Source organism: Rhodococcus sp. H29-C3, from assembly GCF_030063405.1.
Classification (GTDB): Bacteria; Actinomycetota; Actinomycetes; order Mycobacteriales; family Mycobacteriaceae; genus Rhodococcoides.
Map to the genome: position 1 here is coordinate 572,003 of NZ_JASITC010000001.1, position 57,671 is coordinate 629,673.

The following is a 57,671-nucleotide window of genomic DNA, read 5'->3' on the forward strand; positions in this document are numbered from 1 at the left end:
ATGGCACGCGATCAGGCTCACGGCATCATCGTCAGATCGACGATCGATCTGGCCCGAACACTCGGGCTGACCATCACGGCCGAGGGAGTGGAAGACGCCGCCACCTTGCTCGAACTACGTAGGCTCTCCTGTACTACCGCTCAGGGATACTTTGTGGGACGCCCAGTTCCCGCACATCGAGTTCCGGATTCGGTCGCGGAGTCGAACGCCAAACTGAAGGAATACACGAAGACTTATGAACGATGACGACAATCCGATGTCGGTGTACACGGCAATCGCGATGCGGCGCGACGTGCGCGCAGAGTTCGACGGCAATTCGGTCGACGACGAGGTACTGCAGCGCATCTTGAGCGCCGCGCACAAGGCGCCGAGCGTCGGCAACACCCAACCGTGGGACTTCGTCGTCATCCAGAACCCTGACACGCTCGCCACCTTCGCCGCACACGTGGCTCAGAAGCGACGCGCGTTCGCAGACTCGCTCCCACCCGACCGCAGAGCTACTTTCGATCCCATTCGCATCGAAGGAATCGAAACGAGCTGCACCGGCGTCGTGGTCACCTACGACCCGACTCGAGGAGGACAACATATTCTCGGACGCGCGAGCGTCGAGGACACCGGCTTGTTCTCAGCCGTCCTCGCCATTCAGAACCTGTGGCTGGCTGCGATCTCCGAACGCATCGGAGTCGGATGGGTGTCCTTCTACGAAGAGGACTACCTGAAAGACCTGCTGGGTATCCCGGACCCGATCCGGCCGATCGCCTGGTTGTGTGTCGGCCCGGTCACCGAGTTCGCCGAGACTCCCGACCTCGAACGGTTCGGGTGGCGCCACCGCCGCCCGCTGGCCGAGGCAGTGCACTACGAGAAGTTCGGTGGCGCGTGAAGCATCTACTCGTTGCTGTTGCCGTACTCGCACTGGTGACGGGGTGTGCCGCTGAGACCAGCGACAAGCCTGCAGCGCAGACTCCCGCAGCGGAGCCTGCCCAAGCGCCCTCGGCACAGGCACCGGTAGGAGTGGTGAGCCCGCTCGCGGGCGCGCCGGAGGGAATCGTCGTCACCACTTCGGGTATTGCCGCAGTCGGCGTTCGAGAACCCGACGGCATTCGACTGGTCGACGCGACCACCGGCGTCGAGCGTTCGTTCGTACCGACAACCGGTGCACCCAGACACCTGTCCCTGGCCGGACCGGATGGACCTGTACTCGCACCGCTAGAAGCGAGCGACGAGCTACTCGTCGTCGATCCAGAGAACGGTGATGTTCTCACCACTGTGCAGGGGGTCGGAAGACAGCCGCACGATGCTGTCACCACCTCTGACGGGACCACCGTCGTAACCAATGAGATGGGCGGTGGCGTCGTCTTCGTTCGTGACGGCGCGGTGACGGCCTCGCTCCCAGCAGGACCGGTTCAACCCGGTGGTCTTGCCGCTGTCGGCGAATACGCTGCGGTCGCCGATGTCCAGGGCAACGGCGTATGGATCTACAGCGGACCCGATCAGGAGCTCGTGGCACAGGCACCACTCGGAACCAAATTGACCCACGCCACCGCACTCGGTCGAGACCTTGCCGCGTTCGCCGACACCGACGGTGGTGCGGTGTTCATCGAGAGAGTCGGTCCGCAGGTGAGCGAAGTATCTCGCATCGAAGCACCTGGCAATCCCTACGGGCTCGCGTACGACCCGCAGCGACAGTTGCTGCTGATCACGTTGACCGAATCGAACATTTTGCGCGTCGTCGACGTCGCAGACCCGGCGGCACCGCGACCGATCGTAGACCTCCCGACGGTGCGGCAAGCCAATTCGGTTGCAGTCGATTCACGTTCGGGCGACGTGCTGGTGACGGGCAGCAATCCCGGTAACGAATCCAGCTTGCAGATCATCCCCGCCAGCGCTCTGACACCCTGAAAATCACCAACCCCAGCTACCAGGGATCCCTTTGAACGGACCCACTACCTCGCTCGTGATCCAGCCTTCGTAGAAGCCGCCCTCCTGAGGCGTCACGCATTCACCGTCGACCTCGCATTCCAACCGCGAAGGCGAAAACGCCAGATGCCCGGTTATCGGCAGGAACGACGCCGTCGGCTCCTCGTAACTCCACGCGGCGCCGTCGCTCACCGAGTTGGCACCGTGCACGGTCCAGTACGTCGCTGCGCCCTTCCACTCACAGTGCGTCGAGCGAACTGCGGAGGGTGACAACGCTCCGGCGGCAACATCATCACGCGGGATGTACCAGGTCGGTGGGTGCGAAGTCTCCAGCACCCGCCACGCATCACGAGTCTCGGCGATCAGCGTCCCACCGAAGCGCACCGTGATCAAACGATCCGAATGCTCCAACCGAGGTGGTCTCGGATAATCCCACACTGATTCTTGCCCTGGACCGGGAACCTGCGGTATCACCTTGCTCATCCCTCGATAGTGCCAGTGCACCACCGCGAGGTCACTTCCGTACTGCACAGCCGTGCGGAATCCAGGGCATCTCGGTCATGGGGCATCTCGGTCATGGGGCATCGACCGGGTAGAGGTCCTCGATGCGTTCATCGTCGAGGATCCACCTGTCGACACTGTCCAGAGGCTCTGGACTGCCAAGATGTTCGATGCCGTCCAATAGCTCGACACCTTGTAGTTCGGCATCTTGTAGATCGCCACTGCGCTGCAATTCGGCACTGCGATTCGGTTCGGTTGTCGGGTCGGAATTTTTCGCCGTGGCGTGGACGACGGTAACCGGAGGAGATTGCGGCGAGTCCGGACCGACCGACTCGACGTCTCGTTCAACCGTCACTTCGGGTCGCACGGTCACTTCGGGTTGCACGGTTCTTTCGGTTTGCACGACGACGACCGGTCCGGGTTGCGTCGACGGAATTCGCACGAGTATGCCGAGCCCGTGGGTGGCAGCGAGCAAGCTGACCGGTGCGACGGTGGCAATTGCAGCGGACAGCGCGGGATGCAGCGTTCCGGTGTTGGAGGTGAAGGCGTGCAATGCATTTGCCCCGATACTGACCAAGGCTGCAATGACGAGCACCCACCAGAAGAAGCGCCTGCCGCTACGCTGATCTGCGAATTGGGCAAGTGCGATGACCGAAATAGTGGCCTGCAGGATTGTGCCGTCGACGATGACCGGCCACAACCACGACAGATTTCGTGGAACTCCGGCCATGGTCGCCAAATCCCACAGTGCGGCGAAACTCAATACGAACGACGCGATGCCGATGACGGTGGTGATGACGACAGCGCTGACGAGTGTCGCACGCAGGACCTTGTTCATGAGTGCACATGATGCAGTACGCCTCCGACATATGCGGGCTGATGCTGCTGCAGGTGCGGTTGTTCGGACTCCTACGGATCAGAAAAAGGCGTGAGCAGATCGCCCGGCCGACTCTGCTTCTCTCAGTCGGTCCGGCGAATGTCGAGTTCGGCGATGATGCGAGCGGCGATCTCCTCAGCAGGTGGACCGATGTCGAAGACGAGTGCGTTCTCATCCGGTCCGATCGGCTCCAGCGTCGAGAGTTGGGAGTCGAGAAGCCCGCGTGGCATGAAATGGTCCGTCCGATCGTTCAACCGGTCGCCGAGCTGAGTCATCGTTCCGAACAGATGAACGAAGATGACCTGGCTTTCGGATCCGTGCGCGAGCACGTCCCGGTAGCTCCGTTTCAGTGCGGAGCAGGTGACGATTCCAGGTTCGCCGCGGCGAGTGTGAGATCTGATCCAGTCTGCGACCGTGTCGAGCCACGGCAGCCGGTCCTCGTCGGTCAGCGGGACTCCGGAGGCCATCTTCGCGACATTCGACGCCGGATGCAGGTCGTCACCTTCCTGGAAGTCCCATGAAAGCGCCCGTGCGAGAACCCCGGCCACTGTGGACTTGCCCGATCCCGACACGCCCATTATCACCAGGATTGGACGTGCGGCGCGCGTGCAGTCTGTCTTGCCATCACGATCCATGTAGTCGAGTTTTCCACACATCGGTACCCGACTACTTGCGCTACCGACTTCCGGAGAGGATGAGCCCAGAAGTAGGAACACCGGTCCCCGCAGTGACGAGCACGTTCTCCACGTCCGGAACCTGGTTGACCGAAGTCCCGCGAATCTGCCTGACGCCCTCGGCAATTCCGTTCATCCCGTGGATGTACGCCTCGCCGAGCTGACCACCGTGAGTGTTCAGCGGCAGCCGTCCGCCGAGTTCGATCGCGCCGTCGGCGATGAAGTCACGTGCCTCGCCGCGCCCACAGAACCCGAGTTCTTCGAGCTGCATCAATACGAACGGCGTGAAGTGGTCGTACAACACCGCCGTCTGCATGTCCTTCGGGGTGAGACCGGACTGCGCCCACAATTGATCTCCGACCAGACCCATCTCCGGCAGACCTGTCATCGCGTCGCGGTAGTAGCTGGTCATGATGTATTGGTCCGGGCCGCTTCCCTGCGCTGCCGCGGTGATGACGGCGGCCGGATTGGGTAGGTCCTTCGCCCGCTCCGGCGAAGTCACGACGATCGCAATTCCGCCGTCGGACTCCTGGCAGCAATCGAGAAGGTGCAGCGGTTCGGCTATCCAGCGTGAATTCTGGTGATCCTCCAACGTGATCGGCTTGCCGTAGAAGAACGCAGCCGGATTGTTCGACGCGTGCTTACGGTCGGCGACGGCAACTCGGCCGAAGTCCTCGCTTGTGGCGCCGTAGACATGCATGTACCGGCGCGCCACCATCGCCACGAACGAGGCGGGTGTACCGAGCCCCTGCGGGTATGCCCATCCTGCGTCGACACCCGAGGATGTCGGTGCCGCAGCGAGATGCGGAGCAACCTGGCCGAAGCGTGAGCCGGAGCGCTCGTTGAATGCCCGATACGCGACGACGACATCAGCGACTCCGGTGGCAACTGCCATCGCTGCCTGCTGAACGGTGGCACACGCTGCGCCACCGCCGTAGTGAATTCGGCTGAAGAACTTCAGGTTCGGGATTCCGACGGCCCTCGCAACCGCGGTCTCGGTGTTGGTGTCCATCGTGAACGACGTCAGACCGTCGACGTCGGCGGGCGTCAAACCCGCATCCGTCAGTGCGGCCTGCACAGCCTCGGCGGCCAGGCGAAGTTCGCTTCGCCCCGAGTTCTTGGAGAAATCCGTGGCGCCGATTCCGACGATCGCAGCCTTGCCCGACAATCCGCTCATGCCGACCTCCCCCCTGTCAGCTCTGACGATGCCAGCTTTACTTTTGCCACGATGTGATCACCGAGAGAATCGGAGCCGGTCACGTCGACCGTCACTTCACCGTCGGTGACGGCAGATACCTTCCCGCGCAGCGTCAACGTGTCGTAGGCGTACCAGGGAACCCCCAGCCGCAGACCGATCGAGCGGAACACCGCAGTCGGGCCTGCCCAGTCGGTCACGAAACGCTGCACCAAGCCAGTGTCGGTAAGGATATTGACGAAGATATCTTTGGAACCGCGCTCGATCGCCTTGTCACGGTCATGGTGAACATCTTGAAAGTCTCTGGTGGCCAACGCCGTCGAGACTACGAATGTCGGATCGGCGAAAATTTCGAGCTCGGGCAGTTCGTCACCTACCTGCGCTGCAATCATCGAATCGCCTTCCATGCGGGGAGTGTGAAGTTCTCGTCGATGCGGAGGAATTCGACCTCGACAGGCAATCCGACCTCGACCTCGGACGGTTCGATTCCGCGTAGCTCACCCAGTACGCGAACTCCCTCGTCGAGTTCGACGAGAGCAACCACGAAAGGCAGTGTCCGCCCAGGCACTTTGGGTGCGTGGTGGACGACGAAGCTGAACACCGTGCCCGTACCGCGGGCGACCACGTAGTCGATCGGCGCAGCCTTGTCCTGCCAGATCGCCGGAATCGGTGGATGCCTCAGCGAGCCGTCCTCGACCCGCTGAATCCTCAGTTCACCTACTCGCGCTCCCTCCCAGAAGAACTCGGTCTCCTGGGATACGACCGGGCGAATCGCCTCCGACGCATCGTCTGCCGCCGGTTTGGCTTCCGGCGCGAACTTGAGCACCCTGAACACCATCTCGGCGACGGCCTCGTCGCCGACGTACCAGATGTTGCGCGTGGTGACGAACCAGCCGAGGCCGAGACCGGTCTTCTTCGGACCGACGACGTTGTCGAGTTTCGTTGTGACCGTGACTTCTTCACCTAACTCGAGATAACGGTGATAGGTCTGGTCACAATTGGTCGCCACGACGGAGGTGAATCCGGCCTCGTCGAGTATGCCCATCATCAGCCCGAGCGGGTCGTCGGACGAGCGCGTGTAATGCAATCCGCCCATCGTCCACACCTGTGCCATGGCAGGAGGCGCGACGACGCCCTTGTGCCCCGCCGCTCGAGCAGCGCCGGCATCGACGTAGATGGGGTTCGCGTCGCCGATCGCTTCGACCCAGTTGTTGATCATCGGTTGATTGATCGGGTCCCGCCCCGCGCGAGGCGCGCATTCCCCCGCTGCCGCAATACGATCCGCTGCTTCGCTGATCGATTCGCTCATCGCACGACCCTGGGCAGTCCGAGACCGGATGTTGCGATCAGTTCCCGCATCACTTCGTTCACTCCTCCACCGAACGTGATGACCACATTGCGCTTGACCTGCTTGTCCAGCCAGGCCATGAGCTTGGCAGTGTCGGGATCGAGAGGGTTTCCGTGTCGACCGATCAGTTCCTCGGCGAGCCGTCCGACGCGTTGAATCCGTTCGGTGGCAAAAACTTTGGTAGCCGAGGCATCGGCGACGTCGACCGCATCCGCAGTGGACGAAGCGATCTGCCAGTTGAGCAGCTCGTTGATCCGGAACGTGGCATGAATCTCGCCGAGAGCGCGTCGTACATCGGGCTCGTCGAGTACCCCGTGCTTCTGCGCCCACCCACGCAAGTGCACGTACAGTCCGTCGATCTTACCGGCCGGTCCGAGCATGACGCGCTCATGGTTGAGCTGAGTGGTGATCAGGCGCCAGCCGGCGTTCTCCTCCCCCACCAGCATGTCGACGGGAACTCGAACATCGTTGTAGTACGTCGCATTGACGTGGTGTGCGCCGTCGAGAGTGATGATCGGCGTCCACGAGTATCCGGGGTCGGTGGTGTCGACGATGAGCATGGAGATGCCACGGTGACGCGAATCCGCCGGCCCCGTGCGCACAGCGAGCCATACGTAGTCCGCGTCGTGCCCGCCCGTGGTGAAAATCTTCTGTCCGTTGACGATGTACTCGTCACCGTCGCGCACGGCTGTGGTGCGCAGCGAGGCGAGGTCGGTTCCCGCCTCGGGCTCGGTGTAACCGATCGCGAAATGCACCTCACCAGCGAGGATCGACTTGAGGAACTTGTCCTTCTGGACCTCGGTTCCGTACTTCTGCAAGGTCGGGCCGACAGTTTGCAAGGTCACCGCAGGCAGCGGAATATCTGCGCGCGCAGCCTCGTTCACGAAGATCGACTGCTCGACGTCACCGAACCCGTGGCCACCGAACTCCTTGGGCCAACCGACTCCTAGCCACCCGTCGGTGCCCATCCGTTCGATGATCGCGCGGTACGTCTTGCCGTGCCGCTCGGTCATCATGATCTCGGCGTCCTCGTCACTGACAAGATCGGCGAAATACGTTCGCAGTGTGTGCTGCAGCTTCTGCTGCTCTTCGGTCAATTCGACGAAGGGTGACTCGCCGGTTGCCTCGGAGGAGACCGCGACCGATTCGAGTACATCCTCTCGCTGAATCGATGCGCCCACCAGATCGAGCCGGTAGGAGGCGCCACCGACGAGCCTCGCGAGATCCTTTGCAGCCGAATAGTATCGGTGCATCGGATACGTGACGTCCACTCCGATGCCGCCGTGCAGGTGATGACACACCTGCATGGCTGCGGGCAACTCGGCGGCAATCCAATACGCGAGCACATCGCCGTCGCCCGGCCGGCTCGGCTTCTCCTGCGAGGCCTGCCACACCGCCGAGACAGCAGCGACATGAATGGTCCGAGCCGTCACGTATACGTCGGCGATCTCGCCGGCAACGGCCTGAAACGTTGCCAGTGGCTTACCGAACTGATGACGGCTCGCCAGGTGCGAAGCGGTGAGCGCCGCTGCGCCCGCAGCCAGCCCGTCGGCGACCGCGCCGATGGCCGCGATCGCAATCCGATAGAGCTCGGCAATATTCTCGGTGACGAATTGTCCCGGTGCCGAATCGAATTCGATCGCGTACTCGGGGTCACCACTCGACGACGGGGTCGGCACGAGCCGGACACCCTCCGCGGAGGGGTCGACCAGTACGACACCTTCGGAAGTCGGCACCAGGATGCGGTACGCCTGCTCGGCATACGGGACAGCGATCTTGGTACCGGTCACACGCATGAGATCGCCGTCGGGAACGGCTTTCGTCTTCGGTTCCGCAGGGAACGGCGACCCGGGCTCCATGAGCGCCGCCGTCAGAATGCGGCCCGAGCCGACGGTGTCACGGATCAGAGCCGCTTCCGCGAGGCGCGTGAGCGGGATGATGCCGAACCCGAGCGTCGCAAGAGCCGGTCCGACTGCCGCGGCCTTGCCGAGCTCGGTCAGAACCGTCGCCGCTTCCGGCAATCCGAGTCCGTCGCCGCCGAGATCCTCGGGCAGCACCATCTGGAACAGCCCTGCCTCGGACAGCGCCGTCCACAATGCCTCGGGCTCGGAGTCGCGCGCGAGCAATCCGGAGATCATCTCGGCGACCGTCGATTGATCGGAGTTTCTGGTGAAGTCCACGCCTTGATCCTGCCTACGGAAGATGAACCGAAGAGTTTTTCGGTAGAACCTGTTCTATTTTTAACACCATCGGTGCGGATATACCAGCAGTCAGCGCGGCAGACCGAGAATCCTCTCGGCAGCGACGGTCAGCAGGATCTGTGAGGTACCTCCCGCAATCGACAAGCACCGAGTCAGCAACATCTCTTTCGCCAGTGGTCCCTCGATCACCCCTGCCTGCCCCGAGGCCTCCAACGCGAATTCCGCGAGATCCTGCCGGTGACGCACGCCGACGAGCTTGCGGACCGAGGATTCTGCTCCGGGATCCTGCCCGCCGAGTCGCCGAAGCGTCGAGCGGAACTCGAGCAGGGAGCCCACCAGTCCGTTCGCAACGAGCCCGCCCAGCGCGTCCGCGACACCGGGATCGGTGCTGGACGACGTCGCCTCGACGACATCCTCGAGCGCAGAACCGAGCGTCGAGCCGCTGCTCATCGCAACCCGCTCGTTGGCGAGGGTGGTCCTGGCAAGCTTCCAGCCGCTGTTCAGATCTCCGACGAGGCAATCGTCCGGAACGAAGACATCGTCGAGGAATACCTCGTTGAACACGGCGTCACCGGTGATTTCCCGCAGCGGCTCGATACGAATACCGGGCGAGGTCATATCGAGAACGAAGTAGCTGATTCCCCTGTGCTTGGGGGCGTCACGGTCGGTGCGGGCAAGGCAGATTCCCCAGTCGGCCTGCTGAGCGAGCGAAGTCCAAATCTTGTGGCCCTTGAGCTTCCATCCTCCATCGACCTTCGTCGCCGTGGTCCGCAACGCCGCCAGATCGGAGCCCGCCTCCGGCTCGCTGAACAGTTGGCACCAGCGAATGTCCCCATGCAGTGACGGACCCGCGAAACGCTCGATCTGCTCGGCGGTTCCGTGTTCGAGAATCGTCGGAACGGCCCACCAGCCGATGACCAGATCGGGAATCTCGAGACCGGCCGCAGCCATCTCCTCCGCGTAGAGCAGCTGCTCCGCTGCACTGGCGTCCCGGCCGTGAGGTTGCGGCCAATGCGCGGCAGCGAGCCCCGACTCGGCCAGCGTGCGACGAGGATCCTCCGCCTCTGCCACCGCGCGAACCTCCGCGCGAACATCCTCACGTCGATTCTCGGCCTCGCCGAGGTCGACGCTCAGGTGGCGTCGCACACCGGCACGGGTCAGATCCGTCACGCGCATCCGCCAATGCGACGTACCGCCGAGCAACTGCCGGATGGACAGGGCACGTCGCAGATAGAAATGCGCGTCGTGCTCCCACGTGAATCCGATACCGCCGAGGATCTGGATCGCGTCCTTGGCGTTGTCCACTGCGGCATCGAGAGCGATCGCGGCAGCGACAGCGGCAGCCAGTGGGTGTTCCTCTGCCGCGGAGTCCACTGCCACCGCAGCGTCCCATGCGGCGGCGCGAGCCTTCTCCACCCGGCACAGCATTTCGGCGCACAGATGCTTGATCGCCTGGAAGCTACCGATCGGTGCACCGAACTGCTCACGCATCTTGGCGTGCTCGACAGCGGTACGCAGCGCCCACCCGGCAACGCCTGCCGCATCCGCAGCAGCGAGGGTGGCCGCCAGATCGAGAACGTACGACGTCGAGACGTCGGACAGGACCGAATCCGGATCCACCGCGACATCCTGGAGAGTCAGCCGGGCTACCGGGACACTGCGATCGACGCCGAGCAACGACTCGATCTTCAGACCCGGCGTCTCGACCCCGAGCATGCACCAGACCGTCTCGCCGTCGACCGTTGCAGGCAACAGCACGCCGACGCCATCTGCCGCACCGAAGGCAATTTCCGCAGTGCCGTCGAGGAACAATGTGTCACCGTCGCGGCGGGCTGCAACGGGCGCGTCGGACAGCACTACGGCGCAGGGAAGTCTGCCTTCGCAAAGGTCGGTACCCCAGCGGGTCGCTGCAGGTCCACCGGTTCGGCCGACTACGAGTGCGGCCAGTGCGGTCGAGAGCACCGGACCGCCGACGAGGGCGGCCGAGGTCTCCTCGAGCATCGCCGCGAGGTCCGCGACCGTGCCACCGACGCCGCCCACCGACTCGGGAACGGCAACGGAGAAGACGCCCAGTTCAGCGAGTCCGCGCCAGTGCGAGCGCCAACCCGACTGCTCGTCGGCGCGTAAAGTCCGCATTGGATCGGCAGTGGAAGCCCACGACCGAATCGACTGTTGGACGTCGCGCTGATCGTCGGTGGTGGCAATTGTCACAATGCTCTTCCCTACTCCTCATAATGACTTTTTTGTCTAGAACGTGTTCTAATACGGTAGCTGGTTAAGAGTCAAGGTGCGAAGGACAACGTCGATGACCACATCTTCTCGGTCGCGATCGGTGAACAATGCCGACAAGAACACAGGAGCCGACAAGAACAGGGGAACGGCCGTGAACGAAACCAACACGGCTACACCGTTGCGTTCGGTCGGCGTCCTCACCGACGACGACCTGAGTTCTAACGCTCAGCGCGAGCGCCGTAAGCGAATTCTTGATTCGACTCTCGCTCTCGCGTCCAAAGGCGGTTACGAAGCCGTTCAAATGCGCGCCGTCGCCGAGCGTGCCGACGTCGCGGTCGGAACGTTGTACCGATACTTTCCGTCCAAGGTGCACTTGCTGGTTTCAGCACTCTCCCGCGAGTTCGAAAAGATCGACTCCCGTCGTAAGCTCCCGCCCGGCCAGACGCCGCAGGAGCGCATGCACCTGATTCTGGGGCAGATCACACGTGCGATGCAACGTGATCCTTTACTCACCGAGGCCATGACTCGCGCCTTCATGTTCGCGGACGCGTCCGCTGCCGCCGAGGTGGATCAGGTCGGCCGATTGATGGACCGGCTGTTCGCCAAAGCGATGAGCGACGGTGAGCCAACGGAATTGCAGCTCAGCATTGCTCGCGTCATCAGCGATGTCTGGCTGTCCAATCTCGTCGCATGGCTGACCCGTCGTTCCTCGGCCACCGACGTCGCCGCTCGACTCGAGCTGACTGTCGACCTGCTACTCGGAGACTCCGAGCCACTCGACTGAGCGTTTGCGTCCGAATGAGCCGTATCGGCTCGCATCGCCTAGATTCGTTCCGTGACTGCTCTGGATTTACCGGTTGAACTCCGCCGTGCCCTCATAGCCGTGGCCCGGACGCCTCGCCTTCTCGTCGCCTCCGACTACGACGGGACGATGGCGCCCATCGTCTCCGATCCGTCGAAGGCATTTCCGCATGATGAGTCCGTGACCGCTATGCGCGGGTTGGCGAGTCTCGCCGCAACGAAGGCCGCGGTCATCTCAGGTCGTGCTCTCCGCGATCTGGCCACACTGTCCAGGCTCCCTGCCGAGGTTCAACTCGTCGGCAGCCATGGCAGCGAATTCGACGTCGGATTCATCAATGCAATCGACGACGAGGCCAAGCGACTTCTGCAGGATATCGCTGTGGAGATGTCCTCGATCGCCGCCCGATTCCCCGGTGTGGCCGTCGAAACCAAGCCCGCGAGTGCAGCCCTCCATGTCCGTAATGCCGACCCGGCCGATGCGGAAGCCGCTCTCGTTGCCGTGCGCGACGGCGTGGCGCTGCGCGAAGGCGTGCAGGTGACCGAGGGTAAGTCCGTCATCGAACTCGCTGTCATCGTTACCGACAAGGGCGACGCCCTCGATATCCTCCGGCATCAGGAAGGCGCGACGGCTGCAGTGTTCTTCGGCGACGATGTCACCGACGAAAAAGCCTTCACCCGCCTCCACGGCCCCGACGTCGGCGTCAAGATCGGCCCCGGTGACAGTCTCGCCGAATTCCACATCGACAGCACCGAGCAGGTCTCACTTGCGCTGGCTTTCCTGCTCGGAGAGCGTCGCCGGTGGCTCTCCGGTGCCGATGCTCCACGCATCGAGCGGCTCACGATGCTCGCCAGCCCCAATGCCGTGGCACTGGTGACTCCGGACGCGAACCTGACATGGCTCTGCCACCCCGAACCGGACTCGGCAGCGATTTTCGCGCACCTCCTCGGTGGCAACGAGGCCGGGCACTTCAGCATCGGACCCAAGCGCACTGCCTTGCCGCTGAGCCAGCAATACGTCGACGGCACCATGACCGTCCAGACCAAGTGGGCGAGCCTTCAGGTCACCGACTACCTCCCGCACGACGTCCCCGTCGGGCAGACCTCGCTCACGCGCGTCGTCACCGGCAAAGCCACGGCGATCGTGACGTTCGCACCCCGACCCGAATTCGGCAAAGTGTGGGTTCAGCTCGAACCCGAAGAGGACGGGCTTCGGATCTCCGGCACCGCAGAGCCGATGGTCTTGCGCAGTCCCGGCGTGAAATGGAACGTCGTATCCGACGGCGCGCAACAGACCGCACACGCCGAAATCGACCCGACCGGTGGACCTGTCGTTCTCGAATTACGTTTGGGCAGCGAGGATCTCGGTTCGTCTGCGCTACCGGAACCGGAACGCCGGGCACAGGCCGAGGCCTATTGGAAGGACTGGGTCGATGCCCTGAACCTGCCGCCACTCAAACCGGATCTGATGAAACGATCAGCCCTGACGCTACGTGGGCTCGTTCACGCCGACTCCGGTTCGATCATGGCAGCCGCGACGACCTCACTACCCGAAGAGATCGGCGGCGTGCGCAACTGGGACTACCGTTACTGCTGGTTGCGCGACGCGGCCCTCACCGCGTCGGCGCTGGTCAACCTCGGCTCGACGGCCGAAGCCGAGGGATACCTCGGATGGATCCACGAGGTCCTGAAGTCCGTAACTGGCCCAGAACGACTGCATCCGCTGTACACGATCCGAGGTCTCGGTCTGCCGTCCGAGGCCGTCATCGACGAGCTTCCTGGATACGCCGGCTCGCGTCCGGTCCGCGTCGGAAACGCAGCCAATCAGCAAGTCCAGCTCGACGTGTTCGGGCCGATCGTCGACCTCGTCTCTTCCCTCGCACATGCCCGGCAGTCGCGGGGCCTGGCAGGGAAAGAGGCCTTGTCCGACGACGATTGGAGTCTGGTCCGCTCGATGGTCGAGGCTGTAGAACGCCGATGGGACGAACCCGACCACGGCATCTGGGAGATCCGCGGGACACCCCGCCACCACGTGTACTCCAAGGTCATGGGCTGGATGACCATCGATCGGGCGATAACCCTCGCCGCCGCGTTCGAGCGGGATACCGAACCGAGCTGGGCCGGTCTGCGCGAGCAGATCTATGCCGAGGTCATCGACAAGGGTTGGAACGAAGAAGTCCGATCCTTCACCGCCGCCTACGAAGGCACCGACCTCGACGCTGCGACTCTGCACATCGGGCTCTCCGGGCTCATCGATCCGTCCGACCCTCGCTTTGCAGCGACCGTGACGGCAACCGAGGCCGAATTGCGCAGCGGATCGACCGTGTATCGCTACCACCACGACGACGGATTGCCCGGCGGCGAGGGTGGATTCCACCTCTGCGCGGCGTGGCTGGTCGAGGCATACCTACTCATCGGGCAGCGATCCGAAGCAGAGGCCTTGTTCGCGCAACTCGTCAGTGCAGCCGGTCCGACCGGCCTGCTCAGTGAGGAATACGATCCCGTCGCCGAACGCTCACTGGGCAACCATCCTCAGGCCTACAGCCACCTCGGCTTGCTCAGGTGTGCGAGTTTGCTCAGCGCGTGAGCGGGAGCGCCCGTTCGCTTGAATGGTCCACTCATACGATCTGTCAGCATCAGGTGGCCATTCAAGCGGTGTAGCCGGGGTCTAGGCCGGCGGCGGAGCCGCTGTACGACCTTTGACCAATTCGGTCGGCAAGAACTCGGCCGCCATGATGCCCGACTGCGAGGTGGAGAGCAGGAGCGCACCTGCGCGTCGCCCCTTCTCCTCGGCATCCTGACGAACGGTGGTGACGTTCTCGCGGATTGCATCTTCCACGCCGTCGAAGCCGGTAATGGTGAGCTGACCGGGAACGTCGATGCCGGCGACCTTCGCGAAGTTGAGTGCGCCGAGTGCGAGGACATCGGTGGTGCAGAGCAGGGCGGTGGCGTCGCGGTTGGCTTGCAACGCCTGAGCTGCAGCGGAGTGGCCGGAGCGGGTGGTGTGTTCGAACCGCTCTACGACGGTGAGCGATTCCGGATCGAGGCCGCTGTCCTTCATAGCGTCCTTCACCCCTGCTATCCGCTCCCGTTGGACATGGAAGTGGCTTCCAGCGAGCCGGGCGGGCGGTACGACGCCGTCGCGACGGTCGCGTCCGAGTCTCATACAGAGAACGGCGATGTGGCGGTGTCCGAGGGCGATGATCTGCTCGGCGATCATTTTCATCGCGGCACGATCGTCGATGGCGACGAGTGCAGCCTCCGGCACCCCGCGTGGTTGGTCACAGATGACAATCGGTAGGTGCCGCTCGCGGACGGCCATCAGGTAGGGGTCGTCGTCGGCGACGGAATAGACGACGAAGCCGTCGACCCCGGCTTGTTGCACGACGGCGGCGGCCGCAGTGTCATCTCGGTCGGGCCCTGCTGGAATCAGAAGCAGGCCCTGGCCTGCAGCTTCGCAAGACTCGGCGAGCCCGGCCAGGAATGCCATGGCGGCGGGGTCGCGGAAGGAATAGCTGAGCGCTTCGGTGAGAACGAGGCCGACCGCGCCCGCCTTACGAGTGCGAAGCGAACGAGCGAGCGGGTCGGGGCCTGCGTATCCGCGGCGTTTGGCTGCCATGAGAACTCGCTCGCGAAGTTCGGGTGAGAGCTGGTCGGGCCGGTTGTAGGCGTTCGACACTGTGGTGCGCGACACCTTCAGGTCGGCAGCGATGGAAGCCAATGTGGCTGGGCGGCGCGGCTCGCTCGACCTGGACATACGGGGACGTTAGCCGGAAAAGGGTGTTGCAGTGAAATTCGGCGCCCGGGTACCCGATTCGGTCGAGAGCCATCGAATCGCTAGAGTACAACGGTAACCATTTCCAACTAGGCGAATATTTCGTTTTCGCAAGCTTCGACTCAAGGGGTCCCCAGTGCGACAACTCGCCCGCTCGACTACCGCTCTCGTAGGGCTCACATGCGCCGCCGCACTGGCCATGACCGCATGTAGTTCGGATACGAGCACATCCAATTCCTCGGCGCCCGTCACTGCCATCGACGGCCCGATCACCATCGTGGCCTCGACCAACGTGTGGGGCAGCGTCGCGCAAGCCGTCGCGGGAGACCTCGCTTCGGTGGAATCCATCATCGCCGACCCGTCGGCGGATCCGCACTCCTACGAGGCCAGCGCCGCCGACGCCGCGAAAGTGGCCGAGGCGTCGCTCGTCGTATACAACGGTGGCGGATACGACGAGTTCATCGACGACATCCTCGGCTCGGAGGGGAAGAACGTGCCGTCGGTCAACGCGTACGACCTCGTCGGTTCGGACCATACGCACGACGCCGAAGAAGCAGCCCCGAACGGCTCCACCGACTCCACCGACTCCACCGACGGTCACGGCCATAGCCACGGCGACGCCAACGAACATGTCTGGTTCGACGCCGAGGTCGCCGCATCCACCGCGGAGTCGATCGCCGAGAAGCTCGGTCAGCTCGACCCCGACAACGCCGCCCAGTACACCGCGAACGCCGACACGTTCCACGATCAGGTCCACCGCATCACCGACGTGACGAACAAGATCGCCGTCGATCATGCCAATGCTCCTGTCGCACAGACGGAACCGATCGCGCACTACCTGATCGAAGAGTCTGACCTCGACGATCGGACACCCGAGGACTTCAAGAATGCCCTCGAATCGGGCAACGACCCGTCGCCCGCGTCCATCGCGGCTACTCGTGACCTGTTGACCTCGAAGTCCGTTCGGGTCCTCGTCTACAACATCCAGACGCAGGACGCTGTCACCCAGGACATCCGCTCCACCGCCGAGGCTGCCGGAATCCCCGTCGTCGAGGTGACAGAGACGCTGCCCGAGGGCAAGACCTACATCGAGTGGCAGACGCAGGCAGCGGAGGATCTCGAATCTGCGCTGGCGCCGGCATCCTGAGCATGACGACCCTGGAAACCGGGAGTGGAACCCGCGGAACGACGCTCGGGTCAGGGCTGGAAAGCTGTAGTTCATGCCTGCTGTAGAACTGCGCGATGCCGGACTGGCGTTCGGGGAGCGCACGTTGTGGCGGAACCTCGATCTCGCGGTGGAGAGCGGTGAGTTCGTAGCTGTCCTCGGACCTAACGGTTCGGGTAAGACGTCACTTTTGAAGGTGCTGCTCGGCCAGAACCATTTGACGTCGGGGACTGCGGCGATCGCGGGAGAACCTGTCCGCAAGGGCCAGTCCGGTGTCGGTTACATCCCACAGCAGCGAAGTATCGACGACGGTCTGCCACTGCGTGGGCGTGATCTCGTCGGTCTCGGCTGGGACGGCCATCGTTGGGGGCTGGGTCTTCGCGGAATGCGTGAGCGCACACGTGTCGTGCAGCATGCAATCGACCAGGTCGACGCCAATGCTTTCGCGGGTGCACCGGTCGGGACGATGTCGGGGGGCGAGCAGCAGCGCCTACGCATCGCCCAGGCGCTGGTTGGCAATCCGACAGTGTTGCTGTGCGACGAACCTCTGCTCAGCCTCGATCTGGCCAACCAAAGTCTGGTGTCCGGTCTCATCGATCGGCGACGGCGAGAGCACGACACGGCAGTGCTGTTCGTGACGCACGAGATCAATCCGATTCTGCCGCTGGTCGACCGCATCGTCTACATCGTCGACGGCAAGTTCCGTATCGGCACACCTGCTGATGTAATGACGACCGAAGTGCTCTCGGAGTTGTACGGAACCGAGGTAGAAGTTCTGAAGGTGCGTGGGCGACTCGTCGTTGTCGGCACCGGAGATTCCATCGACGCTCTCGGCTCTGCGGGTGCGCACCATCCACCGACCGAGGATCTCTGAATGAACGAGAAAGTGGTCGACGCCCTCTCCAAGATCTTCGACTTCAGCACGACGGCGAACTTGTTGAGCTACGACTTCGTGCAGCAGGCACTCCTCGCGGCGGCCATTCTCGGTCTCCTCTCCGGTGCGCTCGGGCCGCTGATCGTCAGTAGGCAGTGGGCGTTCGCGGTCCACGGTTCGAGTGAATTGTCGTTGACCGGCGCGTCAGCAGCTTTGCTTGTCGGAATCACCGTAGGTCTCGGAGCTATCGTCGGTTCGGTCGTCGCTGCGGTGATGTTCGCCCTGCTCGGCTCCAAGGCTCGTGATCGCGACTCGGTGATCGGTGTCATCATGTCGTTCGGGCTGGGCCTGTCGGTGTTGTTCATCTGGTTGTATCCGGGCAGAACCGGCACGAGCTTCTCGCTTCTGATCGGTCAGATCGTCGGCGTCGGGCAGAGCGGTATTCAGCTTCTGCTCGTGTGTGCAGTCTTGGTCCTCATCGTGCTCGCGATCGTCTACCGTCCACTGTTGTTCGCCAGCACCGACCCTGAGGTTGCACTGGCGCGCGGTGTCCCGGTCCGTGGGCTCGCCGTCGTGTTCGCAGTTCTGGTCGGCGTCGCGTGTGCGCTCGGCGTTCAGATCGTCGGTGCGTTGCTCGTGTTGTCGTTGCTCATCACGCCCGCAGCCGCTGCCGCGCGTGTGACTGCAAGCCCACTCAAGGCGACGCTGTTGTCCATTCTGTTCGCCGAGATCGCCGCTGTGGGTGGCATTCTGCTCTCGCTCGCACCCGGCGTTCCCGTCTCGACATTCGTCACGACGATCTCGTTCGTCATCTACCTCCTCTGCCGCGCAGTGGGGTCTCGCCGAAAGGCCGACTCCGGCCGCATCGTTGTCGCCTAGACTCGAAGACGATGACGTCCATCGATCTCAATTCAGACCTCGGCGAGAGCTTCGGAACGTGGAAGCTCGGTAACGACGACGCAATGCTGGCGGTGGTGACCAGCGCCAATATCGCATGCGGATTCCATGCTGGTGACCCACAGACGATCCTGGCGACCTGCCGTGCCGCGGCCGGCAAGGCCGTCCGTATCGGCGCTCAGGTCGGCTATCGCGACCTCGCAGGTTTCGGACGACGCTTCATCGACATCGAGCCTGCTGATCTGACTGCCGACGTGCTGTATCAGATGGGGGCCCTCGACGGACTCAGTCAGGCAGCCGGTTCGGCCATCGCCTACGTCAAACCGCACGGCGCGCTGTACAACGCCATCGTGACGCATCGCGATCAGGCGAAAGCTGTCGTCGAAGCCGTCCGAATCTACGATCCGACGCTCCCCGTCCTCGGCCTGGCAGGCTCGGTGTTCCTCGAGGAAGCCGAGGCCGCCGGTTTGCGAACCGTGGCGGAGGCCTTTGCCGACCGTGCGTACACACCCGCGGGTGAGTTGGTGTCTCGGCGTGAGGCCGGCGCCATCCTGTCCGATCCGGCCTTGGTCGCAGCGCGCATCCTTCAGCTCGTTCAGGAAGGAACGGTCGAGGCAATCGACGGCACCAGCGTCGCAGTCTCCGCGGAATCGGTGTGTGTGCACGGAGACTCCCCAGGTGCGGTCGACATGGCCTTTGCAGTCCGGAAGATACTGTCCGACAACGGTATCGCGATCTCACCCTTCGTCTGATGATCGTCCGAGATGCCGGTGAACATGCCGTACTGATCGAGTACGGCGACCTCCGCGAGACGATGGCCTTCTTCCGTTCACTGCACGCGACGGCCCCCGTCGACGTCGAGGATCTGGTGCCGGCCGCACGGACGGTCCTGGTGCGATTCCGGGGCGAGCGAGAACGGATCGAGACGTGGATCCGTTCGGTAGAACCAGTGGCAGAGGACAGTGAGGCGAAGGCCGACGCGGTGACGATTGCGGTCAGCTACGACGGTCCCGATCTCGAAGATGTCGCCAGACACACCGGACTGTCGACGTCGGAAGTCGTGGCAGCGCACACGGGGCGGATCTGGACCGTCGCATTCGGCGGGTTCGCACCCGGGTTCGGCTATCTCGTCGGCCCCGACGACCGTCTGCATGTTCCTCGCCGATCCGAACCCCGCACTTCGGTCCCGGCAGGTTCGGTCGGACTTGCCGGCGAGTTCTCCGGGATCTATCCACGCAATTCCCCAGGGGGATGGCAGCTCATCGGGACCACCGATGCAGTCCTGTGGGACGAGGGCGGCTCGCCCCCCGCACGGCTACAGCCCGGCACGAAGGTCAGGTTCCAGCAGACGTGAAAGCTGTCGAGATACTGCGCCCCGGGCCGCTGTGCACCGTGCAGGATCGAGGCCGCCCCGGTCACGCGTCGATCGGTGTCGGGAGATCCGGCGCCGCAGACCTTCGCTCGCACGACGCTGCCAACAGGTTGGTAGGCAACACCGTCGACGCTGCAACACTCGAGGCGACGATGGGCGGCGTGCAGGTTCGCATGCGGGGATCGGTCGTGGTGGCGGTCACCGGCGCTTCGGGCCAGATCACCGTCAACGGCATCGCGGGTGCGATGTACAACACGCTGTATCTCGCCGACGGAGACGAATTAACAGTCGCCACACCGGTTTCCGGGCTCCGTAGCTACATTGCTGCGCGCGGCGGATTCGACGTCGCACAATTCCTCGGGAGCAGGTCCACCGACACTCTGTCGGGATTGGGTCCGCCGCCACTGGCGGAAGGTGACGTCCTCGAGGTCGGCGATGAGCAGTCGGAGTGGCCGGCAACCGAACTAGCGCCGCCACCGGACAGAACCGGGCACATCGAAGTGTCGGTGAACCTCGGTCCGCGACAGGACTGGTTCACCTCCGAGGCACACCGCATCCTGGCAAGCGAGGTATGGACGGCAACCAGCGAATCGAATCGTGTCGGGGTCAAGCTCGACGGTCCGACTCCGCTGCAACGAGCACGAACCGAGGAGCTACTCAGCGAGGGCATGGTTCCCGGCGCCCTGCAGGTTCCACCGAGCGGTAAGCCCGTCCTTTTCCTCGCCGATCACCCGGTGACAGGCGGATATCCCGTCATCGCCGTCGTTCGAGACGCCGACCTGCCAACGATCGGCCAACTGCGTCCCGGGGACTCGATACGGTTCCGAGTGCACTAGCCCACGACGGGCGTGCCGAGCCTATCGACGACGCTGACGCGCGATATCGGCCAACACGACGCCCGCGGCTACCGAAGCGTTGAGCGATTCGACCGGACCTGCCATCGGGATGGACAGAATCGAATCGCACGTCTCGCGAACCAGACGCGAGAGGCCCTTACCTTCGGATCCAACCACCACAGCCACTGGGCCGGTGCCGTCGAATTCGTCGAGAGTGGTGTCGCCCTCGGCGTCGAGACCGATGATGGTGACACCCTTGGACTGCCAATCCTTCAACGTCCGGGTCAGGTTGGTGGCGCGGGCCACCTGAAGTCGGGCCGCGGCACCTGCGCTGGTGCGCCACGCGACGGCCGAGACGCTCGCGCTACGACGCTGCGGGATGACGACCCCGTGTCCACCGAACGCTGCCACCGAGCGCACGACAGCGCCGAGGTTACGAGGGTCGGTGATGTTGTCGAGAGCGACCACGAGCGCCGGTTCCTGGTGCGAGCGAGCCGTGCTGATCAAGTCGTCCGGGTGGGCGTATCGGTACGGCGGAACCTGCAGAGCGAGACCCTGATGCAGACCGTTCGCGCTGAGCTTGTCGAGATCCGAACGCGGAACCTCGAGAATGGAGATGCCGGCGTCCGCTGCACGCTGGACGCTCTCTTTCAGCCGCTCGTCACTGTCGGTGCCGACGGCAACCCACAGGGCCGTCGCCGGAACTCCCGCGCGAAGGCACTCCACGACGGGGTTGCGGCCCAGCACGACCTCTGGACCGTCGTCGTTCTTCCGAGTCGGGACCCGAGTGCTGCGACCACGGCTGTCGCCACGGTTCTGAGCGGACTTCTCCGCCATCTTGGCGCGACGTGAAGCTGGGTGCTTGGTGCGCTCCTCAGCGGGCGGCGTGGCGCCGCGGCCTTCGAGTCCTCGGCGCCGATTTCCGCCGGAGCCCGCGACCTGACCTTTCTTGGTGCCGGTCTTGCGTATCGCGCCGCGCCTACTTGAATTGCCTGCCATCACTGCCCTGCTTCGTCGTTACTGCGTGTTGCCCCGACGGACCATTCCGGCCCGTTGGGGGTATCTGTCACGTCTATGCCTGCCTTGGCGAGGCGATCTCGAATCGCGTCCGCGGCCGGCCAGTCCTTGTCCACCTTGGCTTGTGCTCGACGCTGCAACTCTGCGTCGACCAGCACTCCGAGCGCTCCTTCGAGGGCGTCGGTGTCGCCGGATCCGCCAGCCCAGTGCGGATCCAGCGGATCCACACCCAGAATCGAGAGCATCGCACGCACCTGCCCGGCATGCTCGACGGCGGATTCGAGGTCCCCGCCTTCCAGCGCGCTGTTGCCCGCCCGCACCGTCGCGTGTAGCTCGGCGAGCGCCTTGGGAACTCCCAGGTCGTCGTCCAGCGCGGCGGCGAAGCCGTCGGTCCAGGTGCCGAGTGGTACATCTCCCGCTCGCTCGACCGTCCGTTTGACGAATCCTTCGATTCCTCGATAGGTCACCGCTGCCGTCTGCAATGCGTTGTCCGAATACTCGAGCATCGAACGGTAGTGCGCACCACCGAGGTAATACCTCAGTTCCTGCGGTCGCACGTGCTGGAGAACATTGGGGACCGACAGGACGTTGCCGAGCGATTTCGACATCTTCTCGCCGCCCATCGTGACCCAGCCGTTGTGCAGCCAGTATCGGCTGAATCCGTCGCCGGCTGCCTGGCTCTGCGCGCGCTCGTTCTCGTGGTGCGGGAACACAAGGTCGAGACCACCGCAATGAATATCGAAGTCGGGCCCGAGGTATGCCTCGGCCATGGCCGAGCACTCGAGGTGCCATCCGGGGCGTCCACGACCCCATGGTGTCGGCCACGACGGCTCGCCGGGCTTCGCTGCTTTCCACAGCGTAAAGTCTCGGGGATCACGCTTACCCTCGGCGGCGCTCTCGCCCTGATGTACGTCGTCGAGTTTGTGCCCGGACAGTGCCCCGTAACTCGGGAAGCTCATCACGTCGAAGTACACGTCACCGGCGGAGGCGTACGCGTGCCCGGACTCGATCAGTCTGTCGATCAACTCCACCATCTGGGTGATGTGTCCGGTTGCTCGCGGCTCGACCGACGGGGGCAGCACGCCGAGCTGGTCGTAGGCCCAGGCGAAGGATCGCTCGAAGGTCGCGGCCCACTCCCACCACGGCCGTCCAGCGTCGCGCGCCTTGTTGAGAATCTTATCGTCGACGTCGGTGACGTTGCGGACGAAAGCGACGTCGACCTCGTGGGCGAGTAGCCACCTGCGAAGGACGTCGAATGCGACACCGCTACGAACGTGGCCGATATGAGGCTCACCCTGGACCGTCGCCCCACACAGGTACACCGACGCATGGCCAGGGACCAAGGGGGTGAATTCCCGCAAGGCCCTCGTCTCGGTGTCGTAAAGGTGAAGGGTCACGACTCGCCATGCTACCGGGGGTTTTACTCGCTCATGACAAGTGCCGTCGCAACGGCGGCAATTCCTTCGCCTCGACCCGTCAATCCCAATCCGTCGGTAGTGGTCGCAGACACCGAGACGGGGGCTCCGAGAATCGCCGACAACGTCTCCTGCGCCTCCACACGACGCGGACCGATCTTCGGTCGATTCCCGATGATCTGAACTGCGGCGTTGCCGATACCGAAACTGTGCTCGGCAAGCAGGCGACGCACCTCGGTCAGCATTGCGGCACCGCTGACACCGTCCCACTCGGGTCGCCCGGTCCCGAAAACCGAGCCGAGGTCACCGAGACCTGCCGCGGACAGCAGCGCATCGCACAGCGCGTGGGCGGCGACGTCACCGTCCGAGTGACCTTCGAGACCGTCACCGTCCTCGAACAACAGGCCGGCGAGCCAACACGGCCGCCCGACCTGAATCGGGTGCACATCTGTTCCGATGCCGACTCTCATACATTCTCCTGTGCGGTGATCGCCTCTGCGAGCAAAAGGTCGTGCGGAGTGGTGATCTTGAATGCGAGCAATTCACCGATGATCGTGTGCACCGTCTCACCGAGGCGCTCCACCAGGCCTGCATCGTCGGTCGCGGAGTCCGCGGATTCGGCGTAGGCGCGAATCAACAGATCCGCGCGAAATCCCTGCGGGGTCTGAATTGCTCGAAGTGAGCTCCGGTCGGGAGTTCCGACCACGGCGCCCATGAGATCGACCGACTTGACGGTGTCGGTTACCGGAACTGCGGGCACGACGGCACCGCGTCCAGCGCGCACCTCGGCGACCACCCGTGCAACCAGGGTGGGCGGAGTGAGCGCGCGCGCAGCGTCGTGAACCAGCACGATGGCTGCGTCTCCTGCCACCGCGAGACCGCAACGCACCGAATCGGTGCGTTCGCGAGCCCCTTCGACCACCGTGACGGCAGGCCCGAGGAGGTCACGCGTGTGCTCGACCAGATCGGCCGGCACAATCACAACGATTCGGTCGACGGCGCCTGATGCTGTCAGACCGTCGACCGAATGTTGCAGAAGGGTTCTGCCCTTCAGAGTCACATACGCCTTCGGCATTCCTTGCTGGAGCCGAAGGCCCTGGCCCGCCGCCGGTACGAGCGCGACGACTGGGCCAGCATGCACGCTGGTCACACCTAGGAGGCTGCGGCCAGTACTTCGTCGAGAATGATGTCGGCCTTGGCCTCATCCGTTCCCTCGGCGAGCGCAAGCTCTCCGACCAGAATCTGACGCGCCTTGGCCAGCATGCGCTTCTCGCCTGCAGACAGGCCGCGATCCCGCTCACGACGCCAGAGGTCACGAACGACCTCGGCAACCTTGTTCACGTCGCCGGAAGCGAGCTTCTCGAGGTTCGCCTTGTAGCGTCGCGACCAGTTGGTGGGCTCTTCCGTGTGCGGTGCCCGAAGCACCTGGAAGACTTTGTCCAGACCTTCTTGGCCTACGACGTCACGAACACCGACGTACTCGGCGTTGTCCGCAGGAACTCGAACAGTGAGATCACCTTGCGCAACTTTGAGAACCAGGTACTCTCTCGGTTCACCCTTGATGGTGCGGGTTTCTATCGCTTCGATTAACGCCGCTCCGTGATGGGGGTAAACGACGGTCTCTCCGACCTTGAAAATCATGTGTCCCGTGCCCCTTTCGATTTTGCCAGTTTACCACGCGCTCAGATCAACGGCGCAGGTCAGGGGCATAACGCAGTCTTTTCAGGGGTTGACAGCCGCCGGTTAACGTGTATCCGCGGCCCCCCAGGCGGGCAACTCGGCACCCTCCGCCAAGGTGGTCCACGTAACAGTAACCACCGGTCAACACGCCGGTCGGAGCCCGATACCGCACGTTCCGGACGCCCCAGAGGTCTACCCTCGAAAGCTGACTACTACTCTGCCTAGTGGACCTGGAGCTACCGGCCCAGGCTCGGCAAAGGCACTGGCCCGGAACCGCATCGGCACCCCCCGGCACACCGGCACAACTGGAGGACGACCCGTGACTGCGTTCAACGCTGCGACTACGCACCGAAAGACCCGCCTGTGGGCAACCGCTCTCGCGGCAGGCGCAGCACTGACTCTGACTGCCTGCGGCTCCGGCCAAATTTCTCAGACCGCCCAGCAGGTCTCGGCTGTCAACGGAAACTTTGCCGATGTCGGCGACATCTCACTGCGCAATGTGCATGTGGTGTACCCGCAGAGCGAGGAGTACTCGATCGAGCCGGGTGGCAAGGTCGAACTCGGCTTCGTCGCCGTCAACAACAGCGCGACGACCCCCGATCGCCTCACACGGATCTCCACGACAGCAGCGTCCTCGGTGACGGTCGGCAAGGAGCCTGGCGGAAGCGAGATTGCACCGTTGACCGCCCTCGGCGCCGGAGCCCCCGCGGGCACCGAGCTCGATGACGAGCAGATCCCCTTGCAGATGATCGTTGTCGAACTCAACAGCATCGGCGAGGAAGTTCGCCCAGGCCTCACGGTTCCTGTCACGTTCACATTCGAGGAAGCCGGTGACGTCGAGGTTCTCGTCCCCGTCGATGCAGGCCAGGTTCTCCCGCGCGACGTCTCGACGAAGTCGCCCATCGAAGCCGAGGCGCACAGCGCCGAGAGCAGCGTCGTGGAGACTCAGGTCGAGGAAGGCGCCGACGGGAACAACTGACGTTCCTGTCGGAACCGTCGTTTAGCGTTCTCCACGTGGCCAAACTGAAGACCAACTACCGATGTTCGGCCTGCAGACACACCGTGGCCAAATGGGTAGGTCGATGCCCGGACTGCGGTAGCTGGGGATCGATGGACGAGGCGCCCGTACTCACCCCCGTTGCAAGCAGGCCGGGCGCGTCCGGTCTCGGCGCCGGCAACACACGCTCGGTGACCACCGCAATGATCCCGACGTCGCCGGCGACGGCCCTCACCCAGGTCAGCAGCAGCACTGCACAGGCCAATTCGACCGGTATCCCGGAGTTCGACCGCGTACTCGGTGGTGGGCTCGTCCCCGGGTCCGTAGTACTCCTCGCGGGCGAGCCTGGGGTGGGCAAGTCGACGCTCCTTCTCGAGGTGGTACATCGCTGGGCCCGTACCGGCGAAGACCGGCGTGCGCTCTATATCACCGGCGAGGAATCCGCTGGTCAGGTTCGGTTGCGGGCAGACCGGACAGGCGCGGTCCACGAACGCGTCTTCCTCGCCGCAGAATCCGATCTTGCGACGGTGTTCGGCCACGTGGAGCAGGTCGCACCGAGTCTGCTGATCGTCGATTCGGTCCAAACGATGCTTGCCGCGGACGTCGACGGAGTCATCGGCGGTGTCACCCAAGTCCGCGCGATCACCAGTGCGCTAACGTCGCTGGCGAAGACGACCGGCGTCGCGGTCCTCCTGATCGGTCACGTCACCAAGGACGGAGCCGTCGCGGGTCCGCGTTCACTCGAGCATCTGGTCGACGTAGTTCTCCATTTCGAAGGCGACAAGCACTCCACTCTCCGCATGATCCGCGGGGTCAAGAATCGCTTCGGTGCTTCCGACGAAGTGGGGTGCTTCGAACTGCGGGATACCGGCATCGAGGGCATCACCGATCCGTCGGGTCTGTTCCTGCATCACCGCACCGACGCGGTACCAGGGACGGCCGTGACGGTCACCATGGACGGTAAGCGTCCGTTGCTCGCCGAAGTGCAGGCACTCGTCGTCGATACACACATGCCTTCCCCGCGTCGAGCCGTGAGCGGCCTCGACCATGCGCGAGTAGCCATGATTCTGGCCGTCCTGGAGCGACGCTGTGGGGTGAAAGTGGCACGGAGCGAGGTCTATGCGGCAACGATCGGCGGAATGCGTACCAGCGAACCTGCTGTGGACCTGGCACTCGCGGTGGCAGTGGCGTCGGCCGTAACGGACCGTCCGATACCTACAGGGCTCGTCATCCTCGGCGAGGTCGGACTGGCGGGAGAAGTCCGTCGGGTGTCGGGGCTTGGTCGACGCTTGGCCGAGGCCGCGCGTCTCGGCTTCACTCACGCCATCACCCCCGAACACGACGACACCGTGCCGAAGGGAATCGAAGTCCGCACCGTCACCAATCTCGGCGAGGCACTCGATTACGCACATATGCGGACGGTTTGATCAACTCCAGTAGCCTCTAGCTGCGAGACTGTGAGACACCACTGTTGTAGAAGTAGTGCCGATGCAGCCGACAAGCCGTTGTGGAAGTAAATGCTGGGACGAGGGGACGAACGTGGACGAGAACGCACGCGATGCCAGTGCATCCCCGGCGCTACGTGAAACCATCGCCCGGTTAGCACCGGGCACAGCCCTGCGCGACGGGCTGGAACGAATACTTCGAGGCCGCACCGGCGGTCTCATAGTCCTCGGCTACGACGACGAGGTCGAGAAGATCTGCGACGGCGGATTCGAACTCGATGTCGAGTTCGCGCCCACCCGGCTGCGTGAACTCTCCAAGATGGACGGCGCCGTCGTCCTGTCCACGGACGGCAAACGAATCGTCCGCTCCAACGTGCAGCTTGTGCCGGATCACAAAATTCCTACAGTCGAATCAGGAACGCGGCACCGCGCCGCCGAACGTACCGCCATGGAGACCGGATACCCGGTCGTCTCGGTCAGCCAGTCGATGAGCATCGTCAGCGTCTACGTCGCCGGAGTTCGACATGTCATCGAAGGCTCGGCAACCATTCTCTCGCGTGCGAACCAGGCCGTAGCCACGCTCGAGCGCTACAAGCAGCGCCTCGACGACAACACCCGTCAGCTCTCGGTCGTGGAGATCGAGGACTTCGTAACCCTGCGTGACGCACTCACGGTCGCTCAGCGTTTGGAGATGGTTCGCCGGGTCTCGGTCGAAATCGAGCAGAACGTCCTCGAACTCGGCACCGACGGCAGGCAGTTGGCGCTGCAGCTCGAGGAACTACTGGGCGACAACGATGTCGACCGTCAACTCGTCGTCCGCGACTACCTCGCCGGTCCGGAGCCGTCGAGTACGGCGGCCGTGGAGAAGGCCTTGGCTGCTCTCGACAAACTGACCGATGTCGATCTACTCGACCTCACGACGCTCGCACGCGCATTCGGCTACCCGGCGACCATCGAAGCGCTCGACACACCGATGAGTCCACGTGGATACCGCGTCCTCACCCGGGTTCCGCGGCTGCAGTTCAGCCAGATCCATCGACTGGTCGGATCATTCGGCACCCTGCAGGGGCTTCTCGCAGCAACAGCGGCAGACCTGCAGTCGGTCGACGGCATCGGCGGACTGTGGGCTCGCCATATTCGTGAGGGGCTTTCACGTCTGGCCGAGTCGTCCATCGCGGGCCCGTTCGACTGACTGGACCCGCACACCGGCCGGCTCAGGTCATGTTGAACGGCTCGGGAGAGCTACGCAGCTCACCGAGTTGAGCGATCACCTTGTACGAGCCGACGCCGACAGGTATCCGCTCCTCACCACAGCCGGGAACCGAATTGGTACCGGACCACTTGACCGTGAACCCAGCCTGCTCGCCGGGCTTGAACGTCCGCAGATCGGATTGCGCGTCGGGGAAGCAATCAGTGTTCGACCAGATCCGCAGATCGTCGAGCGTGTACACGAGGGCCTGTTGCAGACCTGCACCCACGTCGCGCTGGCACTCCGTGGAACTGATGTTGGTGATGACGACGGTGAAGCCGGGCTCTTCGCCGACCTTGTACGACGCTTTGTCCGGCGTCGCCTTGATGGCGAGGCTTTGATCCGAGCACTGGTTGCTCGGGACGGCAGCTGCCCCGGCGGGCTTGGAGGCCGTCGTGGACGCTCCAGTGCTCGCCGAAGTGCCACTTCCGGAACCACCGGAAGCGGAACCACCCGATGCCGATGCACCGGATCCAGCACCCGACTCCTTGGCTGCGGCGGAGGCACTCGGCGTTGCGGCCGGACTCGGAGACGTGACGACACCTGCCGGTTCCGCCTGCGGCGGATCCTCGTTGCCACCACTGAGCGAGGAGATGAACCACACGATCAAACCGAGCACCACGACAGCCGCACCGATGGCGAGTGCGCGACGACGCCAATAGATTTCGGGAGGCAACGGCCCGCTTGGTTCCAACACAGACCAACCGTAGGCGTTACGCAGCTACGATTCCCTGAAGCGCCTGCGGCGTGTCGCCTTGTAGGTCACGAAGAAACCGTCTGATCGACGAACAACCTCAGGGAAGCTCGCCGATATCGCCGATTACTCCGCGCAAGCGAGCGTTCCCTTCGGACAACTGATAGGTCAGGCCGACGATGGCCACTTCCCCGGCGTCTACCTTCTCCGCAATGATCCGCGACCGTTGCATCAACAGATTGCCGGTCTCCTCGACGTGCCGTGCCTCGAAATCGTCGACGTTGGAGTAACCGTCACGGCGGGCGGACAGCACGGACGGGGTGACGCGTTCGACGAGGTCACGAATGTAGCCGCCGGGGATGTCACCGGTGTCCAACGCGTCGAGAGTTGCTTTGACGGCGCCGCACCCATCGTGGCCGAGCACGACGATGAGCGGCACATCGAGAATCGCCACACCGTATTCGATCGAGCCGAGGACGGAGGAATCGATGACGTGGCCTGCGGTTCGGACGACGAACATGTCGCCGAGGCCCTGGTCGAAGATGATCTCGGCGGCGACGCGGGAGTCCGCGCAACCGAAGAGCACGGCGCGTGGGTGCTGCTCGTCGGCGAGACGGGCACGGTCCTCGATACCCTGGCTCGGGTGCAGAGATTCGCCTGCGATGAACCGCTGGTTACCCTCTCGAAGAGATTTCCAGGCAGTTATCGGATTCGTCGAAGGCATGGACATCATTGTGCACCGATCCGGCTGTTACCGGCGAGTCGGATACCGAAGAACTCGAGGAGACAAGCGTGCCGATCAGTCCAGTTGCACTTCTCGGGTGGTTCGACACCGAGGAGCGTGACCTGCCGTGGCGACGTCCGGGTGTCAGCGCTTGGCAGATTCTGATGAGCGAAATCATGCTGCAGCAGACGCCTGTGTCCCGCGTTGCTCCGATCTGGGAAGAGTGGGTCGCACGGTGGCCCGTCCCGTCGAAGATGGCTGCCTCTTCGCAAGCCGACGTCCTGCGAGCATGGGGCAAGTTGGGTTATCCGCGTCGGGCGTTGCGTTTGCATCAGTGCGCGGGAGTTCTGGCCGCCGAGCACGGCGACGCCGTGCCGCAGGACGTCGAGACGCTGCTGTCTTTGCCGGGCATCGGTGCTTACACGGCTCGCGCTGTCGCATGCTTCGCGTACGGCCGTCGAGTTCCCGTCGTCGACACCAATGTTCGACGCGTCGTCGCTCGGGCAGTGCACGGCGCCGCGGAACCGGGTAACCCGTCGACGACACGAGATCTCGCCGACGTCGAGGCGTTGCTTCCCGTGGGGGACGCGCGCGCAGCAAGGTATTCGGCAGCACTGATGGAATTGGGCGCGCTGATCTGCACCGCGAAGAACCCTGCCTGTTTGCTGTGCCCGCTACCCGAGTGCTCGTGGATCGAAGCGGGCCGCCCTGCATACAGCGGACCCGCCAAGAAGGTGCAGAAGTTCGCGGGCACCGACCGGCAGGTCCGCGGGAAACTGATGTCGGTTCTACGTGAAACCGACGGTCCGGTGGATCGGGCCAGGCTGGACGTCGTATGGCTCAGCGACCCCGGGCAACGTGATCGCGCTTTGGACTCCCTACTCGTGGACGGCCTGATCGAGCAGACGGCGACAGGACTTTTCGGGCTGGCCGGTGATGCGGGGTCGCCGACCGGTCTCTGATCGTCGGTGACCCGTGCGTCAGCGCAAGAAGTCGATGAGCACTTCGTTGACCTTCTCTGGACGCTCGAGGTAACCGAAGTGTCCGGTGTCCGGGATCTCCTCGTATCGAGCACCCGGAATCGCCTGCGCGACTTCGCGACTCAGATGGACGGGGATGAGCCTGTCGTCGGCGAATCCCACCACGAGGGTCTTGGCTGCAATCGTGCGATATGCGGTGAGTCGTTCGGATCCGGCGCGCATTTCGAGGCCGATCTGAGCGCGCTTACCCGCCGATCTGGTGCCACCGGAGAACTCCATGACGGCGAGCCAGTCACCGATTACCGCCTCGTCGCGCTGCGTTTTCGGTGCGAAATTGTTCATTGCGGTAATTGCCGCGCGGTAGGTCGCCGGGAGTGTGATGCTCGCGTCGTACAGATCTCTTTCGCCCTGGGCCATGGCCTTCTGCATCGGCGACGAACGGCCGTACGTCGCCATCATCACTGCGTGCGAAACGAGGTCCGGCCGCGCCAACGCCAGCTCTTGGGTGACACGCGAGCCCATCGACGTTCCGACGACACGTGCCGGCGCTGCGCCCACGTGCTCGATCAATGCGGCGGTGTCAGCCACCAGATCGTCGAGCACCATGCCGCCGCCGCACTCGGACGACGGCGCTATCCCCCGGTTGTCGAACGTGAGAACCTGGAAACCCGCCTTCACCAGGGCCGGCACCTGGTGCGTCTGCCACACCCGCCCCGGGCTCCCCGAACCCATCACCAACACGACGAGAGGGCCGGTACCTTTGAGGTCGAAGTTGATATCGATTCCGTTGAGCTTCACCAGGGACATTCGCGTCATGGTAGTTGTCGGAGGAACGCTTCCACAGCTGCGCGGTAGAGCTCGGGCTGCTCGTCGTGCACGAGGTGCGCCGCCTCTGGAATCAGTACGTAGGTCGACTTGGCGTTCCTCTCGTGCATACGACGCATCTGTCCTGGCGGTGTGATTCCGGACGCACCCTCGATCAGCAACGACGGAGCGGCGACGGATTCCCACTCGTTCCAGAAGTGCCTCGTACCCCACTCCTGCGAGATCGCCTCGAACGTCGATACCTCACCGTGCAAATGCCAGCCGTCGTTTCGACGCTCGAATGAATCCAGAAAGTAGTGCCCTGCGACGTCGCCGAAGAACTCCCGTACCGCCGATTCGGTCACGAACGGCTGTGGCCACTGACGAATGAGTGCAGCCCAGTCATCGGCCGTACGCCCGCGGAAGTCCGGTGCAATGTCCTCGACGACCAGCCCTGCCACCAGATCGGGTCTCGCCGCGGCAAGACACCAGCCGTGCAACGAACCCATCGAATGCCCGATGACGACACATTCCCCGAGTTGCTCCGCATGAGCAGTCAGGTCCTCGACGAACGCCTCGGTACCGATCCCGCGCGGATTGGGCCTGCCGTGCCCCGGCGCGTCGTAGGTGTAGACGTGGCCGAACGCACGCAGCCATGGCACCTGGCGTCGCCACGTTCGCGCGCTACCCATCAACCCGTGCAACAGCAAGATCGGTCGCCCGTCCCCACCCTCGTCGTACAGCATCGTCACGACTGTAGCTCTCCGCATGACCGAGTAGCCTCTCGGTCATGGCTGTCGTGAAGATAAATGCAATCGAAGTTCCCAAGGGTGCAGGCGCGGAATTGGAGAAGCGATTCGCGGCCCGCGCCGGCGCTGTGGAAGGTTCGCCAGGTTTCCTCGGATTCCAACTACTGCGCCCGGTCAAGGGTGAAACCCGCTACTTCGTGGTGACCCAATGGGAGACCGAGGAAGCATTCCAGGCCTGGTCGGCGGGCCCAGCCAGGGCAGCGCATTCGGGCGAGCGCGCGAAGCCCGTCGCCTCCGGAGCATCGCTACTCGAATTCGAAGTAGTCCTGGACGTCGCAGCCAAAGCCTGACGCCCCGCCGGGGAGTTGGCCGTCGGCAATCGTTCCGGCGGCCCTGCGACACGGAGTTCGCGTTCGATGCGGGCAATCGACTCCGCCAATTTTTCGGCCGGCACCGGGCGTCCGATATAGAAGCCCTGCGCGCCATCACACCCGAGTGCACGAAGTCGATTCAACGTGTCCCCGTCCTCGACCCCCTCCGACACCACGTTCATTCCGAGACTGCGCGCAAGATCGATCGTCGACCGCACGATCGAGGCATTGATGGGCTGAGAGTTCATCGCCGTCACGAAGGACTTGTCGATCTTCAGAGTCTGAACCGGCAGCGAACGTAAATATGCCAGTGAGCTATATCCGGTCCCATAGTCGTCGATCGCAATGGTCACACCCAGATCGCGTAGCGCGACAAGGGAATCGACCGACCGACGAGTATCGGTCATTGCCGAGGTCTCGGTCACTTCGAATTCCACAGCCGCCGGAGGCAGATCGTGACGCTGGAGTGCCCGATCAACCTGCCCGACGAGCGTGGGGTCGATCAGATTCCGGACCGAAAGATTGATCGCGACCCGAATGTTCGATCCATTGCGGCGCAGCGCGCTGCAGCACGCCAGCGCATCCTCGAGGACGTAGGCGGTGATCGCGGGAAGCATGCCGGTGCGCTCGGCATCGGGAAGAAACGCCGAGGGGGCGATCAGGCCCTCTCGGGGATGCTGCCAACGAATGAGCGCTTCGACGCCGGTCACCGATCCAGATCCGAGATCGAGACAGGGTTGAAAGAAGACCGTGAGCTGGCGTTCGTTCAGCGCTGTCTTCAATTCCCCTAGCAAACGCATCTGCTCGTGGCGATCGCAGTCCATGGAGGGTGCGTACACCGATAGTCGAGTGTGCTCGTGCTTGGCCGACGTCAGGGCCACATGCGCATGTTGCAACAATCCTTGCGGGTCGACACAGGGCTGATCTGCCGACAAGGCCATTCCGACTGTGGCCTCGAGCGCGACGTTGATATCGGTGACGAACATGGTGCGATTCACCGCACGCTGCAAGTGCTCGGCCCACCGAGACGGCGACAGCTCCATCGAGTCTGCGGGGACGGACACGACGAACTGATCGCCACCCAATCTTCCGACGACTGCATCGACGACAGCTGCCGAGACCAACCGGTCCCCTATCTCCCGCAGCACCCGATCGCCGACGGCATAACCGAACGTCTCGTTGACGTGGGCGAACCTGTCGATGTCCACGACCATCACCACAATCCCGGCCTCGCCTGCGGACTGGATCGACCGGTCGAGGAGCTCCACGAGGTGGGTGCGATTTGCAAGCCCGGTAACGGGGTCGGATATGGCCGCATGGGTCAGCGCCGCAGCCTGCCTGCGTAGCACCAGCAGGAAACACGCTATCCGGGCCGCCGCAAGCGCAATGATCACCATCGTGGAGCCGAGCACCACCCATCCCCACTCGGCTGCTGGAAGCCCGCGCGCGAGCTGCACTGCCATCACCGTGGGTGCCATCAGTATCGCCAACCCCAACCCGACCAGTCGGGTGCGATCGAGCACGAAGTGCGACTTCGGACCCCGACGGGGTTTCCATGCACGAGAAGGCGGATACAAGGCCACCGAGCCGGCGAGGACGAAACCAGTGAGCCAGCAGGCCTGGACGAGGGCCGAGCCGCGCACTTCGACGCTGACGGCGACACGCGAAATCCAGGTACCAGCGAAAAAGAACAGAAATGCACAAGCAGCCAGTGCAAACGGCGCCTTCCGTGCCCTTTTCGACAGCAGCAGAATCACCATCAGCGATACGAGAAAGCCGCATGCCCCGGCGTAGACGATGGCCTGCCAGTGATGAATGAAGGACGTCATGTCCAGCGTTGATTCGACCCGCGCCTGTGTGACAACCATCCATGTCGCCAGTGCGACACCGATGGCGACGATCGCTCCCTCGAGGATGTCCTCCACACGGAACGCTCGCGTGTTTCCCACTCTGAACAGAAGTAGCCCGATGATGAGGGCCACATGGCCGCCAACCCAAAAAACGTCTGCCCAGGACATCATCATCGTGTGACTCGGGTTGCCGACGAAATTGCCCAAACCCCACGCGAGCAGGCCTACAACCCACAGCGTCCAGCTGACGCCGTTCACCGACCGATTCATCCGGGCGCCGAAGACGACGAAGGCTAATGCCACCGCCATCAGTACGCCATTGGCGATCGAGCGCGGAAGGCCCGCGGGCAGTAGGAGGTACAACCCCGTGCCCGACAACCCCAGCAGCAGAAACCACGACCAGCGCATTCTTTTCAGAGCGTCCCCTTGTCCACCGACTACAGCCGTGCCCGACACCGAGTAGAAACGGTCCAACAGTGGACATTCGGAGCGAGAACGTCAGCGGATTGGTCAGATTTCACTCTGAGCAGAGTCCGCTGAAAATCAGGATTCGAGTGCAGCATCCAAAGTGATGTCGACCCCGGTCAGCGCTTTGCTCACCGGACAGGTTTCCTTCGCGGCCTGCGCAGCCTTCGCGAAACCGTCGGCGTCGAGACCGTCGACTTCGGCTCGGACGGTCAGCTTGATCCCGGTGAGCTTGAAGCCCGGCGTATCCGGTCCGAGCGAGACCTCCGCAGTCACGTCGAGGATCTGCGGAGTGCCGCCCGCCTCCGCGATCACGGCCGACAGTTGCATCGCATAACAAGCCGAATGCGCTGCAGCGATGAGCTCCTCCGGACTCGTCGTGCCATCGGCGTTTTCAGCCGCGCGCTTGGGGAAGGACACGTCGAACGTCGCAGCACCCGAACTGGTCAACTCGACCTGACCCGACCCCTTCTCCAAGGTTCCGTTCCAGGCCGTGCGTGAAGTGCGTGTAGGCATCGCTTTTCGACTCCTCGTTCGATACAGGCTCGGATGAGCCCGGAGAATCCCAGGCTAACCGGGTTAGTCGATCGGCGTTGCAGATCGACCCGCGTCGATCGAATGATATTGAGCGAGAAGCTTTTTCTCCTCGTCACGACCCGGAAAAGCGAAGAAGACCAGTACAGTACCAGCCAGAACCACGATTATCGCCGCGGCATAAGACATTTGATCGCCGTCGAGAAAAGCTTGTTTGGCTGCACCGATGATTTGATCGGCGTACTGCGGGTAGCTGCTCGCCAAATCGGTTGCCGACGAGAACGACTTGGTGAGAATCGACTGGGTCTCCGCGCTGATGCTGCTCGCATCCGGCGAACTCGAAATCTGCGAGGCCAACGACGCCGCATACCCAGCGGTGAGCAGCGCACCCAATGTCGATTGCATGATTGCTCCGCCAAGATCGCGCTGGAGATCCGCTGTTCCCGAGGCCATGCCGGCGCGAGCGACCGGCACCGAGCCGGTCAACGAACGCGAGGCCGGTGTGCCCGCAAGCCCGACTCCGATGCCGAGCAGCACGTAACTGATCGCCACCACTGCATAGGAGACGTCTTCCTTCCATGTCAGCCAGGCCATCACCAATCCGAGAACGATGAAGAGGTAGCCGAGCAGCAAGGTGAATCGCGACCCCCGGCGCTCCACCAACTTCGCCGACTGCGGAGCCACCAGCACCATCGCAGCAGCCGCGGGTAGCGTCGACGCGCCGGCGGCAAGCGTCGAGTAACCGAGAACGTTCTGCAGAAACTGTTGGCCGACGAAGATGACACCCATCAACGAACCGAACACGATGATCCCGGCCAGAGCCGCAACCCAGAATATCCTCCGCCGTGCGATCTTCAGATCGAACAGCGGGAACGACGTGCGACTCTGCCGGAGGAGAAATACCGCCCCCGCTGCAAGCGCAATCACACCCAGACCGAGGGCGACGGCTCCCATACCGTCCACCGGCGCAAAATTGATGCTGAGCACCAGCGCCGCGATGAACACGACCGAGACGATTCCGCCGAGATTGTCCACCGGATCCGTTGTTTCGTTCACATGCCCAGGTACGAAAGCAGCTGCCAGAACCAGGGCGAGTAACGCCAGCGGCGACGTCACCAGGAAGACCGATCCCCATTCGAACTTCTCCAGCAACGCCCCGGACAACAGTGGTCCCAGCGCCGACATGGCGCCGCCGAGAGCCGACCACAGCGCGATTGCTTTCGTGCGCGAAGCACCAGCCCACAACGCAGTGATCAGTGCCAGGGTCGTCGGGTAGGCCATGCCCGCGGCCACACCACCGAGCAACCTCGCACCGAACAGGATCTCGAAATTGGGAGCGAAACCGGCGATGACACAGGCTGGTATCGACAGCCCCATTCCTAGAACCAACAACAGTTTGCGCCCATAACGGTCCCCGAGAGCACCGAGATAGAGGACCGAACCAGCGAGGCCGAGCGAATACGCGACCGCGATCAGATTGAGCTGCGTCTGACTGGCGTCGAAGTCTCGACCGATTTCCGGCAGGGCGACGTTGGCGACCGCCAAATTCAGGTTCGCGACGGAAGCAACCAGGATGAGGACGAACAGTACCAATCCGGCCCGCGCGGGTGCTGTGTGCCTGTCGGGAGTAGTCACGCACTCAGTAGAACCCAGCGTTGCGTTCTCCGCCTCACCTTCTGAGTGCGAATCCGTCGGTTCCGCCGCCGCTTGAATGTCACATCGAAGCCATCAGATCGTATGAGTGGACCATTCAAGCGATGGGGAACGGTAAACCACCCAGCCCGAGGACGACAAAGCGGGCCGCACCCCTTTCGGAGCACGGCCCGCTGAGCGGAAACTACTGAGCCAAAACTACTGACTAGTCGCTGTCACCGTCGCCGGTGGCCTTGGCCAGGTCGACGGGCAGTTCGTCAGGAACGCTGATCGGCTTCTTCTCGCCGCGGAACGTGAATTTCGCGTCCTCGCCCGAGCCTTCGCCGTCCCAGTTCTCGACGTCGACCAGGATGATCTGGCCGGCTTCGACCTCGCCGAACAGGATCTTCTCCGACAACGCGTCCTCGATCTCGCGCTGAATGGTGCGACGCAGTGGCCGCGCACCCAGTACCGGGTCGAATCCACGCTTGGCCAGCAGGGACTTGGCCTTCTCGGTGACCTCGAGCGACATGTCCTTGTTCTTGAGCGCACCTTCGACTCGGTTGAGCATGAGGTCGACCATCTGGACGATCTCGTCCTTGGTGAGCTGGTGGAACACGACGATGTCGTCGATACGGTTGAGGAACTCGGGGCGGAAGTGCTTCTTCAGCTCGTCGTTGACCTTGAGCTTCATCCGCTCGTAGTTCGATCCGGTGCCTTCACCCGAGGAGAAGCCGAGACCGACTGCCTTCGAGATGTCCGCGGTACCGAGGTTCGAGGTGAAGATCAGCACGGTGTTCTTGAAGTCGACCGTGCGTCCCTGGCCGTCGGTGAGACGGCCATCTTCTAGCACCTGCAGGAGCGTGTTGTAGATCTCCTGGTGTGCCTTCTCGATCTCGTCGAACAGAACGACGGAGAACGGCTTGCGGCGGACCTTCTCGGTGAGCTGACCGCCCTCTTCGTACCCGACGTAGCCGGGAGGAGCACCGAACAACCGCGAAGCGGTGAAGCGATCGTGGAACTCGCCCATGTCGATCTGAATGAGGGCGTCGTCCTCGCCGAACAGGAAGTTCGCGAGTGCCTTCGACAGCTCGGTCTTACCGACACCGGACGGGCCGGCGAAGATGAACGAGCCCGACGGGCGCTTCGGATCTTTCAGGCCCGCACGGGTGCGACGGATTGCCTTCGAGACGGCCTTGACTGCCTCGACCTGGCCGATGATCCGCTTGTGCAGTTCATCCTCCATGCGGAGCAGACGAGTGGTCTCTTCCTCGGTGAGCTTGAACACGGGGATACCGGTCCAGTTTCCGAGGACCTCGGCGATCTCGTTGTCGTCGACCTCGGCGACCACGTCGAGGTCACCGCTACGCCATTGCTTCTCACGCTCGGCGCGCTGGGAGACGAGCTGCTTTTCCTTGTCGCGCAGGTTCGCGGCCTTCTCGAAGTCCTGCGCATCGATCGCGGACTCCTTCTCCCGACGTGCGTCGGCGATCTTGTCGTCGAACTCACGCAGGTCTGGTGGCGCGGTCATCCGACGAATACGCATCCGTGCGCCGGCCTCATCGATGAGGTCGATCGCCTTGTCCGGCAGGAACCGGTCGTTGATGTAGCGGTCGGCCAGTGTGGCTGCCGCGACGAGTGCGCCGTCGGTGATCGAAACGCGGTGGTGAGCCTCGTACCGATCGCGAAGACCCTTCAGGATCTCGATGGTGTGCTCGACGTTCGGCTCGCCGACCTGGACCGGCTGGAAACGACGCTCGAGAGCGGCATCCTTCTCGATGTACTTTCGGTACTCGTCGAGAGTGGTGGCACCGATGGTCTGCAGCTCACCGCGAGCGAGCTTCGGCTTGAGGATCGAAGCCGCATCGATAGCACCCTCGGCCGCACCGGCACCCACCAAAGTGTGCAGTTCGTCGATGAACAGGATGATGTCGCCGCGGGTGTTGATTTCCTTGAGGACCTTCTTGAGGCGCTCTTCGAAGTCACCGCGGTACCGGCTACCGGCAACCAATGACCCGAGGTCGAGGGAGTAGAGCTGCTTGTCCTTGAGAGTCTCGGGGACCTCGCCGTTGACGATCGCCTGCGCCAGGCCCTCGACGACTGCAGTCTTACCGACACCGGGCTCACCGATGAGCACGGGGTTGTTTTTTGTGCGGCGCGACAGCACCTGCATGACGCGCTCGATTTCTTTCGCGCGACCGATGACCGGATCGAGCTTGCCTTCGAGTGCAGCCTGAGTCAGGTTGCGTCCGAACTGGTCGAGAACCAGCGACGTCGACGGCGTACCTGCATCGCCGCGTCCGCTCCCGCTCTCGGACGGCTCCTTGCCTTGGTAACCGGAGAGCAGCTGGATAACCTGCTGACGCACCCGGTTGAGGTCGGCTCCGAGCTTGACCAGTACCTGAGCCGCGACGCCTTCGCCTTCGCGAATCAGACCCAGCAGGATGTGCTCGGTGCCGATGTAGTTGTGGCCGAGCTGCAGTGCTTCACGCAGACTGAGCTCGAGTACTTTCTTGGCGCGCGGGGTGAACGGGATATGACCGGACGGAGCCTGCTGGCCCTGACCGATGATCTCCTCGACCTGGCTGCGGACTCCTTCGAGGGAGATACCCAGCGACTCCAGAGACTTCGCTGCGACGCCCTCACCCTCGTGGATGAGACCGAGCAGGATGTGTTCCGTGCCGATGTAGTTGTGGTTGAGCATCCGGGCTTCTTCTTGAGCCAGGACGACAACACGCCGCGCGCGATCGGTGAACCTCTCGAACATCGCTCTCCCTCACTTCTCGGTGGGTGGTAGCACTCCGCCCACCAGGTCTTCTAGCACCACGGTATTTGGTAAATCGGGTTCGCCGGCATTTGAAGGTAAGTCTCACGCAGATGCCGAAAGGTATCCACGCCTCCAGCCTTACTCTAGTTGGCCGAAGGTTCACTTGCCGACCCTCGACCCCCTCTATAGATCATCTCTGATCTGTAGTGACGGACCTATGTGCCTGCTTACTGTTCATAACGCGCCGTCGGGGCAATTCGTTTCCCCCCGGGTGTCCGCTGTTGGCGAACAATAAACTTTGCTGGCAAGTCAGCCCTGAGACGGCTTCACGATCGGAAACAGAATCGTCTCTCGGATACCTAGTCCTGTCAGCGCCATGAGGAGCCTGTCGATTCCCATGCCCGTGCCCGTGGTCGGAGGCATGCCCTGCTCCATCGCGGCCAGGAAGTCCTCGTCGAGAACCATGGCTTCGTCGTCGCCGGCCGCGGCCTGACGTGCTTGATCTTCGAAACGCTCCCGCTGGATGACCGGGTCGACCAGTTCGGAGTACCCCGTCGCCAATTCGAACCCGCGAATGTAGAGATCCCACTTCTCGGTAACGCCCGGCTTGCTGCGGTGCTGACGAGTCAGCGGAGACGTCTCGACGGGGAAGTCACGAACGAAGGTCGGCGCGAACAAATCGTTACCGATCTGGTTTTCCCACAGCTCTTCGACGAGCTTGCCATGACCGTAGATCGGCTTGCCGTCCTTGAGCGGCACGTCGACCCCGATCTTCTCCGCCAGGGTCAAAAGTTCCTCGACCGTGGTATCGGGCGTCACGACGATTCCGAGCGCATCCGACAAGGACGGGTACATCTCGAGCGTCGTCCACTCCCCGCTCATGTCGTAGGTCGTGCCGTCGGGCAGCAGGATCACCTGAGTGCCGAGCGCAGCCTCGGCAACCTCTTGGATGAGCTCACGAGTCATCTTCGCCGAGTCGTCGTAGGTTCCGTACGCCTCGTAGGTTTCGAGCATCGCGAATTCGGGAGAGTGCGAGGAGTCGGCGCCTTCGTTGCGGAAGTTGCGGTTGATCTCGAAAACCTTCTCGATGCCGCCCACGACGCAACGCTTGAGAAACAGTTCGGGTGCGATACGAAGAAACAGGTCCGTATCGAGTGCATTGGAATGGGTGACGAAGGGGCGAGCGGCAGCTCCGCCATGCAAGGTCTGCAGCATCGGCGTCTCGACTTCGAGAAAGCCCCTTCGCTCCAGTGCGTTGCGTAGTTCACGTACGACGGCGATGCGCTTGCGGGCGACCGCGCGCGCTTCCGGGCGCGTGATCAGATCCAAGTATCGCTGCCGGATACGCGTCTCTTCGTTCAGTTCCTTGTGTGCCACCGGGAGCGGCCGGAGAGCCTTCGACGCGATCTCCCACGAATCGGCCATCGCGCTGAGCTCGCCGCGACGGGAGCTGATGACCTCGCCGTGTACGAAGACGAAGTCACCGAGATCGACGTCCGACTTCCACGCCGCCAGGGCATCCTCACCGACACCCGCGAGGCTGATCATTGCCTGGAGTTGAGTTCCGTCGCCTTCCTGGAGCGTGGCGAAACATAACTTGCCGGTGTTGCGGACGAAAATTACGCGACCGACAACTCCGACGAGCACGCCAGTCTTCGCATCCGCTTCGAGGTTGGAGTACCGGTCACGAATCTCGAGCAACGTGTGCGTCCGCGCCACGGACACGGGGTACGCCTCACGTCCCTGTTCGAGCAACCGGTCCCGCTTGGCGCGACGGATCCGAATCTGTTCCGGAGTGTCGTCGGCGGTGGAGGAAGCTGAATCAGTCACAGGCGCACACTTTATCTGTCGAACCCCACAACAGGAGAATCAGTGCGCACTGACGGCCTTTGCTTCACGGACGGTGTGCTTGGCCTTGGTCAGCACGCCGAGCAACCCGGCCGACTTCAGTGCCTGATACCCGCCGACGAGGTCGGTGGCCTTCGTAAGCCCCAGATCCTGCAACGAGGCCGCAGCGAGGCTGGAGGTGTAACCCTCGGAGCAGATGACGATCCACTCGACATCGTGATCGACTGCGACAGCGAGTCGGGCATCACTCGTCGGATCCAGGCGCCACTCCAGCACGTTGCGCTCGATGGCAAGCGCGCCGGGCAACGTGCCCTCGACGGCACGTTGCGCTTGAGGCCGAATGTCGACGACGACGGCACCACGCGCAATCGCGTCGCGAAGCTCGAAGACGGTGGTGCGCTCGATGCGGCTGCGCGCCTGATCCAACATTTCGACGATCGTCATTTCGATGCACCTTCGGGTTCGTCGGTCAGCTCGGTACGGGTTCTTCGGAGCGAGGAGTGCTCGGTCACTTCGTAGTAGGACATTGCCGTCAGCGGTGGCGAGTACGCGTGAACGCTGAGCGTCGGACCGGGCGCGGTGGTGTCCGGTGCATGCATGACGTCGTGCACCCACCCGAGCGGGAACGATGCTTGATCCCCGGCATCGAGGTGCCGGCTCTTCAGTTCATTTCCAGCCCAACGAGATTCGACGAGGGAGCCACTGAGGACGGTCAAAGCGCCGATCGAACCCGCGTGATCATGAAGCTCGGTGGACTTGTCCGGTACCCAGCTGATGAGCCAGACGTCCAGGTCGTCGTCGGCGTGCAAACGGGCTGACCAGCGTTCTTCGGTCGGCCAGAGACCACCCTCGGGCAGGATGTCGTCGAATCGGCCGTCGAGAACGTCCGAGGCGCCCTGGTCGGTGATGCGCAGTAGGTCATGTGGCCTGAGCCGAGTAGGTAGCGATAGCTGAGGTGCGGAACGGGCGCGGTTGGAAGCAGAGCGCACCGGTGAAGAAATAAAGACAGGTGTGGAAAGCACGGGAAGTACTCCAGAGTCGATGTTCGAACGAGGCAGCGATCAGCCTCGACAACACTCCTGGGGTCCCATGCACGTCATCACGAGAAAGATTGTTACACACGCCGCCCGCAAGCGCTAGCGCACGCGTCGTTTCGCAAGATTGCGCTCGTAGACCAAGCGCAGGCCCTCTAGCGTCAGGTCTGGCTCGTGGTGCTCGATCGCGCTGCTCTCCCCCATGATGAGCGGGGCACTGGCGCCGGTACCGATCACTGCCACGTCCGTCCCGGAGAAGTCGGCGAGTTCACGACGGATGCGACCGATCAATCCGTCGACCAACCCGGCGAATCCGAACACGGCACCGGACTGCATGCATTCGACGGTATTCTTCCCGACCACCGAGCGGGGTCGCATCAGCTCGATCTCCCGCAACGCTGCTGATCTGGAAGACATTGCAGCGGTGGAGATTTCCAAACCAGGCGCAATAGCCCCGCCGAGGAATTCGCCTTTGGCGGAGACGACGTCGACACAGGTCGTGGTGCCGAAGTCGACGACGATGCAGGCGCTACCGTACAAATCGTGCGCCGCAAGGGTGTTGACGATCCGATCGGCGCCGACCTCCTTGGGGTTATCGACCAACAGCGGAACACCCGTTCGCACACCAGGTTCGACGACCACGTGCGGAATATGCTCCCAGTAGCGGGTCAACATCGTCCGCATTTCTCGCAGCACCGAAGGCACCGTCGACAGGGCGCTCACACCGGTGATCTGATCGACGTCGTCGCCGAGAAGGCCGCGGAGCATCAATGCCAGCTCGTCCGCCGTTATTCGCGAATCCGTTCGCATCCGCCAATCACGCAACAACTTTGCGTGATCACCACTGCCACTGAAGAGGCCGAGTGTCATCGATGTGTTGCGAATGTCGATCGCAAGCAGCATTTTTACACCAGTACGGAATCGGCACGGAGCGTGCGAGGTGTGATCAGGCCCGAACCCTCGGGTGCATATGCAGGGTCACTACCGAGTTCGACGGGATTGTTCTTCTCGTCGACGAACACCACGCGGGGTGCGTAGTCCTTGCATTCCTGCTCGTTCATCACGCCGTAGGCAATGAGAATGACCAGATCACCAGGATCGACCAGATGTGCTGCGGCACCGTTGATACCGATCACCCCACTGCCACGCTCGCCGGTGATGACATAGGTCTCCAACCGTGCGCCGTTGTCGATGTCGACGATGGTCACCTGCTCACCTTCGAGCAGATCGGCCGCCTCCATCAGGTCCTGGTCCACGGTCACCGAACCTACGTAGTGCAGGTCCGCGTGGGTTACGGTCGCGCGATGAATCTTGGACTTCATCATTGTGCGAAACATGTTCTATCCCTTCAATTCTTCGGGTCGTCGGGGTATTCCAAAAAGCCGGTCCCGACAGCGACACCGACGTTGTCGATGAGTCGGGTGGTGCCGAGTGTGGCGGCCACGAGAAGTCGACCGTCGCCACGCTCGGGAGCAGGTCCGAGATCGACACCTCGAAGTTCGAGATAGTCGACCTTCACCTCTGGTACCGCCGCGAGCACTTCGCCGGCCGTAGCCAGAATCACTTCGGCTCCGCCCGCTGCGGCGTGAGCCCCGGCTACCAACGCCGCCGACAATGCCATGGCCGCCGAACGCTGGGCGTCGTCGAGATAGCGATTGCGAGACGACAATGCGAGACCGTCCTGCTCGCGCACGGTGGGGACACCGAAGATCTTCACGTCGAAGTTCAGATCTCGCACCAGCTGTCTGATCAATGTCAGCTGCTGGTAATCCTTCTCACCGAAGAACGCTGCATGCGGGGAGGTGATCTGCAACAGCTTGGTCACCACGGTGAGCATCCCGGCAAAATGCGTCGGCCGGCTTGCACCCTCCATCTCGCTGCCGAGTGGACCGGGGAGCACGGTCGTGCGTGGTCCGGCCGGGTACATATCCGACGCCGAAGGAGCGAAGACGATCTCGACTCCCTCGCTTGCCAGCAACTCCACGTCCGCGTCGAGAGTGCGTGGATAGGCGTCGAGGTCTTCCCCGTCGCCGAACTGCAGGGGGTTTACGAAGATCGACACGAACACCACTGCGCCGGTGCGTTTGGCCTGCCGAACCAGATGGATGTGCCCGGCGTGCAGCGCACCCATGGTCGGCACCAGCGCAATCTGCCTGCCGACACCGCGCAGCGCCTTCGACACCGCGGAGACGACAGTCGGATCGTGATGAACTGTCAACTCCCCCGCCTTGTAGCTACCTGCCAGGGTCATAGCTCGCCTTCCAGAATCTCGATGAGTTCGGGCTTCGATCCCATGCGTTGTGCAGATCTGAGCGAGAGCGCGCGGTATCCCGCTGCAATCGCGGGATCGACGTCGCTGAGCACGTCCAGATGCTTCTGAACTGCGGCAACGTCGCCTCGCGCCACCGGCCCGGTAAGTGCGCTCTGCCCGTGCCGCAATGCGTTGTCCAACGCTGCCCGCACGAGCGGACCGAGAACACGCTGTGCTGCTTCGGGTTCGGAATCGATTCCGGGAAAACCTGGGCCGTCGAGTGCGACTCGCAACGCGTCGACTGCATCGGCTACGAGAGTGACGAGGTGATTGGACCCGTGAGCCAACGCTGCGTGATAGAGCGCGCGATTCTCTTCGGCGACATGAACCGGTTCACCACCGAGTTCCAGAACCAATGCTTGCGCGACGGCATAGCCGATCTCGTCGGCTGCCGTAATCCCGAAGCATGCAGCGGCCAGGCGATCGGTGTCCTCGGGGCCGCCGGTGAACGTCATGGCCGGGTGAATGGCCAACGGGATCGCACCTTGCGCGGCCAACGGGGCGAGGATGCCGATGCCATTCGCGCCGGAGGTGTGCACCACGAGCTTTCCCCGGGCAACGACACCAGTTGCCGCCAACCCAGCAGCGATGGATGCCAACTCGTTGTCCGGAACGGCGAGGATCAGCAGCTCGGCACGCCTGGCAACCTCGTCGACAGGCAATATCTGTGAATCCGGCAGGCGAGTGCGTACGCGCTCCTTGGAATCTTCCGATACTGCAGCACAACCGAACACGACATGCCCGACGCGCTCCAGAGCCTCGCCGAGGGCGGTACCCACCCGTCCTGCGGAGACGATACCTACGGTCAAACGTGCAGGTGCCGGGTCGGCAGACATGGGGGGTATTCCGCGGGCACCACTCCTGAACTCAGGTGAGGTCACCGAAACTTCCTCTCGTTCGTTCCAGTCCCGCGCGGCGGGTACCAGACGTCCTGCACGAAGGATAGCGGCAACGGGATACCTCGGGCCACGGCCTGAGCAGTGATCTATTTCACCCTCAGGAACCGCGTCCAGCGTTCGGACGAGATGTCAGCAGGTCAGTCGGCGCGGCGTCGATGACGACGTGCACTCGGCTCGGTGTCGCTGGATTTCATTCCTGCCATGATCTCGGCCACCGAACGGCCATTGGAGTGCGCACCCGCGCCATCATCATCCGGCTCGGCTCGACGCCGTCGCCTCGGAGGGTCGGCAGCGGGCTCCGAAATGTCGTGACTTCCTACGTCCTCGGTGTTCGAGTCGGGTGCAGGTGCCACGGGTTCCTCGCGAGCCGGTAGCGGCTGCTCCGTCTCCTCCGGAACAGCCTCCGGCTCGAACACCGGACTCGAATAAGACTGCGGGCTCGAATACGGCTGGGAACCCGAGTACGGCTGGGAACTCGTTTCCGATCCCTGGGCTGCCGCGAGCGGTTCTTCGGCTTCGACGGCCGTCGACCGATCGGACGAATAGCCGACGGGCTCACTCACCAACGGTGGCGTTGGAGCCTGGACGTGCGGCGGTGTGGGTACGCGGCGACCGTTGCCGGGGAACCGCGATTCTGCGGGGGGGGCCGGCTGGCTCGGCACGGAACCCGCGCTGGGCATGTCCTCGCTACCGATGGGGACGTCGGGATACAGCACCGACGTCTCGGCTGTGACGGGCTCGTCGTACGGCGTTCCGAGTCCGGGCACAGGGGCGTTCGGGCCCTCCGTGCTCGAGGAAGAGGACTGCGAAGATTTACCGGGAACGAACAAGCCCGAAGGTGCCGGCTGGTAGCTGGCGTAGCTGCGACCGCCGAGCTCCTGCACACGCGTCGCATCGGCCCGCAGTGCCACCCGTTCGGTGGGCAGATTGCCGTCGAACAATACTTGCAGGTTGTTGCGTAGGTGAGCCAGTTCTGCTCGAAGTGCCGCGATCTCGCTGGTCTCGACAGCTACTTCGCTCCGTACGCGAGATTCCACGCCGAGTTCGTACTCCCGCCGTGCCGAGATCTCACGGGCGAGCTGCAGCTCGTACACAGTCTGAAGATCTTTGGCCCTGGTTTGGTCGGCCACTGCTTCGCGGCGGTACTTCGTCATCGCGAACGCACCGATGATCGCGGCCCACAACGCTGAGACCAAGCCCACACGTAGCCACTGCACGTTTTCGCTGAACAACATCAACATGCTGGCGATGATGCCGAATACGACCAGCGCTGCAATGAAAAGCTGGCTCGCACTCCGCCGCTGACGGCGTGACGCTTTCGCGCGAGTCGGTTCGGTCATGACGTCCAGGGTAGCTGGCGAACCGTCGACAAACGGGGAAGCTGGACTATGCTCGTCCGGTTCGGCGGTAACGATCCGGCGCCGGGAACGGTAAATGCCTTCACCGTTCGGGCCTGTCACCGGAGTCGGTCGGGGTCCTGCAGCAACGCTCGAGCCACAGCGCCGCACCCACCAGGGCCACTGCAGCAACGAGTCCGACGATGACACCCGCCCGGTCCGAGGACGCGGCACGCACCGAGGACGCGAGCGGGACGATGTGGAGCAAGAATCCGAACCACACACCGGCAGCTGCTGCGCCTACCAGAGCAGATGCCTTGGCCAGGGCCAACGCTCGGGCCGCGGTGATCGGATGGAGCTGGTTCGGCCCGTCTCCGACCCGCAGTTTCTCGATACGCGATCGGATCACGAAGCCGAGCACCGTCTCGGCGATGGCGACGACGTAGAGCGACGCGCCCGCGAACGCGTGAATCGGTGGTAGCGATCCATAGAACGATCGCACGAGCAGCCACGTTGCGAGAGCCGCGAAGACTGCGAGGCCGAGCAGATCTCTCATTTTCGTGGCCGTCATGGAGCCCTATTCGGTGTGGGCAGTGTCATGTCCGTGCGGTGGACGCCCGCCCGTTCTTCCTCGCTCAGAGATTCGATCCATTCGCACACCGACCGAACCTCCCCGGCCACTTCGAGCGACGCACTCTGATCGACCTCGAGCCATGGCACCAGGACGAATGCTCGCTGGTGTGCTCGAGGATGTGGAAGAAGCAGTTGTGGATCACTACTCGAAATGTCGTCACACGCAATGATGTCGACGTCGAGACTTCGCGGTCCCCAACGCTCGACTCTCACTCGGTCGGCTGCCTTCTCCAGTTCTCGAGCAAGCTCGAGCCAGTCGTACGGGCCCCGTTGTTCGTCGTCCGCTACGACGATCGCATTGAGAAAGTCCTGCTGCTCGACGCCTCCCCACGGCACCGACGAGTACACCGACGACACCGCAACGACGCGGTCGCCGAGCGCGGACGTCACCGAACGCAGATGCGCATACGAGTCGCCGACATTGCTGCCGATCGACAGCACCGCGCGCGTCACCGACGACTCCGCGAAGCGACTACCGCCACGTCGTCGAAAGCGAGCGGGATCGGCGCCGACGGTTTGTGCAACACCACCTCGACTGCATCGACGCGCGTGTCCTCCATGACTCCGTCGGCGATTTCGGCTGCGACGGTTTCGATGAGGTCCCGCGATGGACCTGCGATGATCGCCGCTGCCGCTTCCGCAAGCTCGCCGTAGTGCAGTGTGTTCGCCAGATCGTCGGTCGCGGCAGCAGGCCGCAAATCCATCCAGACGGTGATGTCGACGACGAAGTCCTGACCGTCACGTTTCTCGAAATCGAACACTCCGTGGTTGCCACGAATTTTCAACCCGCGCAACTCGATTCGGTCGCTCATCTTGTCAGCCCCTGCCATGCTTTCACCACTGCCACCGCGTCCAGTGAGGCCTGGGCGTCGTGGACGCGAACACCCCATGCTCCTCCTGCGACCGCAAGCGCGGATACGACCGCTGTTGCGACTTCACGTCCGTCGGGAGGTCTCGGTTCACCGTCGGATTCGAGAAGTGTGCCGAGAAAACGTTTACGCGACGCGCCGATCAGAATCGGCATGCCGAGCTCGACGAACTTCGGTAGCGCTCGCAGCAGTTCCCAGTTGTGCGCGGCGTTCTTCGCGAAACCGAGACCCGGATCGAGAATGATGGCCGCCGGATCCACTCCGGCCGCTACCGCACGGTCGACTTGCTCGAGCAGTTCGCGCCGAACATCGGCGACGACGTCGTCGTAATGCGCGACTGCGCCACTGTCGTAATGAGCGGCTGCGCCACCGGCGTGATGCGAACCAGCCCCCTTGGGGACGTAATCGGCGGCCGAGCGCCAATGCATGAGAATCCACGGCAGACCGGCATCGGCGACCACCGACGCCATCTCAGGATCTGCGCGGCCACCGGAGACGTCGTTGATGATCGACACCCCTGCTTCGACAGCCGCCGCCGCTACCGATGCCCGCATGGTGTCGACGCTGGTGGCGATGCCACGCGCCGAAAGTTCTGCGATGACGGGCACCACTCGGCGCGCCTCGACCGCAGGGTCGATCCGATCGGCACCCGGACGCGTCGATTCACCGCCGACGTCGACGATGTCGACGCCGGTCCGGTGCAGTTTCGTTCCGTGTGCAACTGCTGCGTCCACGTCCAGGTACCGCCCGCCGTCGGAGAACGAGTCGGCGGTCACGTTGAGGACACCCATGACGACGGGTGCGACGGGCAAAGTCATTTGCGTCATTTGCGCAGGATGAGATCCAACGCTTCGGACCGAGAGGCGGCAGAAGATTGGAACAAGCCCCGCACAGCCGATGTCGTCGTACTCGCTCCGGGCTTGCGGATGCCACGCATAGCCATGCACAGGTGCTCTGCCTCGATGACGACGATAGCTCCGCGTGGGCTCAGCTTGCGCATCACCGCGTCGGCAACCTGACTGGTCAGACGCTCCTGGACCTGTGGCCGTTTGGCATAGAGGTCCACCACTCGCGCCAGCTTCGAAAGGCCGGTCACCTTGCCGCTGCTACCCGGGATGTACCCGACATGTGCAACTCCATGGAACGAGACGAGATGATGCTCGCACGTGGAGAACATGGGAATGTCGCGGACGAGAACCAATTCTTGGTGGCCTTCGTCGAACGTCGTGTTCAGGACATCGTCCGGGTCGGTGTAGAGGCCTCCGAAGATCTCCTTGTATGCGCGTGCAACGCGGGCGGGAGTCTCGAGCAGTCCCGGTCGATCCGGGTCTTCTCCGACTGCAATGAGCAGTTCGCGCACTGCGGCCTCCGCGCGCGGTTGATCGAACGCGTTTCCGGTCGCCACTGCGACGAACTGGTCGCCGGGTATTACTCCGTCTTGGTCGATCTGCCTGACTGACACTGAGCTTTGTACCTCCGGTTGCGGGGCTCCGATGCCCCGAGGTTTGACAGTCAGCCTATCCGGCGGCGCCTCGGGCCGACCGAGCTAGTGCTGTCCGTTCGGACCTTCCCAGCGTTGCGTGCGGGGGCCATCGTTCTGGTCGCCGTCCGGATTCGGGGTCTCCCAGGGTGGATTCGGCTCCTCGTTCCCACTGCCGCGAACGGCGTCATCCGGCAGGGCTCCGCTCAAAGGATCCCATCGAGGGGCTTCCTGCCCCTGGGACTCTTGTTCCCGGCTTTCAGGCTGGCGGTTGTCAGGCTGGGGGTACTCCGGGGGCTGATATTGCGGCGGCTGGTAGGAGGGGTCGGTGTAGCGATTGCCCTCCGAATAGCCTGTTGGGGGTCCGCCCTGAACGGGGCCGAGCGGATCGCGTGGAGGCCAGCCGGGCGCGGACCATCCAGCCGGGGCGCCGTAGTCGGGACGCGAGCTCTTCGGTGGCTCCGGCTTGCGATACGAGCCACCGTTGTAGGGCGCGCCGTCATTGTGCGTTCCGGTGGAAGGTGCACCACCGTTGTATGCGCCCCCGTTGTATGCGCCCCCGTTGTAAGGACCGCCGTTGTACGGGCTGCTGTTCTGGGCGCCACCGTTGTAAGGGCCGCCACCGTTGTACGGACTACCGCCGTTGTACGGGCCACCACCGTTGTTGCCGGCTGGGTTGTTGCCCGCTGTGGGCGCACCGTTGGCGTAACCACCGCTGGAGTTGCCCGGACCACCCTTGGAAAGCTGGGGCGAACCTGCGTACGTCGGCTGCGGGAACTGTTGTGGTGGAACAACGTTCGGGGCGATGGACTCTGGGGGCCAGGGCTCACCGCGCTCGGCGGCGAGTTCGCGTGGTGTTTTCACCGGTGGCTTGTCGGATGGGATCCGTGCGCCGAAATCGTTGAACGCGGTGATTCGAGGGCGTTTGCTGACACTCGTGAAGATCTTTTCGAGATCCTTGCGAGTGAGGGTCTCGCGCTCGAGCAGTTCGGTGGCGAGGATATCCAGGATGTCGCGGTACTCGTTGAGGATCGCCCAGGCCTCGGTGTGCGCGGCTTCGATCAGATTGCGCACCTCCTCGTCGATCTCCCGTGCGACCTCGTGCGAGAAGTCCGACTGCATACCCATCGAGCGACCGAGGAACGGATCGCCCTGCTCCTGCCCGTAACGGACTGCGCCTAGCTTGCTGCTCATGCCGTATTCGGTGACCATTGCCCGCGCGATCTTGGTGGCCTGGTCGATATCTGAGGAAGCACCGGTGGTCGGCTCATGGAAGACGAGTTCTTCGGCTGCACGACCACCCATTGCCATGACCAGACGAGCGATCATCTCGGACCGCGTCATCAGGCCCTTGTCGTCCTCGGGCACCGTCATGGCGTGGCCACCGGTTCTACCGCGAGCGAGGATCGTCACCTTGTACACGGGCTCGATGTCGGGCATCGCCCACGCCGCCAGCGTGTGCCCGCCCTCGTGGTAGGCAGTGATCTTCTTCTCGTGCTCACTGATGATCCGACTCTTACGACGGGGGCCACCGACGACGCGATCCACCGATTCCTCGAGAGCTGCTTCGGTGATGACGGTGCCGTTCTCGCGTGCCGTCAGCAAAGCTGCTTCGTTGATGACGTTCGCGAGATCTGCACCGGACATGCCGACCGTGCGTTTCGCGAGGCCTTCGAGATCGGCGTCGTGGGCCACCGGCTTGCCCGCCGAGTGGACGGCCAGGATCGCGCGTCGACCAGCGAGGTCGGGAACCCCGACGGGGATCTGTCGGTCGAATCGACCCGGACGTAGAAGAGCTGGATCGAGGATGTCGGGGCGGTTGGTGGCGGCGATGAGGATGACGCCGGTGCGCTCACCGAAGCCGTCCATTTCGACCAGAAGTTGATTGAGGGTCTGCTCGCGCTCGTCGTGGCCGCCGCCCATGCCCGCACCACGCTGGCGTCCGACGGCGTCGATCTCGTCCACGAAAATGATGCAGGGACTGTTCTGCTTGGCTTGTTCGAACAGGTCGCGCACACGAGAGGCACCTACGCCGACGAACATTTCGACGAAGTCCGAGCCGGAGATGGTGAAGAACGGCACTCCGGCTTCACCGGCGACTGCTCGCGCAAGGAGCGTCTTGCCTGTTCCGGGAGGGCCGTACAGCAGCACGCCACGCGGAATCTTCGCACCGAGGGCCTGGTAGCGAGCCGGATTCTGGAGGAAGTCCTTGATCTCGTACAGCTCTTCGACGGCCTCGTCGGCACCGGCGACGTCCTGGAACGTCGTCTTGGGCATGTCCTTGGTGAGCTGCTTGGCTTTCGACTTGCCGAAGCCCATCACGCCACCGCGACCGCCGCCCTGCATACGGCTCATGAAGAACACGAAGATACCGAGCAGAATGATCATCGGAAGAAGGAAGAGCAGCAGTGAACTGAACCAGCTGTCCTGGGACACCACGGTGTTGTAGCTCTTCAGCCCGTCCTGGCCGACCTTGTCGAAGATCTGCTCCGACGCAGAGGTCGGGTACTTGGCGAGGATCTTCGTCTCGCCGTCGGTTGCGTCGCTGCCGGACTTGAGGTCGAGGCGTATCTGCTGCTCACGATCATCGATCTGAGCTGTGTCGACGTTCTTGGAATCGAGCTGCGCTATCGCCACTGACGTGTCGACAGTCTTCCACCCGCGTGTGTCGTTTCCGAAGTAGCTGAAGGCAGCGATCACCATCAGGACGCCGAAAACGATGGCCAGGTTCCGTATAACTGTCTTCCGATTCATACAGCTTCAGCCGAGACGGCCTCGTCCTTTCCAGTCTTCTCCAGTACGCAGACTCCGGCCGCGCACCGGATGATCCAGGTTACCGCGAACGGCAACCGACTGCCCCAGGTGCATCACGTGCACAAACGGGCCGGCAACACTGCTGCGTTGCACAACGCATCTCCCCCTTCAACGTCTCCCCTGCCCCACAGGTTCCCCACCACAGTCTTCTTGTCCGACCTACCGCTTTCGGCGGAGGGCAGCGACGCTGGAGGGTCTATTCTGTCAAAGTGCAGCCAGGCTCGGACAGAGTCACCGTAAATTCGGAAGGTGTCACAACCTATCCGGACGGCATGGCAGTGCCGGAGCACGCCGATGCAGCAGCTGAGCTGCTGAGATCCGCCTGGCGGACGAGTACCTCGACGGCTGATCCCCGGGCGCCCGACCTTGCCGAATTCCTGCCTGATTCGACGACTCTGCGGCATCGGTGGCTCGCAGCACTCATTTCGGTCGACCTCCAGGAGCGCTGGTTACGTGCACGCTTACCGAAGCGACTGCGGGAGTACTGCGCGGAGTTCGACCTCGCCGAGGCTCAGCTCCCGGTCGGATTGATCTACGAGGAATTCTGTGTGCGACGTCAGAGCGGGGACTCGGTATCACCGTCCCACTACGTCGCGGAGTATCCGGTGCAGGCAGCAGCGCTGGCCGAATTGCTCAACGTCGTACCAGGTGAAACCACTGAGCTTTCCCCGAGCGAGCCGGGGTCGGAGCTCGATGCCACCCAGGTGGAACCCACGGCCGCCGGTACGACGGGAGCCGCCTCCGCCGGGCTGGAATGGACCCGCCCCGGATCCCAGGACGAGCTCGAGGACCTCGACGTCGGCGATCGGTTGGATGATTTCGACTTGTTGATGGGCCTCGGCCGAGGCGCTTTTGCACGGGTGTTCCTGTCCAGGCAGCGCTCGATGCAACGAATCGTCGCGGTGAAGATTTCCGAGGACCGCGGGACCGAACCGCAGACTTTGGCGCAGCTCGATCACGACTACATCGTTCGGGTGTTCGATCAACGTGTTCTCCGGAACCGCGGGCTGCGGCTGCTGTACATGCAGTACGTGCCTGGAGGCACCCTGCTGAATGTGCTCGGAAGAGTCAGGGCGAATCGAGAAGCCGACCGCTGCGGACGGCTACTTCTCGACAGCGTCGACGCCTCGCTCGCCGACAAAGGCGGCCTTCGGCCCACCGACTCGACTGTGCGAGAACAGATTTCGTCTCTGTCATGGCCGGAGACGGTGGCGTGGATCGGCCGCCGACTGGCGGATGCACTGGACTACGCGGGCGAACGCGGTGTGTTGCATCGCGATATCAAGCCGGCGAATGTGTTGTTGACTGCCGAGGGCGTCCCCAAATTGGCCGACTTCAACATCAGCTTCAGCGGCGCCGTGGCAGGAGACAGCCCGGTCGCTTATTTCGGCGGGTCACTGAGCTATATGTCGCCGGAACAATTGGAGGCCTGCCATCCCGGTCGGCCGGGGCGCGCCGAAGATCTCGACACGCGCAGCGATCTCTACTCGCTCGCGGTGGTGCTGTGGGAACTACTGACCGGCCACAAGCCGTTCCCCGACCCCGACGATTCCGCTGCCGGTGACCGTACGGCCATCGACGGCTTGCTCGGGGCACGCCGGGGGGGAGTCGGCGCACAGGCACTGTCCGAACTGCCGGAAGACTGTCCGGCGACGCTGCGACGCATTCTCGTCAAATGCCTCTCACCCGACCGGGAGGATCGCTGGGCCACCGGCCAGGAAATGGCTCAGCAATTCGACCTGTGCCTCGACGCCCGCGCCCGCAACCTGGTCGACCCACCGCCCACCAGCCCGCGCGTGAGAATTCGGCCGTACACGGTCCCCGTCATGACCCTCGCGATCGGCGTTCCCAATGCCGTCGCTGCGGTCTACAACTATCAGCACAACAAGGCACTGATCATCAGCGACCTCGCCCCCGAGGCGCAGGAGAGATTCGGGTTCGTCGCGACGGCCATCAACGGCATGGTCTGGCCCCTGGGGCTGGCGTTGATTCTCTGGTTCAGCCGCCGAGTTCTCGCAGTTCCGCGTGCATTGCGGACCGGAAGAATTGTTCCGGAAGAACGATTGGCGCAAGCAAGGGCAGACACGCTCATGATCGCGGGCCGAGTGGTCGCGGTATGCCTCGGACTGTGGGTCGTCGCCGGTATCGCGTTTCCCGTGTCCCTGCAATTCGCCGCCGGTTCGGTGCCGACCGAAGCGTACGTGCACTTCATCGCATCGCTGGTCGTCTGCGGCGCGATGGCAACCGCGTACCCGTTCTTTCTGGTCTCGCTGTTCACCGTTCGATGTCTGTACCCGTCGCTCCTTCCATACGGCCGCGCAGGGAGCGGGGACGCCTCACGACTGCACACGTTGCAGCGCCGTAGCGTCGGATTTCTGACCGTCGCCGCATCGATTCCGCTGATCGCCGTAGGTGGCCTGACCTTCGTTCCTACCGCGGACATCCCCAACATCATCGACGTCGTACGGGTTGTCTGCGTGGGCGGAATTTTGGCATTCGTCGCGTCATACTCGATTTTCCGGCTGATCGAGGGCGATCTGAATGCCTTGCTGCGAGCCGTCTCTCGCAGGTCCCGCTAGCCTTGGCCAAGCCCGGTATCGCACGGTTCAATGCCAGTGACTCGATACCGCCGCGTCCATTGCAGTCGTGTAGACAGAGGTGCCTGAACCGAGTTTTTCGGTCAGGCACCTCTGCCGCGTCGGCAGCTAGCCCAGCAGGCTGGCCGGGGGTTCGAAGCGCTCGCTGTACTCGACGGCGAGCTCCTTCGCGCGAGCGACGAAGCCGGCCTAGCCGCCCTCGTAGCCCACGATGTACAACGCGACGCCGCCGGTGCAGACGCTGGTCAGGCTTTCGCCATGGCTGCCACGGTTCGTCGAATCCACCCCTTCGCGCACGCCGACGTGGACGTGATCATCACCGAGGACAAGGTCAGCGCAGGGACTGCTCGCGGGGCAGCCCCAGGATCAGCTCGGCGATCTGATTGCGCAGGACCTCCGAGGTACCCCCGGCGAGGGTGCTGTAGCGCGCGTACAGGAAGCTGCGCTGCAGCTCGTTCAGCGCCTTCGCCTCCAGCGCGCCGGCCTCGCCGGCCACCGCGAGGCTCACGGTCGCCAGGCGCTGTGTATGTTCGCTGCCGACCAGCTTGAGCACCGCACCCTCGGGCCCGGACGCACCGCCGCGCACGGCCTGCTCAGCGATGCGGCGGGTGAGCGCCGCCAGCGCGAGATCCTCCGCGACGAGGTCCGCGATCGACTGGTCCAGCCCGGCGTCACCGCGCACTGCGGCGTACAGCGCGAAAAGGTCGTAGGACAGGTCGAGGCCGAGTCGGTCGCGCCCGATGGTTACGCGCTCGTTGCCCAGGGCCGAGCGCGCCACGCCCCAGCCGCCGTCGACCGCTCCCAGGACATCCTCGTCGGCGACGAAGACGTCGTCGAAGAACACCTCGGCGAACAGTTCGACGCCCCGACTGTCCTGGATCGGCCGGACGGTGAGCCCCGGCGCGGCCATGTCGATCAGCATCATGGAGATGCCCTTGTGCTTGGCCGCGTCCGGGTTGGTCCGAATGGTCGCCATACCATGCGTCGACGTGTGCCCGCCGCTGGTCCAGGTCTTCTGGCCGTTGACGATCCAACCGCCCTCCGCCCGCTTGGCCTTGGTGGTCACACCCGCGGCGTCCGAGCCCGCGCCGGGCTCGCTGAACAGCTGGCACCACGTGATCTTGCCCAGCAGGCTGGTGCGCACATAGCGGTCGAGCTGCTCCTGCGTGCCATGGTCTACAACCGTGCGCAGCACCCACTCGCCGATGCCGTACTCCGGCCGCTCATGCCCACGCAGCTCCTCATCGAGCACCAACTGCTCGACGGCGCCGGCGCCCCGGCCCCAGGGCCGGGGCCAGTGCGCGATGGCGTAACCGGAGTCCACGAACAGCTCGCGCCGCTCGGCCCCGGCCGCCGAGCCCAACTGCGCGACGAACTCCCGCGCTTGGGCGCGGTAACCCTCCGCCTCGGGCGGCAGGTCGATGCCGGACTCACGGCGCACGCCCGCGGCGGTCGCGGCGGCGATCTCGCGACGCGCGGCGACGACGCTGAACATCATGCTCAGTACTCCTGCGCGACGCATGTACAGGTGCGCGTCGTGCTCGCGGGTATAGCCGATGGCGCCGTGCACCTGGACGTTCTGCTCGGCGGCGCTCACCGCGGCGGGCAGCGCGGTCACGACCGCGGCCGCGGCGGCGAGGCTCCGCTGCTCCGGGGCGCCTGCCAGGATGCCTGCCGCGTCCCAGGCCTGAGCCATGCTCAGTTGCTGATCGACGAGGACATTCGCCAGGATGTGCTTGATTGCCTGGAAGGACCCGATGGCCCGGCCGAAGGCCTGTCGCTGCTTCGCGTAGTCCACAGCCATGTTCTGGCAG

The 57,671-nt window shown here is 63.5% G+C and carries 53 protein-coding genes and 2 pseudogenes (2 of these 55 running past the window's edge); 17 read left to right on the forward strand and 38 right to left on the reverse strand.

Translation table 11 applies throughout. The annotated features are described in order from the left end of the window. The 3 genes in view from QMK32_RS02845 to QMK32_RS02855 are tightly spaced (each overlapping or abutting the next) and all read left to right on the forward strand, a layout consistent with a single transcriptional unit that may run on beyond the window. Positions 1–246: the end of a putative bifunctional diguanylate cyclase/phosphodiesterase gene (locus tag QMK32_RS02845; RefSeq protein WP_283472842.1), read on the forward strand. It extends 2,058 nt beyond the left edge of the window; 246 of the gene's 2,304 nt are visible here — the last part of the coding sequence; the start codon falls outside the window, past its left edge; its stop codon occupies positions 244–246. Further along, positions 236–880 carry a 5,6-dimethylbenzimidazole synthase gene (gene bluB / locus QMK32_RS02850; protein ID WP_269302622.1) on the forward strand — a complete coding sequence of 215 codons (645 nt, stop codon included), beginning with the start codon at positions 236–238 and terminating at the stop codon, positions 878–880. The genes QMK32_RS02845 and bluB overlap by 11 nt, the downstream gene beginning before the upstream one ends. Next, positions 877–1,899, forward strand: coding sequence for an NHL repeat-containing protein (locus QMK32_RS02855; protein ID WP_283472844.1), 1,023 nt, complete (start codon positions 877–879; stop codon positions 1,897–1,899). The genes bluB and QMK32_RS02855 overlap by 4 nt, the downstream gene beginning before the upstream one ends. Positions 1,900–1,902: 3 nt before the next feature. Here QMK32_RS02855 and QMK32_RS02860 read toward each other — a convergent pair whose 3' ends face one another. The 9 genes and pseudogenes from QMK32_RS02860 to QMK32_RS02900 form a co-directional block, all read right to left on the reverse strand. Further along, positions 1,903–2,400: a DUF427 domain-containing protein gene (locus QMK32_RS02860; protein WP_283472846.1), complete on the reverse strand. Its 498-nt coding sequence runs from the start codon at positions 2,398–2,400 to the stop codon at positions 1,903–1,905. 91 nt (positions 2,401–2,491) lie between these two features. Further along, the gene (locus QMK32_RS02865; protein WP_283472848.1) at positions 2,492–3,256 is read right to left on the reverse strand and encodes a DUF2637 domain-containing protein; all 765 of its coding nucleotides are present in this window, start codon (positions 3,254–3,256) and stop codon (positions 2,492–2,494) included. A 122-nt stretch (positions 3,257–3,378) separates the two neighbouring features. Further along, a complete protein-coding gene (locus QMK32_RS02870; RefSeq protein ID WP_283473166.1) occupies positions 3,379–3,930 on the reverse strand; it encodes a gluconokinase in 552 nt (183 codons plus the stop codon). A 40-nt stretch (positions 3,931–3,970) separates the two neighbouring features. Further along, positions 3,971–5,146, reverse strand: a complete 1,176-nt coding sequence (locus QMK32_RS02875) for a lipid-transfer protein (RefSeq protein WP_283472849.1) — start codon at positions 5,144–5,146, stop codon at positions 3,971–3,973. Further along, a complete protein-coding gene (locus tag QMK32_RS02880; protein WP_283472850.1) occupies positions 5,143–5,571 on the reverse strand; it encodes a MaoC family dehydratase in 429 nt (142 codons plus the stop codon). The genes QMK32_RS02875 and QMK32_RS02880 overlap by 4 nt, the downstream gene beginning before the upstream one ends. Then, positions 5,553–6,473: a bifunctional MaoC family dehydratase N-terminal/OB-fold nucleic acid binding domain-containing protein gene (locus tag QMK32_RS02885; protein WP_283472851.1), complete on the reverse strand. Its 921-nt coding sequence runs from the start codon at positions 6,471–6,473 to the stop codon at positions 5,553–5,555. The genes QMK32_RS02880 and QMK32_RS02885 overlap by 19 nt, the downstream gene beginning before the upstream one ends. Next, positions 6,470–7,609, reverse strand: a complete 1,140-nt coding sequence (locus tag QMK32_RS02890; RefSeq protein WP_283473167.1) for an acyl-CoA dehydrogenase family protein — start codon at positions 7,607–7,609, stop codon at positions 6,470–6,472. The genes QMK32_RS02885 and QMK32_RS02890 overlap by 4 nt, the downstream gene beginning before the upstream one ends. A 117-nt stretch (positions 7,610–7,726) precedes the next feature. Beyond that, positions 7,727–8,650: pseudogene (locus QMK32_RS02895) on the reverse strand (acyl-CoA dehydrogenase family protein); the annotation flags it as partial. 132 nt (positions 8,651–8,782) lie between these two features. Then, on the reverse strand, positions 8,783–10,924 hold the full coding sequence (locus tag QMK32_RS02900; RefSeq protein WP_283472852.1) for an acyl-CoA dehydrogenase family protein: 2,142 nt from the start codon (positions 10,922–10,924) through the stop codon (positions 8,783–8,785). Between the two features lie 94 nt (positions 10,925–11,018). Between QMK32_RS02900 and kstR the strand changes: the two genes are divergently transcribed. Further along, on the forward strand, positions 11,019–11,729 hold the full coding sequence (kstR, locus tag QMK32_RS02905) for a cholesterol catabolism transcriptional regulator KstR (protein WP_269302606.1): 711 nt from the start codon (positions 11,019–11,021) through the stop codon (positions 11,727–11,729). 51 nt (positions 11,730–11,780) lie between these two features. Beyond that, positions 11,781–14,330: a trehalose-phosphatase gene (gene otsB / locus QMK32_RS02910; RefSeq protein ID WP_283472854.1), complete on the forward strand. Its 2,550-nt coding sequence runs from the start codon at positions 11,781–11,783 to the stop codon at positions 14,328–14,330. Positions 14,331–14,411: 81 nt separating this feature from the next. Here the strand turns inward: otsB and QMK32_RS02915 are convergent, their stop codons facing one another. Further along, the gene (locus tag QMK32_RS02915; RefSeq protein WP_269302603.1) at positions 14,412–15,500 is read right to left on the reverse strand and encodes a LacI family DNA-binding transcriptional regulator; all 1,089 of its coding nucleotides are present in this window, start codon (positions 15,498–15,500) and stop codon (positions 14,412–14,414) included. 217 nt (positions 15,501–15,717) lie between these two features. On the opposite strand from QMK32_RS02915, the gene QMK32_RS02920 reads away from it, so the two are divergent. The 6 genes from QMK32_RS02920 to QMK32_RS02945 all read left to right on the forward strand — a co-directional run bounded on the left by QMK32_RS02920 (position 15,718) and on the right by QMK32_RS02945 (position 20,662). Further along, positions 15,718–16,665: a metal ABC transporter solute-binding protein, Zn/Mn family gene (locus QMK32_RS02920; RefSeq protein ID WP_283473169.1), complete on the forward strand. Its 948-nt coding sequence runs from the start codon at positions 15,718–15,720 to the stop codon at positions 16,663–16,665. A 73-nt stretch (positions 16,666–16,738) separates the two neighbouring features. Then, entirely contained in the window at positions 16,739–17,557 is an 819-nt protein-coding gene (locus tag QMK32_RS02925) for a metal ABC transporter ATP-binding protein (protein WP_283472855.1), read from the forward strand. Further along, positions 17,558–18,436 carry a metal ABC transporter permease gene (locus tag QMK32_RS02930; protein ID WP_269302600.1) on the forward strand — a complete coding sequence of 293 codons (879 nt, stop codon included), beginning with the start codon at positions 17,558–17,560 and terminating at the stop codon, positions 18,434–18,436. A gap of 11 nt (positions 18,437–18,447) precedes the next feature. Then, positions 18,448–19,206, forward strand: a complete 759-nt coding sequence (locus QMK32_RS02935; RefSeq protein WP_283472856.1) for a LamB/YcsF family protein — start codon at positions 18,448–18,450, stop codon at positions 19,204–19,206. Continuing rightward, the gene (locus QMK32_RS02940) at positions 19,206–19,808 is read left to right on the forward strand and encodes a 5-oxoprolinase subunit B family protein (protein WP_283472857.1); all 603 of its coding nucleotides are present in this window, start codon (positions 19,206–19,208) and stop codon (positions 19,806–19,808) included. Before QMK32_RS02935 ends, QMK32_RS02940 begins: the two co-directional genes overlap by 1 nt. Then, entirely contained in the window at positions 19,805–20,662 is an 858-nt protein-coding gene (locus QMK32_RS02945; protein WP_283472859.1) for a 5-oxoprolinase subunit C family protein, read from the forward strand. The genes QMK32_RS02940 and QMK32_RS02945 overlap by 4 nt, the downstream gene beginning before the upstream one ends. Positions 20,663–20,683: 21 nt before the next feature. On the opposite strand, the gene rlmB is transcribed toward QMK32_RS02945, so the two are convergent. Genes rlmB through QMK32_RS02970 form a run of 5 tightly spaced genes read right to left on the reverse strand, consistent with a single transcriptional unit; the run spans position 20,684 to position 24,735 of the window. After that, positions 20,684–21,661 carry a 23S rRNA (guanosine(2251)-2'-O)-methyltransferase RlmB gene (gene rlmB, locus QMK32_RS02950; protein ID WP_283472860.1) on the reverse strand — a complete coding sequence of 326 codons (978 nt, stop codon included), beginning with the start codon at positions 21,659–21,661 and terminating at the stop codon, positions 20,684–20,686. Continuing rightward, a complete protein-coding gene (gene cysS, locus QMK32_RS02955) occupies positions 21,661–23,076 on the reverse strand; it encodes a cysteine--tRNA ligase (RefSeq protein ID WP_283472861.1) in 1,416 nt (471 codons plus the stop codon). Before cysS ends, rlmB begins: the two co-directional genes overlap by 1 nt. 23 nt (positions 23,077–23,099) lie before the next feature. After that, positions 23,100–23,564, reverse strand: a complete 465-nt coding sequence (gene ispF / locus QMK32_RS02960; RefSeq protein WP_283472873.1) for a 2-C-methyl-D-erythritol 2,4-cyclodiphosphate synthase — start codon at positions 23,562–23,564, stop codon at positions 23,100–23,102. After that, positions 23,561–24,235 carry a 2-C-methyl-D-erythritol 4-phosphate cytidylyltransferase gene (ispD, locus tag QMK32_RS02965; RefSeq protein ID WP_502943522.1) on the reverse strand — a complete coding sequence of 225 codons (675 nt, stop codon included), beginning with the start codon at positions 24,233–24,235 and terminating at the stop codon, positions 23,561–23,563. Before ispD ends, ispF begins: the two co-directional genes overlap by 4 nt. An 11-nt stretch (positions 24,236–24,246) precedes the next feature. Further along, positions 24,247–24,735, reverse strand: coding sequence for a CarD family transcriptional regulator (locus tag QMK32_RS02970; protein ID WP_283472875.1), 489 nt, complete (start codon positions 24,733–24,735; stop codon positions 24,247–24,249). A gap of 358 nt (positions 24,736–25,093) precedes the next feature. On the opposite strand from QMK32_RS02970, the gene QMK32_RS02975 reads away from it, so the two are divergent. The 3 genes from QMK32_RS02975 to disA all read left to right on the forward strand — a co-directional run bounded on the left by QMK32_RS02975 (position 25,094) and on the right by disA (position 28,408). After that, a complete protein-coding gene (locus tag QMK32_RS02975; RefSeq protein ID WP_283472877.1) occupies positions 25,094–25,753 on the forward strand; it encodes a copper chaperone PCu(A)C domain-containing protein in 660 nt (219 codons plus the stop codon). Positions 25,754–25,788: 35 nt separating this feature from the next. Continuing rightward, positions 25,789–27,198 (forward strand): DNA repair protein RadA, encoded by a 1,410-nt coding sequence (radA, locus tag QMK32_RS02980; protein ID WP_283472879.1) that lies wholly within the window; start codon positions 25,789–25,791, stop codon positions 27,196–27,198. Positions 27,199–27,310: 112 nt separating this feature from the next. Further along, positions 27,311–28,408, forward strand: coding sequence for a DNA integrity scanning diadenylate cyclase DisA (disA, locus tag QMK32_RS02985; RefSeq protein WP_269302583.1), 1,098 nt, complete (start codon positions 27,311–27,313; stop codon positions 28,406–28,408). 22 nt (positions 28,409–28,430) lie between these two features. Here disA and QMK32_RS02990 read toward each other — a convergent pair whose 3' ends face one another. Together QMK32_RS02990 and QMK32_RS02995 are read right to left on the reverse strand one after the other, a co-directional pair. Beyond that, positions 28,431–29,162 (reverse strand): hypothetical protein, encoded by a 732-nt coding sequence (locus tag QMK32_RS02990; RefSeq protein ID WP_283472881.1) that lies wholly within the window; start codon positions 29,160–29,162, stop codon positions 28,431–28,433. A 97-nt stretch (positions 29,163–29,259) separates the two neighbouring features. After that, complete coding sequence (locus QMK32_RS02995) at positions 29,260–29,883, reverse strand: carbonic anhydrase (RefSeq protein WP_084345881.1); 624 nt, start codon at positions 29,881–29,883, stop codon at positions 29,260–29,262. Positions 29,884–29,951: 68 nt separating this feature from the next. Between QMK32_RS02995 and QMK32_RS03000 the strand changes: the two genes are divergently transcribed. Then, complete coding sequence (locus QMK32_RS03000; protein WP_283472885.1) at positions 29,952–30,845, forward strand: HhH-GPD family protein; 894 nt, start codon at positions 29,952–29,954, stop codon at positions 30,843–30,845. Between the two features lie 18 nt (positions 30,846–30,863). Here the strand turns inward: QMK32_RS03000 and QMK32_RS03005 are convergent, their stop codons facing one another. Together QMK32_RS03005 and QMK32_RS03010 are read right to left on the reverse strand one after the other, a co-directional pair. Continuing rightward, complete coding sequence (locus tag QMK32_RS03005) at positions 30,864–31,679, reverse strand: alpha/beta fold hydrolase (RefSeq protein WP_502943512.1); 816 nt, start codon at positions 31,677–31,679, stop codon at positions 30,864–30,866. Further along, positions 31,676–32,413 carry an alpha/beta fold hydrolase gene (locus tag QMK32_RS03010; RefSeq protein WP_283473170.1) on the reverse strand — a complete coding sequence of 246 codons (738 nt, stop codon included), beginning with the start codon at positions 32,411–32,413 and terminating at the stop codon, positions 31,676–31,678. Before QMK32_RS03010 ends, QMK32_RS03005 begins: the two co-directional genes overlap by 4 nt. Before the next feature lie 44 nt (positions 32,414–32,457). Between QMK32_RS03010 and mhuD the strand changes: the two genes are divergently transcribed. Continuing rightward, a complete protein-coding gene (gene mhuD / locus QMK32_RS03015) occupies positions 32,458–32,766 on the forward strand; it encodes a mycobilin-forming heme oxygenase MhuD (protein WP_283472887.1) in 309 nt (102 codons plus the stop codon). 116 nt (positions 32,767–32,882) lie between these two features. Here mhuD and QMK32_RS25235 read toward each other — a convergent pair. The 18 genes and pseudogenes from QMK32_RS25235 to ftsH all read right to left on the reverse strand — a co-directional run. Then, positions 32,883–35,045, reverse strand: a pseudogene (locus tag QMK32_RS25235) (putative bifunctional diguanylate cyclase/phosphodiesterase); the annotation flags it as partial. Between the two features lie 135 nt (positions 35,046–35,180). After that, complete coding sequence (locus QMK32_RS03025; protein ID WP_269302571.1) at positions 35,181–35,618, reverse strand: OsmC family peroxiredoxin; 438 nt, start codon at positions 35,616–35,618, stop codon at positions 35,181–35,183. 63 nt (positions 35,619–35,681) lie between these two features. Then, positions 35,682–37,271 (reverse strand): MFS transporter, encoded by a 1,590-nt coding sequence (locus tag QMK32_RS03030; RefSeq protein WP_283472890.1) that lies wholly within the window; start codon positions 37,269–37,271, stop codon positions 35,682–35,684. A gap of 223 nt (positions 37,272–37,494) precedes the next feature. Continuing rightward, positions 37,495–40,035, reverse strand: a complete 2,541-nt coding sequence (locus QMK32_RS03035; RefSeq protein WP_283472892.1) for an ATP-dependent Clp protease ATP-binding subunit — start codon at positions 40,033–40,035, stop codon at positions 37,495–37,497. Between the two features lie 309 nt (positions 40,036–40,344). After that, complete coding sequence (gene lysS, locus QMK32_RS03040) at positions 40,345–41,865, reverse strand: lysine--tRNA ligase (RefSeq protein ID WP_283472894.1); 1,521 nt, start codon at positions 41,863–41,865, stop codon at positions 40,345–40,347. Positions 41,866–41,904: 39 nt separating this feature from the next. Further along, positions 41,905–42,327, reverse strand: a complete 423-nt coding sequence (locus QMK32_RS03045) for a rhodanese-like domain-containing protein (protein WP_084345520.1) — start codon at positions 42,325–42,327, stop codon at positions 41,905–41,907. Then, on the reverse strand, positions 42,324–42,872 hold the full coding sequence (locus tag QMK32_RS03050; protein ID WP_283472895.1) for a cysteine dioxygenase: 549 nt from the start codon (positions 42,870–42,872) through the stop codon (positions 42,324–42,326). The genes QMK32_RS03045 and QMK32_RS03050 overlap by 4 nt, the downstream gene beginning before the upstream one ends. A gap of 147 nt (positions 42,873–43,019) precedes the next feature. Beyond that, the gene (locus QMK32_RS03055; protein ID WP_269302564.1) at positions 43,020–43,820 is read right to left on the reverse strand and encodes a type III pantothenate kinase; all 801 of its coding nucleotides are present in this window, start codon (positions 43,818–43,820) and stop codon (positions 43,020–43,022) included. Positions 43,821–43,822: 2 nt separating this feature from the next. Beyond that, positions 43,823–44,254: an aspartate 1-decarboxylase gene (gene panD, locus QMK32_RS03060; RefSeq protein WP_269302562.1), complete on the reverse strand. Its 432-nt coding sequence runs from the start codon at positions 44,252–44,254 to the stop codon at positions 43,823–43,825. Between the two features lie 11 nt (positions 44,255–44,265). Beyond that, on the reverse strand, positions 44,266–45,168 hold the full coding sequence (panC, locus tag QMK32_RS03065; RefSeq protein WP_283472898.1) for a pantoate--beta-alanine ligase: 903 nt from the start codon (positions 45,166–45,168) through the stop codon (positions 44,266–44,268). Continuing rightward, complete coding sequence (locus QMK32_RS03070; RefSeq protein ID WP_283472900.1) at positions 45,165–46,064, reverse strand: Rossmann-like and DUF2520 domain-containing protein; 900 nt, start codon at positions 46,062–46,064, stop codon at positions 45,165–45,167. The genes panC and QMK32_RS03070 overlap by 4 nt, the downstream gene beginning before the upstream one ends. A 200-nt stretch (positions 46,065–46,264) precedes the next feature. Beyond that, positions 46,265–47,467 (reverse strand): DUF6779 domain-containing protein, encoded by a 1,203-nt coding sequence (locus tag QMK32_RS03075; protein ID WP_283472902.1) that lies wholly within the window; start codon positions 47,465–47,467, stop codon positions 46,265–46,267. 100 nt (positions 47,468–47,567) lie between these two features. Continuing rightward, positions 47,568–48,035 carry a DUF3180 domain-containing protein gene (locus QMK32_RS03080; protein WP_269302554.1) on the reverse strand — a complete coding sequence of 156 codons (468 nt, stop codon included), beginning with the start codon at positions 48,033–48,035 and terminating at the stop codon, positions 47,568–47,570. Continuing rightward, positions 48,032–48,550 (reverse strand): 2-amino-4-hydroxy-6-hydroxymethyldihydropteridine diphosphokinase, encoded by a 519-nt coding sequence (gene folK, locus QMK32_RS03085; RefSeq protein ID WP_283472904.1) that lies wholly within the window; start codon positions 48,548–48,550, stop codon positions 48,032–48,034. The genes QMK32_RS03080 and folK overlap by 4 nt, the downstream gene beginning before the upstream one ends. Continuing rightward, positions 48,547–48,909, reverse strand: a complete 363-nt coding sequence (gene folB / locus QMK32_RS03090; protein WP_269302551.1) for a dihydroneopterin aldolase — start codon at positions 48,907–48,909, stop codon at positions 48,547–48,549. The genes folK and folB overlap by 4 nt, the downstream gene beginning before the upstream one ends. Then, on the reverse strand, positions 48,906–49,793 hold the full coding sequence (gene folP, locus QMK32_RS03095; protein ID WP_283472906.1) for a dihydropteroate synthase: 888 nt from the start codon (positions 49,791–49,793) through the stop codon (positions 48,906–48,908). The genes folB and folP overlap by 4 nt, the downstream gene beginning before the upstream one ends. Next, entirely contained in the window at positions 49,790–50,395 is a 606-nt protein-coding gene (gene folE, locus QMK32_RS03100; RefSeq protein ID WP_442972313.1) for a GTP cyclohydrolase I FolE, read from the reverse strand. The genes folP and folE overlap by 4 nt, the downstream gene beginning before the upstream one ends. A 117-nt stretch (positions 50,396–50,512) precedes the next feature. Then, on the reverse strand, positions 50,513–53,200 hold the full coding sequence (gene ftsH / locus QMK32_RS03105; RefSeq protein WP_283472908.1) for an ATP-dependent zinc metalloprotease FtsH: 2,688 nt from the start codon (positions 53,198–53,200) through the stop codon (positions 50,513–50,515). 332 nt (positions 53,201–53,532) lie between these two features. Between ftsH and QMK32_RS03110 the strand changes: the two genes are divergently transcribed. After that, a complete protein-coding gene (locus QMK32_RS03110) occupies positions 53,533–55,839 on the forward strand; it encodes a serine/threonine-protein kinase (RefSeq protein ID WP_283473173.1) in 2,307 nt (768 codons plus the stop codon). 349 nt (positions 55,840–56,188) lie between these two features. Here the strand turns inward: QMK32_RS03110 and QMK32_RS03115 are convergent, their stop codons facing one another. Beyond that, positions 56,189–57,671, reverse strand: the 3' portion of a protein-coding gene (locus tag QMK32_RS03115; protein ID WP_283472909.1) for an acyl-CoA dehydrogenase family protein. It continues 677 nt past the right edge of the window; only the last 1,483 of its 2,160 coding nucleotides appear in the window; its start codon lies beyond the right edge, outside the window; it ends in the stop codon at positions 56,189–56,191.

Coding starts and splice junctions, on each gene's coding strand:
- bluB (WP_269302622.1), top strand. CDS start 236: ATGAACGATGACGACAATCCGATGTCGGTGTACACGGCAATCGCGATG.
- QMK32_RS02860 (WP_283472846.1), bottom strand. CDS start 2,400: ATGAGCAAGGTGATACCGCAGGTTCCCGGTCCAGGGCAAGAATCAGTG.
- QMK32_RS02865 (WP_283472848.1), bottom strand. CDS start 3,256: ATGAACAAGGTCCTGCGTGCGACACTCGTCAGCGCTGTCGTCATCACC.
- QMK32_RS02870 (WP_283473166.1), bottom strand. CDS start 3,930: ATGGATCGTGATGGCAAGACAGACTGCACGCGCGCCGCACGTCCAATC.
- QMK32_RS02875 (WP_283472849.1), bottom strand. CDS start 5,146: ATGAGCGGATTGTCGGGCAAGGCTGCGATCGTCGGAATCGGCGCCACG.
- QMK32_RS02880 (WP_283472850.1), bottom strand. CDS start 5,571: ATGGAAGGCGATTCGATGATTGCAGCGCAGGTAGGTGACGAACTGCCC.
- QMK32_RS02885 (WP_283472851.1), bottom strand. CDS start 6,473: ATGAGCGAATCGATCAGCGAAGCAGCGGATCGTATTGCGGCAGCGGGG.
- kstR (WP_269302606.1), top strand. CDS start 11,019: ATGACCACATCTTCTCGGTCGCGATCGGTGAACAATGCCGACAAGAAC.
- QMK32_RS02915 (WP_269302603.1), bottom strand. CDS start 15,500: ATGTCCAGGTCGAGCGAGCCGCGCCGCCCAGCCACATTGGCTTCCATC.
- QMK32_RS02920 (WP_283473169.1), top strand. CDS start 15,718: ATGACCGCATGTAGTTCGGATACGAGCACATCCAATTCCTCGGCGCCC.
- QMK32_RS02925 (WP_283472855.1), top strand. CDS start 16,739: ATGCCTGCTGTAGAACTGCGCGATGCCGGACTGGCGTTCGGGGAGCGC.
- QMK32_RS02930 (WP_269302600.1), top strand. CDS start 17,558: ATGAACGAGAAAGTGGTCGACGCCCTCTCCAAGATCTTCGACTTCAGC.
- QMK32_RS02935 (WP_283472856.1), top strand. CDS start 18,448: ATGACGTCCATCGATCTCAATTCAGACCTCGGCGAGAGCTTCGGAACG.
- QMK32_RS02940 (WP_283472857.1), top strand. CDS start 19,206: ATGATCGTCCGAGATGCCGGTGAACATGCCGTACTGATCGAGTACGGC.
- rlmB (WP_283472860.1), bottom strand. CDS start 21,661: ATGGCAGGCAATTCAAGTAGGCGCGGCGCGATACGCAAGACCGGCACC.
- ispF (WP_283472873.1), bottom strand. CDS start 23,564: ATGAGAGTCGGCATCGGAACAGATGTGCACCCGATTCAGGTCGGGCGG.
- QMK32_RS02970 (WP_283472875.1), bottom strand. CDS start 24,735: ATGATTTTCAAGGTCGGAGAGACCGTCGTTTACCCCCATCACGGAGCG.
- QMK32_RS02995 (WP_084345881.1), bottom strand. CDS start 29,883: ATGCCTTCGACGAATCCGATAACTGCCTGGAAATCTCTTCGAGAGGGT.
- QMK32_RS03005 (WP_502943512.1), bottom strand. CDS start 31,679: ATGACGCGAATGTCCCTGGTGAAGCTCAACGGAATCGATATCAACTTC.
- QMK32_RS03010 (WP_283473170.1), bottom strand. CDS start 32,413: ATGCTGTACGACGAGGGTGGGGACGGGCGACCGATCTTGCTGTTGCAC.
- mhuD (WP_283472887.1), top strand. CDS start 32,458: ATGGCTGTCGTGAAGATAAATGCAATCGAAGTTCCCAAGGGTGCAGGC.
- QMK32_RS03025 (WP_269302571.1), bottom strand. CDS start 35,618: ATGCCTACACGCACTTCACGCACGGCCTGGAACGGAACCTTGGAGAAG.
- QMK32_RS03035 (WP_283472892.1), bottom strand. CDS start 40,035: ATGTTCGAGAGGTTCACCGATCGCGCGCGGCGTGTTGTCGTCCTGGCT.
- QMK32_RS03045 (WP_084345520.1), bottom strand. CDS start 42,327: ATGACGATCGTCGAAATGTTGGATCAGGCGCGCAGCCGCATCGAGCGC.
- QMK32_RS03055 (WP_269302564.1), bottom strand. CDS start 43,820: ATGCTGCTTGCGATCGACATTCGCAACACATCGATGACACTCGGCCTC.
- panD (WP_269302562.1), bottom strand. CDS start 44,254: ATGTTTCGCACAATGATGAAGTCCAAGATTCATCGCGCGACCGTAACC.
- panC (WP_283472898.1), bottom strand. CDS start 45,168: ATGACCCTGGCAGGTAGCTACAAGGCGGGGGAGTTGACAGTTCATCAC.
- QMK32_RS03070 (WP_283472900.1), bottom strand. CDS start 46,064: ATGTCTGCCGACCCGGCACCTGCACGTTTGACCGTAGGTATCGTCTCC.
- QMK32_RS03075 (WP_283472902.1), bottom strand. CDS start 47,467: ATGACCGAACCGACTCGCGCGAAAGCGTCACGCCGTCAGCGGCGGAGT.
- QMK32_RS03080 (WP_269302554.1), bottom strand. CDS start 48,035: ATGACGGCCACGAAAATGAGAGATCTGCTCGGCCTCGCAGTCTTCGCG.
- folB (WP_269302551.1), bottom strand. CDS start 48,909: ATGAGCGACCGAATCGAGTTGCGCGGGTTGAAAATTCGTGGCAACCAC.
- folP (WP_283472906.1), bottom strand. CDS start 49,793: ATGACGCAAATGACTTTGCCCGTCGCACCCGTCGTCATGGGTGTCCTC.
- ftsH (WP_283472908.1), bottom strand. CDS start 53,200: ATGAATCGGAAGACAGTTATACGGAACCTGGCCATCGTTTTCGGCGTC.
- QMK32_RS03110 (WP_283473173.1), top strand. CDS start 53,533: ATGGCAGTGCCGGAGCACGCCGATGCAGCAGCTGAGCTGCTGAGATCC.